The sequence below is a fragment of the Streptomyces sp. NPDC001843 genome (genome assembly GCF_042891955.1).
Lineage (GTDB): Bacteria > Actinomycetota > Actinomycetes > Streptomycetales > Streptomycetaceae > Streptomyces.
This window is the reverse complement of sequence record NZ_JBIATQ010000016.1, coordinates 1-56,411: the sequence shown is the minus strand read 5'-3', so window position 1 is coordinate 56,411 and position 56,411 is coordinate 1. Positions and strand designations below refer to the sequence as shown.

At 71.2% G+C, this 56,411-nt stretch carries 52 protein-coding genes and 5 tRNA genes (1 of these 57 running past the window's edge); 23 read left to right on the top strand and 34 right to left on the bottom strand.

What is annotated here, in order from left to right:
- Positions 1-312: the 5' portion of a hypothetical protein gene (locus tag ACFYZQ_RS32970; protein WP_389155792.1), read on the bottom strand. Its footprint begins 1,167 nt before the window's first position; only the first 312 of its 1,479 coding nucleotides appear in the window; its start codon is at positions 310-312; its stop codon lies beyond the left edge, outside the window.
- Between the two features lie 458 nt (positions 313-770).
- On the opposite strand from ACFYZQ_RS32970, the gene ACFYZQ_RS32965 reads away from it, so the two are divergent.
- A complete protein-coding gene (locus ACFYZQ_RS32965) occupies positions 771-1,427 on the top strand; it encodes a bifunctional DNA primase/polymerase (RefSeq protein ID WP_389155789.1) in 657 nt (218 codons plus the stop codon).
- Between the two features lie 143 nt (positions 1,428-1,570).
- On the opposite strand, the gene ftsY is transcribed toward ACFYZQ_RS32965, so the two are convergent.
- Positions 1,571-2,770 (bottom strand): signal recognition particle-docking protein FtsY, encoded by a 1,200-nt coding sequence (gene ftsY / locus ACFYZQ_RS32960; protein WP_389155786.1) that lies wholly within the window; start codon positions 2,768-2,770, stop codon positions 1,571-1,573.
- Positions 2,771-3,100: 330 nt separating this feature from the next.
- On the opposite strand from ftsY, the gene ACFYZQ_RS32955 reads away from it, so the two are divergent.
- Positions 3,101-4,072, top strand: a complete 972-nt coding sequence (locus tag ACFYZQ_RS32955; RefSeq protein WP_389155783.1) for an LLM class flavin-dependent oxidoreductase — start codon at positions 3,101-3,103, stop codon at positions 4,070-4,072.
- Between the two features lie 52 nt (positions 4,073-4,124).
- On the top strand, positions 4,125-4,502 hold the full coding sequence (locus ACFYZQ_RS32950; RefSeq protein ID WP_389155780.1) for a hypothetical protein: 378 nt from the start codon (positions 4,125-4,127) through the stop codon (positions 4,500-4,502).
- A gap of 123 nt (positions 4,503-4,625) precedes the next feature.
- Here ACFYZQ_RS32950 and ACFYZQ_RS32945 read toward each other — a convergent pair whose 3' ends face one another.
- From ACFYZQ_RS32945 to ACFYZQ_RS32930, 4 genes are all read right to left on the bottom strand, one after another.
- Complete coding sequence (locus tag ACFYZQ_RS32945; RefSeq protein WP_389155777.1) at positions 4,626-6,044, bottom strand: sugar porter family MFS transporter; 1,419 nt, start codon at positions 6,042-6,044, stop codon at positions 4,626-4,628.
- A gap of 224 nt (positions 6,045-6,268) precedes the next feature.
- On the bottom strand, positions 6,269-10,039 hold the full coding sequence (locus ACFYZQ_RS32940) for an AAA family ATPase (protein WP_389155774.1): 3,771 nt from the start codon (positions 10,037-10,039) through the stop codon (positions 6,269-6,271).
- A 245-nt stretch (positions 10,040-10,284) separates the two neighbouring features.
- Positions 10,285-10,488, bottom strand: a complete 204-nt coding sequence (locus tag ACFYZQ_RS32935) for a hypothetical protein (protein WP_058922942.1) — start codon at positions 10,486-10,488, stop codon at positions 10,285-10,287.
- Positions 10,489-10,871: 383 nt separating this feature from the next.
- A complete protein-coding gene (locus ACFYZQ_RS32930; protein WP_389155770.1) occupies positions 10,872-11,153 on the bottom strand; it encodes an acylphosphatase in 282 nt (93 codons plus the stop codon).
- 170 nt (positions 11,154-11,323) lie between these two features.
- Here ACFYZQ_RS32930 and ACFYZQ_RS32925 point away from each other — a divergent pair, with 170 nt between their 5' ends.
- Complete coding sequence (locus tag ACFYZQ_RS32925; protein ID WP_389155767.1) at positions 11,324-12,400, top strand: CAP domain-containing protein; 1,077 nt, start codon at positions 11,324-11,326, stop codon at positions 12,398-12,400.
- Between the two features lie 157 nt (positions 12,401-12,557).
- Positions 12,558-12,959, top strand: coding sequence for a winged helix-turn-helix transcriptional regulator (locus ACFYZQ_RS32920; RefSeq protein ID WP_389156039.1), 402 nt, complete (start codon positions 12,558-12,560; stop codon positions 12,957-12,959).
- On the opposite strand, the gene mutM is transcribed toward ACFYZQ_RS32920, so the two are convergent.
- The 8 genes from mutM to recG all read right to left on the bottom strand — a co-directional run bounded on the left by mutM (position 12,932) and on the right by recG (position 20,220).
- Positions 12,932-13,792 (bottom strand): bifunctional DNA-formamidopyrimidine glycosylase/DNA-(apurinic or apyrimidinic site) lyase, encoded by an 861-nt coding sequence (gene mutM / locus ACFYZQ_RS32915; protein ID WP_389155764.1) that lies wholly within the window; start codon positions 13,790-13,792, stop codon positions 12,932-12,934. The genes ACFYZQ_RS32920 and mutM overlap by 28 nt on opposite strands.
- A gap of 79 nt (positions 13,793-13,871) precedes the next feature.
- Entirely contained in the window at positions 13,872-14,708 is an 837-nt protein-coding gene (gene rnc, locus ACFYZQ_RS32910) for a ribonuclease III (RefSeq protein WP_389155761.1), read from the bottom strand.
- A 7-nt stretch (positions 14,709-14,715) separates the two neighbouring features.
- The gene (gene rpmF / locus ACFYZQ_RS32905; RefSeq protein ID WP_003951102.1) at positions 14,716-14,889 is read right to left on the bottom strand and encodes a 50S ribosomal protein L32; all 174 of its coding nucleotides are present in this window, start codon (positions 14,887-14,889) and stop codon (positions 14,716-14,718) included.
- 2 nt (positions 14,890-14,891) lie between these two features.
- Positions 14,892-15,542, bottom strand: coding sequence for a YceD family protein (locus ACFYZQ_RS32900; RefSeq protein ID WP_389155758.1), 651 nt, complete (start codon positions 15,540-15,542; stop codon positions 14,892-14,894).
- A 131-nt stretch (positions 15,543-15,673) separates the two neighbouring features.
- Positions 15,674-16,759, bottom strand: a complete 1,086-nt coding sequence (locus tag ACFYZQ_RS32895; RefSeq protein ID WP_389155756.1) for a cell division initiation protein — start codon at positions 16,757-16,759, stop codon at positions 15,674-15,676.
- A gap of 98 nt (positions 16,760-16,857) precedes the next feature.
- Positions 16,858-17,337, bottom strand: a complete 480-nt coding sequence (gene coaD, locus ACFYZQ_RS32890) for a pantetheine-phosphate adenylyltransferase (protein WP_389156036.1) — start codon at positions 17,335-17,337, stop codon at positions 16,858-16,860.
- A gap of 26 nt (positions 17,338-17,363) precedes the next feature.
- The gene (gene rsmD, locus ACFYZQ_RS32885) at positions 17,364-17,951 is read right to left on the bottom strand and encodes a 16S rRNA (guanine(966)-N(2))-methyltransferase RsmD (RefSeq protein WP_389155753.1); all 588 of its coding nucleotides are present in this window, start codon (positions 17,949-17,951) and stop codon (positions 17,364-17,366) included.
- A 46-nt stretch (positions 17,952-17,997) separates the two neighbouring features.
- On the bottom strand, positions 17,998-20,220 hold the full coding sequence (gene recG / locus ACFYZQ_RS32880) for an ATP-dependent DNA helicase RecG (protein ID WP_389155750.1): 2,223 nt from the start codon (positions 20,218-20,220) through the stop codon (positions 17,998-18,000).
- 171 nt (positions 20,221-20,391) lie between these two features.
- Between recG and ACFYZQ_RS32875 the strand changes: the two genes are divergently transcribed.
- Together ACFYZQ_RS32875 and ACFYZQ_RS32870 are read left to right on the top strand one after the other, a co-directional pair.
- Positions 20,392-22,254 carry an HSP90 family protein gene (locus tag ACFYZQ_RS32875; protein WP_389155747.1) on the top strand — a complete coding sequence of 621 codons (1,863 nt, stop codon included), beginning with the start codon at positions 20,392-20,394 and terminating at the stop codon, positions 22,252-22,254.
- The gene (locus tag ACFYZQ_RS32870; protein WP_389155745.1) at positions 22,251-25,247 is read left to right on the top strand and encodes a tetratricopeptide repeat protein; all 2,997 of its coding nucleotides are present in this window, start codon (positions 22,251-22,253) and stop codon (positions 25,245-25,247) included. Before ACFYZQ_RS32875 ends, ACFYZQ_RS32870 begins: the two co-directional genes overlap by 4 nt.
- 78 nt (positions 25,248-25,325) lie before the next feature.
- Here the strand turns inward: ACFYZQ_RS32870 and ACFYZQ_RS32865 are convergent, their stop codons facing one another.
- On the bottom strand, positions 25,326-27,041 hold the full coding sequence (locus tag ACFYZQ_RS32865) for a DAK2 domain-containing protein (protein WP_389155743.1): 1,716 nt from the start codon (positions 27,039-27,041) through the stop codon (positions 25,326-25,328).
- Positions 27,042-27,308: 267 nt separating this feature from the next.
- On the opposite strand from ACFYZQ_RS32865, the gene rpmB reads away from it, so the two are divergent.
- Positions 27,309-27,494: a 50S ribosomal protein L28 gene (gene rpmB, locus ACFYZQ_RS32860; protein WP_004924906.1), complete on the top strand. Its 186-nt coding sequence runs from the start codon at positions 27,309-27,311 to the stop codon at positions 27,492-27,494.
- A 123-nt stretch (positions 27,495-27,617) separates the two neighbouring features.
- Here the strand turns inward: rpmB and thiD are convergent, their stop codons facing one another.
- Positions 27,618-28,403, bottom strand: a complete 786-nt coding sequence (thiD, locus tag ACFYZQ_RS32855) for a bifunctional hydroxymethylpyrimidine kinase/phosphomethylpyrimidine kinase (protein ID WP_389155740.1) — start codon at positions 28,401-28,403, stop codon at positions 27,618-27,620.
- A complete protein-coding gene (locus ACFYZQ_RS32850; RefSeq protein ID WP_389155737.1) occupies positions 28,400-29,365 on the bottom strand; it encodes a thiamine-phosphate kinase in 966 nt (321 codons plus the stop codon). The genes thiD and ACFYZQ_RS32850 overlap by 4 nt, the downstream gene beginning before the upstream one ends.
- Before the next feature lie 213 nt (positions 29,366-29,578).
- Between ACFYZQ_RS32850 and ACFYZQ_RS32845 the strand changes: the two genes are divergently transcribed.
- A complete protein-coding gene (locus tag ACFYZQ_RS32845) occupies positions 29,579-29,812 on the top strand; it encodes an Lrp/AsnC family transcriptional regulator (protein ID WP_003997603.1) in 234 nt (77 codons plus the stop codon).
- 20 nt (positions 29,813-29,832) lie between these two features.
- Positions 29,833-30,351, top strand: coding sequence for a DUF3515 domain-containing protein (locus ACFYZQ_RS32840; RefSeq protein ID WP_389155734.1), 519 nt, complete (start codon positions 29,833-29,835; stop codon positions 30,349-30,351).
- An 18-nt stretch (positions 30,352-30,369) separates the two neighbouring features.
- Here ACFYZQ_RS32840 and ACFYZQ_RS32835 read toward each other — a convergent pair whose 3' ends face one another.
- From ACFYZQ_RS32835 to ACFYZQ_RS32825, 3 genes are all read right to left on the bottom strand, one after another.
- Positions 30,370-31,530 carry a D-alanine--D-alanine ligase family protein gene (locus ACFYZQ_RS32835; RefSeq protein ID WP_389155731.1) on the bottom strand — a complete coding sequence of 387 codons (1,161 nt, stop codon included), beginning with the start codon at positions 31,528-31,530 and terminating at the stop codon, positions 30,370-30,372.
- Positions 31,531-31,624: 94 nt separating this feature from the next.
- The gene (locus ACFYZQ_RS32830; protein WP_389155728.1) at positions 31,625-32,635 is read right to left on the bottom strand and encodes an NAD(P)H-dependent glycerol-3-phosphate dehydrogenase; all 1,011 of its coding nucleotides are present in this window, start codon (positions 32,633-32,635) and stop codon (positions 31,625-31,627) included.
- Positions 32,632-33,396 (bottom strand): lysophospholipid acyltransferase family protein, encoded by a 765-nt coding sequence (locus ACFYZQ_RS32825; protein ID WP_389155726.1) that lies wholly within the window; start codon positions 33,394-33,396, stop codon positions 32,632-32,634. The genes ACFYZQ_RS32830 and ACFYZQ_RS32825 overlap by 4 nt, the downstream gene beginning before the upstream one ends.
- Positions 33,397-33,561: 165 nt before the next feature.
- Between ACFYZQ_RS32825 and cofC the strand changes: the two genes are divergently transcribed.
- Together cofC and ACFYZQ_RS32815 are read left to right on the top strand one after the other, a co-directional pair.
- Complete coding sequence (gene cofC / locus ACFYZQ_RS32820; RefSeq protein WP_389155723.1) at positions 33,562-34,200, top strand: 2-phospho-L-lactate guanylyltransferase; 639 nt, start codon at positions 33,562-33,564, stop codon at positions 34,198-34,200.
- 9 nt (positions 34,201-34,209) lie between these two features.
- A complete protein-coding gene (locus tag ACFYZQ_RS32815) occupies positions 34,210-34,434 on the top strand; it encodes a hypothetical protein (RefSeq protein ID WP_388796673.1) in 225 nt (74 codons plus the stop codon).
- Positions 34,435-34,533: 99 nt separating this feature from the next.
- On the opposite strand, the gene ACFYZQ_RS32810 is transcribed toward ACFYZQ_RS32815, so the two are convergent.
- The 4 genes from ACFYZQ_RS32810 to leuC all read right to left on the bottom strand — a co-directional run bounded on the left by ACFYZQ_RS32810 (position 34,534) and on the right by leuC (position 37,864).
- A complete protein-coding gene (locus tag ACFYZQ_RS32810) occupies positions 34,534-35,187 on the bottom strand; it encodes an HU family DNA-binding protein (protein WP_389155720.1) in 654 nt (217 codons plus the stop codon).
- Between the two features lie 138 nt (positions 35,188-35,325).
- Positions 35,326-35,556, bottom strand: coding sequence for a hypothetical protein (locus ACFYZQ_RS32805; protein ID WP_388796679.1), 231 nt, complete (start codon positions 35,554-35,556; stop codon positions 35,326-35,328).
- A 277-nt stretch (positions 35,557-35,833) separates the two neighbouring features.
- Complete coding sequence (gene leuD, locus ACFYZQ_RS32800) at positions 35,834-36,427, bottom strand: 3-isopropylmalate dehydratase small subunit (protein WP_389155717.1); 594 nt, start codon at positions 36,425-36,427, stop codon at positions 35,834-35,836.
- Positions 36,428-36,433: 6 nt separating this feature from the next.
- Entirely contained in the window at positions 36,434-37,864 is a 1,431-nt protein-coding gene (gene leuC, locus ACFYZQ_RS32795) for a 3-isopropylmalate dehydratase large subunit (protein ID WP_389155714.1), read from the bottom strand.
- Positions 37,865-38,053: 189 nt separating this feature from the next.
- On the opposite strand from leuC, the gene ndgR reads away from it, so the two are divergent.
- Positions 38,054-38,770 carry an IclR family transcriptional regulator NdgR gene (gene ndgR / locus ACFYZQ_RS32790; protein WP_009320373.1) on the top strand — a complete coding sequence of 239 codons (717 nt, stop codon included), beginning with the start codon at positions 38,054-38,056 and terminating at the stop codon, positions 38,768-38,770.
- 88 nt (positions 38,771-38,858) lie between these two features.
- Here the strand turns inward: ndgR and ACFYZQ_RS32785 are convergent, their stop codons facing one another.
- A complete protein-coding gene (locus ACFYZQ_RS32785) occupies positions 38,859-39,344 on the bottom strand; it encodes a DUF4188 domain-containing protein (protein ID WP_389155710.1) in 486 nt (161 codons plus the stop codon).
- Positions 39,345-39,469: 125 nt separating this feature from the next.
- Here ACFYZQ_RS32785 and ACFYZQ_RS32780 point away from each other — a divergent pair, with 125 nt between their 5' ends.
- A complete protein-coding gene (locus ACFYZQ_RS32780) occupies positions 39,470-40,117 on the top strand; it encodes a MerR family transcriptional regulator (RefSeq protein WP_389155707.1) in 648 nt (215 codons plus the stop codon).
- Between the two features lie 51 nt (positions 40,118-40,168).
- Here the strand turns inward: ACFYZQ_RS32780 and ACFYZQ_RS32775 are convergent.
- The 9 genes from ACFYZQ_RS32775 to ACFYZQ_RS32735 form a co-directional block, all read right to left on the bottom strand.
- A tRNA-Glu gene (locus ACFYZQ_RS32775) sits at positions 40,169-40,241 on the bottom strand.
- Positions 40,242-40,284: 43 nt separating this feature from the next.
- Positions 40,285-40,356: transfer RNA gene (locus tag ACFYZQ_RS32770), tRNA-Gln, on the bottom strand.
- Between the two features lie 21 nt (positions 40,357-40,377).
- Positions 40,378-40,450, bottom strand: a tRNA-Glu gene (locus ACFYZQ_RS32765).
- Between the two features lie 29 nt (positions 40,451-40,479).
- Positions 40,480-40,552: transfer RNA gene (locus tag ACFYZQ_RS32760), tRNA-Glu, on the bottom strand.
- Positions 40,553-40,591: 39 nt separating this feature from the next.
- Positions 40,592-40,663 (bottom strand) — tRNA-Gln (locus ACFYZQ_RS32755).
- Between the two features lie 90 nt (positions 40,664-40,753).
- Positions 40,754-41,485, bottom strand: coding sequence for an HAD family hydrolase (locus tag ACFYZQ_RS32750; protein WP_389155704.1), 732 nt, complete (start codon positions 41,483-41,485; stop codon positions 40,754-40,756).
- A gap of 102 nt (positions 41,486-41,587) precedes the next feature.
- Positions 41,588-43,072: a glutamate--tRNA ligase gene (gene gltX, locus ACFYZQ_RS32745; protein ID WP_389155701.1), complete on the bottom strand. Its 1,485-nt coding sequence runs from the start codon at positions 43,070-43,072 to the stop codon at positions 41,588-41,590.
- Complete coding sequence (locus ACFYZQ_RS32740; protein ID WP_389155698.1) at positions 43,065-43,850, bottom strand: fumarylacetoacetate hydrolase family protein; 786 nt, start codon at positions 43,848-43,850, stop codon at positions 43,065-43,067. Before ACFYZQ_RS32740 ends, gltX begins: the two co-directional genes overlap by 8 nt.
- Positions 43,851-44,017: 167 nt before the next feature.
- The gene (locus ACFYZQ_RS32735; protein WP_389155695.1) at positions 44,018-44,206 is read right to left on the bottom strand and encodes a hypothetical protein; all 189 of its coding nucleotides are present in this window, start codon (positions 44,204-44,206) and stop codon (positions 44,018-44,020) included.
- 562 nt (positions 44,207-44,768) lie between these two features.
- Here ACFYZQ_RS32735 and ACFYZQ_RS32730 point away from each other — a divergent pair.
- The 9 genes from ACFYZQ_RS32730 (at position 44,769) to ACFYZQ_RS32690 (ending at position 56,133) form a co-directional block, all read left to right on the top strand.
- The gene (locus ACFYZQ_RS32730; protein ID WP_389155692.1) at positions 44,769-48,653 is read left to right on the top strand and encodes a nitrate- and nitrite sensing domain-containing protein; all 3,885 of its coding nucleotides are present in this window, start codon (positions 44,769-44,771) and stop codon (positions 48,651-48,653) included.
- 9 nt (positions 48,654-48,662) lie between these two features.
- Positions 48,663-49,076 carry a roadblock/LC7 domain-containing protein gene (locus tag ACFYZQ_RS32725; protein ID WP_003973453.1) on the top strand — a complete coding sequence of 138 codons (414 nt, stop codon included), beginning with the start codon at positions 48,663-48,665 and terminating at the stop codon, positions 49,074-49,076.
- Between the two features lie 110 nt (positions 49,077-49,186).
- A complete protein-coding gene (locus ACFYZQ_RS32720) occupies positions 49,187-49,585 on the top strand; it encodes a DUF742 domain-containing protein (RefSeq protein ID WP_019058642.1) in 399 nt (132 codons plus the stop codon).
- Positions 49,566-50,141 carry an ATP/GTP-binding protein gene (locus ACFYZQ_RS32715; protein ID WP_385839768.1) on the top strand — a complete coding sequence of 192 codons (576 nt, stop codon included), beginning with the start codon at positions 49,566-49,568 and terminating at the stop codon, positions 50,139-50,141. Before ACFYZQ_RS32720 ends, ACFYZQ_RS32715 begins: the two co-directional genes overlap by 20 nt.
- A 378-nt stretch (positions 50,142-50,519) precedes the next feature.
- Entirely contained in the window at positions 50,520-53,792 is a 3,273-nt protein-coding gene (locus ACFYZQ_RS32710) for a nitrate- and nitrite sensing domain-containing protein (protein ID WP_389155688.1), read from the top strand.
- Positions 53,793-53,802: 10 nt separating this feature from the next.
- Entirely contained in the window at positions 53,803-54,216 is a 414-nt protein-coding gene (locus ACFYZQ_RS32705; protein ID WP_033321188.1) for a roadblock/LC7 domain-containing protein, read from the top strand.
- Between the two features lie 94 nt (positions 54,217-54,310).
- Complete coding sequence (locus ACFYZQ_RS32700; protein WP_388796717.1) at positions 54,311-54,880, top strand: DUF742 domain-containing protein; 570 nt, start codon at positions 54,311-54,313, stop codon at positions 54,878-54,880.
- The gene (locus tag ACFYZQ_RS32695; protein ID WP_029183992.1) at positions 54,861-55,442 is read left to right on the top strand and encodes an ATP/GTP-binding protein; all 582 of its coding nucleotides are present in this window, start codon (positions 54,861-54,863) and stop codon (positions 55,440-55,442) included. The genes ACFYZQ_RS32700 and ACFYZQ_RS32695 overlap by 20 nt, the downstream gene beginning before the upstream one ends.
- A gap of 178 nt (positions 55,443-55,620) precedes the next feature.
- Positions 55,621-56,133, top strand: a complete 513-nt coding sequence (locus ACFYZQ_RS32690) for a hypothetical protein (RefSeq protein ID WP_389155686.1) — start codon at positions 55,621-55,623, stop codon at positions 56,131-56,133.
- Positions 56,134-56,411 lie beyond the last annotated feature (278 nt).

The following is a 56,411-nucleotide window of genomic DNA, read 5'->3' as shown; positions in this document are numbered from 1 at the left end:
CACTCCGGACACGGAGGGTGACTGGCGGGCCGCGCGCAGACCGAGGTCCTCCACGGAGACCACGCAGCCGAACCGCTCCGAGAACAGCTCGGAGAGAATTCTGGGAATCGGCTCGCGCGGGTTCTCCCCGTCCAGCCAGCGGCGCACCCGCGAGGTGTCCGTGGAGATGTGGTTGGCGCCCAACTGCCGTGCCCGGCGGTTGACTTGGCGGGCGAGCTCGCCCTTGGACCAGCCGCTGCGCACGAACCACGAGCCGAGCAGCTCGTTGGGGCGCTTGTCAGCGTTCGTCCCGCTACCGCCACTGCCGCCCACTGGAACGCCCCCATCCCTGAGACCACTTGTCGCCGATTGCGCCAAGCCTTATCAGAATGCCGGTAAATACGGCTTCTCGTCCGGCAGTTGCCACCCTTCGAACGGGATGACGACTTGCCTCCGGCATACCCACGAGTGCATGCGTCCCCAGGACTCGTGCACACAGCGTAATCCTACGATCACGGACGCAGCCACGGCGATCCCGGAATCGCCACCATTCGCCACCCCTTCGAATGAACTCACGTCCGGCCGGGCGCGATTCACTTGACACAGCACGATCGGAAGCAGGTGCAGCGGTGCACCGAGGGGCGCGCACGACCGGGCGTACAGCCCTGGGCGCTTCCACGCGCCGTCTACATCGAGCGGAAAGAAGGGAAGGCGGAACCCTGAGAGGTCACGTTCCGTTTCCGTACCGTTCCGTCGCGTAACCACCGCGTGCCGGACCCGTTGGAGGGGGCATGGAGTTCACGATCGGCGGCATCCGTGAGATCCGCTCCGGCGCGCGTCGGCGCGGGCGCTCCTCGGAGTGCACCGCCGTGGCCGAGTTCACCGGGCTGTGGGGCTGGGACGTGGTCCCGGGCGCGCGGGCCTCCGCGGGCGCCTGCTCCTGCGGCCGCGCGGACTGCCCCGCGCCGGGCGCCCATCCCCTGGAGTTCGCGCCCAGGATCTCCGCCGGGGCCACGCTGGACGAGGCGACCAAGGCCTGGGCCGAGTTCCCGGGTGCCGCCGTGATGCTGCCCGTCGGACGGGCGTTCGACGTGATCGAGGTGGCCGAGCCGGCCGGCCGCCGCGCACTCGTCCGCCTGGAACGCATGGGCCTCCCCCTCGGCCCGGTCACCGCCACCCCGGACGGCCGCGCCCACTTCCTGGTCGCCCCGGGCGCCGCCGCGGAGCTCCCCGCACTGCTGTACCGGATGGGCTGGGACGCACCCTCCGCCCTCGACCTGCGCGGCCTCGGACCAGGCACGTACATCACCGCACCGCCCTCCGACCGGGGCGGCCTGGGCCCGGTGCGCTGGCTGCGGCCGCCCGCGCTGGACTCGGCGACGAGGCCGCCGACGGCCCGGCTGCTGCTGGGGACACTCGCGTACGTGGCGCACCGGTCACGGGCCTGAGCCGGTCCCAGCGACCCCGCCGCCCACCGGTCACGGGCCTGAACCGGCCCCCGCGACCCCGCCGCGCACGACAGAAACGCCCGCCCCGTCACATCCCGGGGCGGGCGCTTCCGCGATCGGCTGCCGCGTTCGGCAGGTGTTGGTCACTCCCCGATAAGGGCGTCAACGAACGCCTCCGGCTCGAACGGCGCCAGGTCGTCCGCGCCCTCGCCGAGGCCGATCAGCTTGACCGGCACACCCAGCTCGCGCTGGACCGCGACCACGATGCCGCCCTTCGCCGTGCCGTCCAGCTTGGTCAGCACGATGCCGGTGATGTCGACGACCTCCGCGAAGACCCGGGCCTGCACCAGCCCGTTCTGCCCGGTGGTGGCGTCGAGGACGAGCAGCACCTCGTCCAGCGGGGCGTGCTTCTCGACGACGCGCTTGACCTTGCCGAGCTCGTCCATGAGGCCGGTCTTGGTGTGCAGGCGGCCGGCGGTGTCGATGAGGACGACGTCGACCCCCATCTCCTTGCCCTCCTTGACCGCGTCGAAGGCGACGGAGGCGGGGTCGCCGCCCTCGGGCCCGCGCACGGTGTGGGCGCCCACCCGCTCGCCCCAGGTCTGGAGCTGGTCGGCGGCGGCGGCCCGGAAGGTGTCGGCGGCGCCGAGGACGACGGTACGGCCGTCGGCCACCAGGACCCGGGCGAGCTTGCCGGTGGTGGTGGTCTTGCCGGTGCCGTTGACGCCGACGACCATCACGATGCCGGGCTTGCGGTCCTCCGGTTCCGTCTTCACCGTGCGGTCGACGTCGGCGCCGACCAGCTTGACCAGCTCCTCGCGCAGCAGGCCCCGCAGCTCCTCCGGAGTGCGCGTACCGAGCACCTTGACGCGCTCACGCAGCCGGTCGACCAGTTCCTGGGTGGGCTGCACACCGACGTCGGCGGTGAGCAGCGTGTCCTCGATCTCCTCCCAGGTGTCCTCGTCGAGGTGCTCGCGGGAGAGCAGGGTCAGCAGACCCTTGCCGAGGGCGTTCTGCGAGCGGGACAGCCGGGCGCGCAGGCGCACCAGGCGGCCGGCGGTGGGCTCCGGGACCTCGATCTCGGGAGCCGGTACGACGGGGGGCTCCTCGACGGCGACCGGGGGGCCGCCGGGGAGGTCCACCTCCTCGATGGTCCGGCGTTCTTCGTCGTGCGGCGTCTCGGCCTCGTCGCCGACGTGCGGCTCGGCCGGGGGCGCGGTGATGTCGGGCGTGGTGGGGGGCGGCGGGGGCAGCGGCTTCCGGCGCCGGCTGCCGACGATGAGCCCCCCGAGCGCGCCGAGCACGACCACGGCGATGACTACGGCAAGGATGATGGTTTCCATAACTTGTCCAGTATGGCGTGACCTACCGCTCGGCCGTTCGTTGTACGCGCGGGGCCTCATGAGCCCCGCCGGGCCGGGCTGGCCCGCGGTCCGACCTCGCGTCGACCGGAAGCCCCTTAGGGCGGAGTCACAACGGGTCCAGTATCCAAGGTCCCGTCGGGTACGCGCAGCAGCGTCCCCAGGGGGTGTCAAGGCCCATGAGGTGGGTCGTGACACCCCCTTGCCGCTGGCGTCGAGCGGCGATTCAGACCCGCGGCCCCTGGCCATCTGACGGACCGCCAGCTACCGTCGCCCGCACCCGGCACACCCACCCGGCGAAGGGGACCTCCCATGCCCGTCACGGTCGTCCGTTTCAACCTCGTCGAACCCGGCGCCTCCCCCGCCGCGCTCGGCGCCCGCTACCGGGCGGCCCTGGAGATGGCCGCGTACGCCGACGAGCGGGGCGTCACCACCGTGCAGACCGAGGAGCACCACGGCGCGGACGACAACTGGCTGCCCGCGCCGTTCGCCTTCGCGGGCGCGGTCTTCGGGGTCACCCGGCGGATCGCGGTCACGGTGTCGGCGATCATCGGCCCGCTGCACGACCCGCTGCGGCTGGCGGAGGAGATCGCCGTACTGGACCTGCTCAGCGGTGGCCGGCTGGTGACGGTCGCGGGGATCGGATACCGGCCGGAGGAGTACGCCCTGTTCGACGTGGAGTGGAAGCGGCGCGGCCGGCTCCAGGACGAGCTGCTGGAGACCCTGCTCAAGGCGTGGACGGGTGAGGAGTTCGAGTACCGGGGCCGTACCGTACGGGTCACCCCGCGCCCGCTCAGCGACCCGCACCCCCTGCTCCTGGTCGGCGGCTCCTCCAGGGCCGCTGCCCGCCGGGCCGCGCGGCTCGGCCTGCCGTTCTTCCCGAGCGCGCACCTGCCCGAGCTGGAGGCGTACTACAAGGAGCAACTCGTGGAGCACGGCACCGAGGGCTGGACGATGATGCCCGCGGCCGAGACGCCGCTGCTGCACCTCGCCGAGGACCCGGACCGGACGTGGGCGGAGTACGGGGAGCACTTCCTGCACGAGGCACGGACGTACGCCTCCTGGCAGTCCTCGGACATCCGCTCGGCGGTGCGGTCGTCGGCCACGACGGTGCCGGAGCTGCGGGCCGAGGGGGTCTACCGGGTCCTCACCCCGGAGGAGTGCGTGGCGCAGGGGCTCGACAACCTCGTCCTGCATCCGCTGGTCGGCGGGATGCCGGTGGAGGAGGGATGGCGGAGCCTGCGACTGTTCGCGGAGCGGGTGGTTCCGGCGTTGGACGGCTGACCTGCGCCGATAATCTCTGGCCGGTGGAGGCCTGCGGTGATCCACTGGGCGTATGAGTCTGACAGTGGAAGTGTTCGTCCGGAAAGCGGACGGGGAGTTACGGATACTCGACGTGCCGGACGACGTGTTTCACTCCGGCGGCTTCGAGTCCTGGCGTACGACGGTGTGGGGATCGGAGTACGTGCGCTCGCTGGGTGCCCGCTTCCTGCCCGGTCTGGCCGAACAGGACCTCTATGTCGAGGCCGGGGACGTGCCGGAGTTCCGGCGCGAGGTCGCTGTGCTGCGCTCCCGTCTCGACGAGGTCGCCCACGGCACCCAGCGGCCACGGACGGTGGAGGAGCACCGGCACCCGATCGAGACGCGGTTGGGGATCATCGAGGAAAGCTGTCGCAAGGCCCTGGAGATCGGCGGCGGCGTCCTCATCTGGTGACCGCCCGTACGAGCGCCGCCGCCCCGGCTCGCGCAGTGGGCGAGCCGGGGCGGCGGTGGTACGAGGAGAGGGGCAGCGGGGACTTCGCCCTTCTCCCCGGTTCGGGGGGGCCTGCGGCGAGGCTCAGCCCATCTCCTCCAGTGTCTTGCCCTTCGTCTCCTTGACGAACTTCAGGACGAACGGGATGGAGAGCGCGGCGAAGACCGTGTAGATCACGTAGGTCACCGAGAGGTTCCAGTCGGCCAGGGACGGGAAGCTCGCGGTGATGGCCCAGTTGGCGATCCACTGCGCGGCAGCGGCCACACCGAGGGCGGCGGCACGGATCTTGTTCGGGAACATCTCGCCGAGCATGACCCAGACGACCACGCCCCAGGAGAGGGCGAAGAAGAGGACGAACACGTGCGCGGCGATCAGGGCGGTCCAGCCCTGGGCCGAGGGCAGCTTGCCGTCGACGAGGTCGAAGGAGAAGGCCCAGGCCTCCAGGGCGAGGCCGACGACCATGCCGACCGAGCCGATGACGGCGAGCGGCTTGCGGCCCACCCGGTCGACGAAGATCATCGCGATCACGGTGCCGAGGATGTTGATGATCGAGGTCGTGAAGGAGTAGAAGAACGAGTCCGTCGGGTCGACGCCGACCGACTGCCACAGCGTCGAGGAGTAGTAGAACGCGACGTTGATTCCGACGAACTGCTGGAAGACCGACAGGCCGATGCCGACCCAGACGATCGGCTTGAAGAAGAATCCGCCGCCGAGCAGGTCGCGGAAGCTGGACTTCTCCTCGCGCTTCATGGCGGTCTCGATCTCGTGCACGCGGGCGTCCAGGTTCGCGCCGTCACCCTCGACCTCGTTGAGGATCTCCCGGGCGCGGTCGTGCTTGCCGACGGAGATGAGGAAGCGCGGGGACTCGGGGATCGCGAAGGAGAGCAGTCCGTAGAGGACGGCGGGTACGACCATGACGCCGAGCATGACCTGCCAGGCCTCCAGGCCCATCAGCTTGCCGCGCTGGTCGCCGCCGGCGGCGTTGAGCAGACCCCAGTTGACCAGCTGCGAGATGGCGATGCCGACGACGATCGCGGCCTGCTGGAAGGAGCCGAGACGGCCGCGGTATGCGGGCGGGGCGACTTCGGCGATGTAGGCGGGGCCGATGACGGAGGCCATGCCGATGGCGAAGCCGCCGACCACACGCCAGAAGGCGAGGTCCCACAGCGCGAAGGGCAGTGCCGAGCCGACGGCGCTGACCGTGAAGAGGACGGCGGCGATCTGCATGCAGCGGATGCGGCCGATCCGGTCGGCTATGCGGCCTGCGGTCGCGGCGCCGATGGCGCAGCCGATCAGGGCGATGGCGATGACCTGGGCCAGGGCTGCCGAGCCGACGTGGTAGCGGTCCCGGATGGCCTCGACGGCGCCGTTGATCACGGAGCTGTCGTAGCCGAAGAGGAAGCCGCCCATCGCGGCCGCCGCCGCGATGAAGATGACGTGCCCGAGATGTTCGGGGTGAGCCGTCCTGGCTCCTGACTGGTGTGCCTGCGTCGTGCTGGTCACGCGTTCAACTCCTCGGGCCGCCGGCAACGCTGCCGGCGTGGGGGCGAGCCCTTCCGGTGAGACCTGAAGGTAAAAACAACGTTGCCGAGACTATGCCTTCAAGTTTCGAAGTCAATAGGTCGAGTCATGTGAGCTTCGAGATACGGGAAGGTTGGTTGTGTTCATTTCTTGAAGGTCGCGTGAGGTCGTGGTGACCGGGGCGACCGCGACGACCGGGGTGCCCGCTACCGAAGGCGCTGCGAGATGACCTTGGACACGCCGTCGCCCTGCATGGAGACGCCGTACAGCGCGTCGGCGACCTCCATCGTGCGCTTCTGGTGCGTGATCACGATCAGCTGCGAGGCCTCCTGCAGCTCCTGCATGATCCGGATCAGCCGCTGCAGGTTGGTGTCGTCGAGGGCCGCCTCGACCTCGTCCATGACGTAGAACGGGCTGGGCCGCGCCTTGAAGATCGACACGAGGAGCGCGACGGCGGTCAGCGAGCGTTCGCCACCGGACAGCAGCGACAGCCGCTTGACCTTCTTGCCCGGCGGACGCGCCTCGACGTCCACGCCCGTGGTGAGCATGTTGTCGGGGTCGGTCAGCACCAGGCGTCCCTCACCGCCCGGGAACAGCCGGCCGAAGACGCCCTCGAACTCGCGGGCCGTGTCCCGGTAGGCCTCCGTGAAGACCTGCTCGACCCGCTCGTCGACCTCCTTGACCACCTGCAGCAGGTCGGCGCGGGTCTTCTTCAGGTCCTCGAGCTGCTCGCTGAGGAACTTGTGCCGTTCCTCCAGCGCCGCGAACTCCTCCAGGGCCAGCGGGTTGACCTTGCCGAGCTGCTGGTAGGCCCGCTCGGCGGACTTGAGCCGCTTCTCCTGCTCGGCGCGTACATACGGCCTCGGCTGGTTGCGCGGATGCTCCGGGTCCTCCGGCAGCTGCTCGCCCTCGGCGGGGGGCGAGGGCGGCACCGGCTGCTGCGGGCCGTACTCGGCCACGAGCCCCGCCGGTTCCACACCGAGTTCCTCCAGAGCCTTGGTCTCCAGCTGCTCGATCCGCAGCCGCTTCTCTGCTCCTAGTACCTCGCCTCGGTGAACTGAATCCGTCAACTTGTCAAGCTCTGCCTTGAGGTCCCGTCCCGCGCTGCGCGCGGCCGCCAGTTCCTGCTCGCGGCGGGCCTTGGCGGCCTCGGCGGCGGCGCGCTCGCGCTCCGCGCGGCCCACCGACACCTCGACGTGGGCGAGCAGCTGGCGGGCGCCGGAGGCGACGGCCTCCGCCACAGCGGCCTCGTGCCGCAGCCGGGCCCGTCGCTGCTCGGCACGCGCGCGTGCCTCGCGTTCCGCGCGGGCGGCCCGGTCCAGCGAGTCGGCGCGTCCGGCGAGGCCCTTCACCCGCTCCTCGTGCGTACGGGCCTGGAGCCGGGCCTCCATCTCGGTCTGGCGGGCGTTGGCGCCGTCGGCGGCGAGGCGGTCCCGTACGGAGGTGTCCGGTTCCTCCTCGACCGGCATCTCCTCGGCGACGGCGAGCCGCTCGGCGAGTTCCTCGGCCTCCTGGACGGCCTTGTCCAGCGCCTCCTGCGCGCGTGCCGCCGCCGCGGTGGACCGCTCGGCCTCCCCGGCGGCGCCGCGGGCCTGGCCGGCGAGGCGCCCGAGCTGCTGGGCGACGGCGGACTTCTCCCGGTCGCCCGCCCGGCGCCGCTCGCCCAGTTCCTCCACGAGTGCGGCGCACTCGCCCCGCCGCCCGGCCGCCGCCCGCTGCGCCTCGGCCAGCTCCTCGCAGCGCACCGCCAGCTCCTCCAGCTCGGCGGTGGCCTCGTCGACGGAGGCCTGTACCTCCAGGAGGCTCGGCGCACCGGCGGACCCGCCCTGCGCGAAGTGCGCACCCAGGAGATCGCCTTCGGCGGTCACGGCGGTCAGGTCGGGGCGGGCGTGGACCAGGTCCTCGGCGTCCTCGAGACTGTCCACGACGACGATCCCGCGCAGCAGCCGGCGCACGGCGGGCATGAGCTCGCCGGGCCCCCGGACCAGATCTGCGGCGGAGGGCGGCCCGCCGGGGCGGCCGCCTGCCTTCGGGGCGCCGGCCCCGGCGCCAGGGCCGTCACCGTGTGTGCCGTCCGGACCGCTTCCCGGGCCGGCGGACACCGCGCGCCCTTCCAGCCGTGACACGGCACCCGCCGCATGGGCGGCCGGCTCACCGGTGGCCCCGTCGGCCTCGGCCGCTCCGGCCACCCGGCCCGTGACGTCAGGACGCTCGCCCGGTGACGGGGTGCCGGCGGTGCGGTCGTCGGCGGGCTCCGGGGCCCCCGCCAGGAGCAGGGTCGCGCGTCCCGCGTCCTGTTTGCGCAGGAGGCGGATGGCGTCGGCGGCGGCGGTCGGGGTGGTCACGGCGAGGGCGTCGGCGGCGGCGCCGAAGGCCGCGGCGAGCGGGACCTCGTATCCCGGTGTCACCGTCAGCAGTTCCGCCGCCGGGCCGAGCAGACCCGTGAGCCGGTCCTTCGCGCCCAGCAGCGCCCCGGTGCCGTCCTTGCGGCGCAGGCCGAGCGCCAGTGCGTCCCGGCGGGCCTGCGTCGCGGCGCGGCTGCGCTCCGCCGCGGTGGCCGCCTCCCGGGCGGCGGACAGGGCGGCCTCCGCCTCCGCCAGCTGCCGCTTGGCCGTCTCGTGCTGCTCGGCCAGTTCCGCGTCCCCGGCGTCGAGGCCGTCGACCTCGGCCTTGAGGGCCTCGTACTCCTCCTGCGCACGCACCGCCCGCTCCTGGGCCTCGTCGCGGGCGGCGGCCAGGCGGTCGATCTCGGCCTGCGCGGAGGCGGCGCGCGAACGGGCCGCGTTGACCTGCCCGCTGAGCCGGGCCAGGCCTTCGCGGCGGTCGGCGATGGCGCGGGCTACGTCCTTGAGGCGGCGTTCCTCGACGGCGAGTTCGCGCTCCAGCTCTGCCCGGTGGGCGACGGTGTCGTCCAGGGCGCGCTGGGCGGCCTCCAGGGCCGCCTCCAGCTCGGCCTCCTGCTCACGGATCCGGGCGGCCTCGCGCTCCATGTCCTCGGGGTCCCGGCCGCGCCGTTCCTCGGGCGGGGCCGAGGTGGCGCTCTTGACCCGGGCGTCGGCCAGCGAGATCGTGCCGCGCACCCGCTCGGCGAGCTGGGACAGCTCGTACCAGGTCTGCTGGGCGCGCTGGAGACGCGGTGTGAGCCGGCGCACCTCATCCTCGAGCAGGGCCTCGCGCTGGAGGGCCTTCCTCAGTTCCTGCTCGGCGGACTCCTTGCGTTCCTTCAGCGCCGCCTCGTCGGCGATCTCGGCCCGCAGGGCCTCCCGCAGCCGTACGAGGTCGTCGGCGAGCAGACGCAGGCGGGCGTCACGCAGGTCCGCCTGGATCACCGCGGCCCTGCGTGCCACCGCCGCCTGGCGGCCCAGCGGCTTGAGCTGGCGGCGCAGCTCGTCGGTAAGATCCTGCACGCGCGCGAGGTTGGCCTGCATCGCGTCGAGCTTCCGCAGCGCCTTCTCCTTGCGCTTGCGGTGCTTGAGGACTCCGGCGGCCTCCTCGATGAAGGCGCGGCGGCCCATGGGGTCGGCGTGCAGGACGGAGTCGAGCTGGCCCTGGCCGACGATGACGTGCATCTCGCGGCCGATGCCGGAGTCGGACAGCAGTTCCTGGATGTCGAGGAGGCGGCAGGTGTCGCCATTGATCTGGTACTCGCTGCCGCCGTTGCGGAACATGATCCGCGTGATGGTGACCTCGGCGTACTCGATGGGCAGCGCGCCGTCGGAGTTGTCGATGGTCAGGGACACCTCGGCGCGGCCGAGCGGCGGACGGCCGGTGGTGCCGGCGAAGATGACGTCCTCCATCTTGCCGCCGCGCAGCGACTTGGCGCCCTGCTCCCCCATGACCCAGCTGAGGGCGTCCACCACGTTGGACTTGCCCGAGCCGTTCGGACCGACGACACACGTGATGCCCGGTTCGAACCGGAGTGTGGTCGCCGAGGCGAACGACTTGAACCCGCGGAGGGTCAGGGCCTTGAGGTGCACGCCGCCGGACTTTACCCTTCCGTCCCTATCTCACTCTACGAACATCGGCAACCGCACGGTTTCGCGCATGAACATGCAGGGCACATCAGACGTTGAAGAGGGTGAAAGGATGCGCGGGGGAAAGAAAGAAGGGACGCCGAAGCGTCCCTTGCAAATCTGACGACTTGCCTTCAGTCGTCTGACAACTGAGCGGTTGATACGGGCAGCCCAACCGCTGCGTGTGCTGTCGTGGAGCGATGCAGCGATCAGGTGAGCGCAGGCTCCGCCTGGTGTGCGTCGATGCTCTCCATGATCCTGTCGTGAGAAGCGGCAGCCGTCAGCGCGTCGTTCTCCGCCTGGATCCGTACGAGCTCGGATTCCAGGTCCTGTACGCGCTGCTGGAGCCGTCGCATCTCGGCGAGGAGTCGAGGGTCGGAGCCGCCGACGTAACCGAGAAGCGCCTTTGCCATGATGGATGGTCCTCCACACTGAGTGACCGACCGAAGCGGTGGTGGGTCGTGAGGGATTCGCACCCGGGGTGCTTGGCACACTCGAGTGTTGCTCTGCTATTGCCACATGCCAAACAGCTAAGGTGCGCGGGGCTTTCAGCGTCTCACCAAAAAGTTTGACGGTCAACACGATCACGCCCCGGATTGGCGGGCAACCCTGCGCTGCGCGGCCGGAAAGCGGCGGCGCTGCGGCTGATACGGGGCCCTCGGGGCGTGGCGATCATCCTTACGTGCGGAGCCTGCCACTGCAAGCGGTTCTTGGCAACAACCAGGCTATTTCTGCTTCTGGCAGTTGCCGGTGGCATGCTCCTCCGCTTCCACCCGGGGGACCTGCCGGAACGGGCTCAGCGGATGGCGAAGCCGTCGTAGCCGCCCCGGGTTGTGTCCCAGATCTCGGTGACACCGTTGACGAGCCCGGGCGTGTCGCCGCCCTGGAGCCACTTCAGCAGTTCTTCGCACGCCTCGCGCGGGCCCTCGGCGACCACCTGGACCCGGCCGTCCGCCAAATTGAGAGCAAAACCACTCAGTCCACCGATCTCGAGCGCCTTGGCCCGTGTGAACCAGCGGAATCCCACGCCCTGCACGCGTCCACGCACCCAGGCGACCAGCCGTACATCCTCGCTCATGGGTGCAACCTAACCGGCCAATGTCTCTTGGGACACTTCGCCCTCACGCGGCATGCGGTACCGTCCCCACCCAATGAATCTCATATGAAACTCACTCGATCGAGTGAGTCGGGTTGACCCGCAAGATCGTATGAGAGGGGTTGACCGCGAGGGACGAGGAAGGCCAGGACATGGGACGCCACCGACGCTCCGCCGCCGGCACGGGCGGCCACGACCCGCAGGACTCGTACGCCGGTGACCGCGAAACCATGGGCATCGCGCCCTATCTGAACCCGGAGGCGTACGCCGGCGCCCACGAGAAGTCCGAGGCGTACCTGTACGCCACGGACGACGACTACGCCCGGGACACCGGTACGGCCGCCTTCCCCGAGGCCGGCTTCTCCCGCTCCGGCGAGGCACCTCGCGGCCGTCGCCGGAAGAAGAAGTCGGCGGCGGTGCGCACGGGTCTGCTCGGGGTGTCCGCCGCGGTCGCGCTCGGCACGGTGGCGGTGGCCACCGGCGCGGTGCCCGGCCTCGACCACTACCGGCTCGGCGGGACCACCAGCAGCGGCGGTGACGACGTGCAGGCCGCGGGCACGCCCAGCAACACGGCGAGCGAGCAGGGCGGCACCTCCGGCAGCGCCACCGCGAACCGCGCCGGCGGTCCCTCGACCAGCCGTGACACCGACCGGCCGGCCTCTCCGGCGAGCCCGTCCGCCTCCGACTCCGCCTCCCCCTCCGCACCGGCGTCGCAGTCCCCCACGCCGACCAGGGCACCCTCGAAGCGCCCGACGGCGCAGGTCCCCGCCCAGCCGAGGACCACGCCGAGCCGTACGGCCGGCAAGGCTCCGGTCAGGACGTCGGCCCCGGCGCCGGTGACGGTGTCGGCGGAGGCCGCGGCCGAGGCGGAGGTGCTGAAGCTGGTGAACGAGGAGCGGGCCAAGGTCGGCTGCAGCGCCCTGTCGGCGAACAGTTCGCTGACCAAGCTCGCCGAGGGCTTCAGCGCGGACATGGCCGCGCGCGGCTTCTTCGACCACACCGACCCCGACGGCGCCACCCCGTGGGACCGCGCCGCCAAGGCGGGCATAAGCGGTCTAGGCGGCGAGAACATAGCCCGGGGCCAGGCGGACGCCGCCGCCGTGATGGAGGCGTGGATGAACAGCCCGGGCCACCGGGCCAACATCCTGAACTGCGACTTCAAGACCCTGGGAGTCGGTGTGCACTACGGCTCCGGCGGTCCGTGGTGGACGCAGGACTTCGGCTACTGAGGTAACCGCAGGTCAGAAACGTAGGGGGCGGAGTCCGGCGGCTTCGTGGCCGGACCGGTCCAGCCGGCCCCGCACGAGGGGACGGGCGGCGCTTACTCCCGGTTAGCGCAACCTGATGCTCAGCGCTTCCATCGAGTACGCTTGAGGGATGACCGTCATGCACGAGAGTCAGCCGAGCGCGGAGGAGCGGGACCTCCCCTACAACGTGTTCGCGAGGGCCTGCCCGTCGCGGGGCACCCTGGAGCATGTCACGGGCCGCTGGGGCTCGCTCACCCTCGGCGCGCTGCACGAGAGCTCGCTGCGGTTCAACGAACTGCGCCGCCGCGTCGACGGCGTGAGCGAGAAGATGCTCTCCCAGACCCTGCAGGCGCTGGAGCGCGACGGCCTGGTGCACCGCGAGGCGCAGCCGACGAATCCGCCGCGGGTGGACTACGAACTGACCGCGCTGGGCCGCGAGGTGGCGACCCGCCTGCTGGACCTCATCCACTGTGTGGAGGGCCGGATGGACGAGGTGCTGGCCGCCCGCGAGCGTTACGACGCCGGCCGCGGCGCCCGCTGACACTTCGGGCAGAAGTAGCTGGAACGGTTCATCCAGGGCCGACGGCGCATGGGCGTCGCGCAGCGCCGGCAGGGCAGACCCTCCCGGCCGTACGCGTCCAGGGAGCGGTCGAAGTAGCCGGACTCTCCGTTGACGTTGACGTAGAGGCTGTCGAAGCTGGTGCCGCCCACGGCGAGGGCCTCGTTCATCACATCCCGGATGTGGCCCAGGAGTTCGGTGGTGCGGGGGCGGGTGAAGGTGCCGGTGGGACGCTCGTAGTGCAGACGCGAGCGCCACAGGGCCTCGTCCGCGTAGATGTTGCCGACGCCGCTGATCAGCGACTGGTCCAGCAGGGCCCGCTTGATGGTGGTCCGCTTGCGGCGCAGCGCCAGGTGGAAGGCCTCGTCGTCGAACAGCGGGTCGAGGGGGTCGCGGGCGATGTGCGCGATGACGTCCGGCAGACCGTCCGGGGTGGTGTCGTGCAGCGACAGACCGCCGAAGGTGCGCTGGTCGACGAAGCGCAGTTCGGTGTGCAGGCCGTCGGCGAAGCGGACCCGGATCCTGAGGTGCTTCTCGTCCGGCGCGCTGTCCGGCTGCACCAGCAGCTGGCCGCTCATCCCGAGGTGAGCGAGCACCGCCTGCCGGGTGTCCTCCAGTGGCAGCCACAGGTACTTCCCCCGGCGGCTGGGCGTGCCCACGCGATGCCCCTTGAGACGGTGCGCGAAGTCGTCCGCACCGGCCGGGTGACGGCGTACGGCACGGGGGTGCAGCACTTCGGCGTCGGCGACGGCCCGGTGGGCGACCCACCGTTCCAGGCCGCGTCGTACGACCTCGACCTCGGGCAACTCGGGCATCGGGACCCCTGGGACGATCGGGTGGACGATCCGAGCGCCCGCCCCTGAGCTGGGGCGGGCGCTCGGCTCTTGCTGCCTGTCAGGCGGAAGCGGAGGCTTCGTCGTCGGCGCCCGCGGCGATGTCACCCGCGTCGATGTCACCCGCGTCGATGTCGACCGCGTCGGCCGTCGCCTTGGCGCGCTCGTCCGCCGCGGCCCGGATGGACCGCCACGCGGACTCGGCGGCCTGCTGCTCCGCCTCCTTCTTGCTGCGGCCGGTGCCGGTGCCGTACGAGACGCCTCCGACGCGGGCGGCAGCAGTGAAGGTCTTCTCGTGGTCGGGGCCGGTCTCCGTGACCAGGTACTCGGGCACGCCGAGCCCCTCCGTCGCGGTGAGCTCCTGGAGACTGGTCTTCCAGTCCAGGCCGGCTCCGAGGTTTGAGGACTTCTCGATCAGCGGGTCGAAGAGCCGGTGCACCAGCTCGGACGCCGAGTCGAGGCCCTGGTCGAGATAGACCGCGCCGATCACCGCTTCCAGGGTGTCGGCAAGGATGGACGCCTTGTCCCGTCCGCCCGTTCCCTCTTCACCGCGGCCCAGCCGGATGAAGGAGCCCAGTTCGAGACCACGGCCCACCTCCGCGAGCGCACGAGAGTTCACCACGGCGGCCCGGAGCTTGGCCAGCTGGCCCTCCGGCAGATCCGGGTGGGTGCGGTACAGCGTGTCCGTGACGACGAGACCGAGCACGGAGTCCCCGAGGAACTCCAGCCGCTCGTTCGTCGGCAGACCGCCGTTCTCGTACGCGTAGGACCGGTGGGTCAGCGCTCGCACCAGAAGGGCGGACTCGACCTGGTAGCCGAGCCGCCCTTCCAGAAGCGTGTGGGACGAGGCCGTGTTGTCCGCTGAGTTCTTCTTCGGCGTGGACACAGTGCCTCTCACCAGCCGCTCAGACCTCGAGGACCTGGCGCTTGTTGTAGGTGCCGCAAGACGGGCACGCGATGTGCTGCTGCTTGGGCTCGTGGCAGCGCTCGCACGCAACCAGGGTGGGGACCGCAGCCTTCCACTGCGACCGGCGGTGGCGCGTGTTGCTGCGCGACATCTTCCGCTTCGGAACAGCCACGGCTACTTCTCCTGCTTCTCGTCGACGCCCGCTTCCGCGTCAGCGCCGCTCATCTCGTCCTTCTCGCCGTCCTTCATGGTGCCGGCGAGTCCCTGCAAAGCCGCCCAACGGATGTCGACGGCGTCGTGGTGGTGGTCCGGGTCGTCCGCGAGCCGCGCTCCGCACTCGGAGCACAGGCCCGGGCAGTCTTCCCGGCACACCGGCTGCATCGGCAGTGCGAGCACCACCGCATCCCGCAGCAGAGGTTCGAGGTCGAAGAGTCCGTCCTCGAGGAAGAACCTGTCCTCGTCGTCCTCGGCGTCGTCGCCCGGTTCCGCGGTCACGCGGCCCCGGTCGTCGGCGTCAGGGTACGAGAACAGTTCCTGGAAGTCCGCTTCGAGCTCCAGCTCGACCGGCTCCAGACACCTTACGCACTCCCCCTCGGCCGCTGCACGGGCGGTGCCTGTGACGAGCACCCCTTCCATGACCGACTCGAGCCGGAGTTCGAGCTCCACCGGGGCGCCTTCCGGCACTCCGATGACTCCCTGGATACCGAGGTCCTTGGGGGCGTCGATCGTGCGGGTCAGGCGCTGCAGCGCACCGGGACGCCGCCCCAGCTCGTGTGTGTCGAACACGAGAGGGTTGCGGTGGTCGAGGCGCGCGTTGGAAGCCATTCCTGCTTTCGATCTTCGAGCTCGGAGGGACACCACCCCTTGCGTACCGGGGCAGCGCTGATCGCGGACGTGCACGCGACCGAAGAGCCAGGATACTGGACCTTTCGCTCACGGCCCAATCGGGGCCGTCGCTACAGGCCGCGCTCCTGTTCGTAAGCCCGCAGCTGCTCCGCGCTGATCATGCTGGTGTCGAAGAGGCTGGTCTCGTCGAGGGCGTAGTCCTGCTGGTGCTGCTGGGGCTGCTGGGGCTGGTTCGGGTCGTAGGCCTGCTGCTGGTCGTAGCCGCCTTGGAAGGGGGCACCTCCCGCCGGAGCGTAGCCGGAGGTGGGGGAGTAGGGGTCGGCCTGCTGATAGCCGTACGGGTCCTGGTGGCCGTAGCCGTGCTGCTGCGGGAAGCCACCGTAGGGGTCGGGCTGCTGCTCGTAGCCGTAGGCCGGCTGCTGGTCGTACCGCGGCTGCTGCTCGGGCTGGGCGGGCTGTTCGGGCCGGGCGTCCTGCTGGGCGAGAGCCGCGAGGTCGGCGAGGTAGTCGGCGTCGCTGGAGTGCTGCAGGGTGGTGGAGTCGTCGGCGAGGGCGCCGAGGTCGTCGGTGGCGATACGGCCGTGCAGCTTCTGACGGCCACGGCCGACGGCCTCCAGGGTCTTGGCGAGGACCGCCTCGAAGGCACCTAGCTTGACGTCCACGTAGGCGTCCGCGTCGCGGCGCAGCGTCTCCGGGTCATGGCTGCGCTCGGGGGCGTCCTCGTCCTCGTAGCCGTGCTCGTCGACACCGGGGCCGGTGCCCAGCAGCTTCTCGCGGCCGCGGCCGACCGAGCCGAGGGTCTTGGTGAGCACGACCTCGAAGTTGGCGAGCTTGGAGTCGACGTACTCGTCGGCCTCGGCCCGGATCTCCTCGGCCTCCTTGCGGGCCTCGGCCAGGATCCGGTCGGCCTCGGCCTGGGAGCGGCGGGCCACCTCGGTGTCGGAGATCAGCGAGCCGCGCTCGGCGTGCGCGCTCTCGATGATCCGCTCGGCCTCCAGACGGGCCTGCTCGACCATCTGCTCGCGGTCGCCGATCAGTTCCTGGGCCTGCGCGAGGGAGCCGGGCAGCGCCTGGCGCACCTCTTCGAGCATCGCGAGCAGCTCGGCGCGGTTGACCACGCACGAGGCCGACATCGGCATGGACCGGGCGCTGGAGACCGCGGTGACGATCTCGTCGAGCTTCTTCTGGACGTCCACCTGTGCTCGCCACTCTCTACAGCTGTGTTGGAGACGGACGGGACGACTGTACGGCCCCGGGACGCGGGTCCGACACCGGGTGACGGACTGTCAGCCCGTCAGTCCTTCCTGAGGCGCTTGCCGAGGGCGTCGAGGACCTGCGGCGGCACCAGGTGGGAGACGTCGCCGCCCCAGGTGGCGACTTCCTTGACCAGGGAGGAGGAGAGGAAGCTGTACGTGGGGTTGGTCGGCACGAAGAGCGTCTCGACGCCCGACAGCCCGTTGTTCATCTGGGCCATCTGCAGCTCGTAGTCGAAGTCGCTGACGGCGCGCAGGCCCTTGACGATGGCGGGGATGTCCCGCTGCTTGCAGTAGTCGACGAGGAGACCGTGGAAGGCCTCGACGCGGACGTTCGCGTACTCGGCGGTGACCTGGCGGATCAGGTCGATCCGCTCGTCGATCTCGAACAGGCCCTTCTTGGACTTGTTGATCATCACCGCGACGTAGACCTCGTCGTAGAGACGGGAGGCGCGGGAGATGATGTCGATGTGTCCGTTGGTGATCGGGTCGAACGACCCGGGACAGACGGCGCGGCGCACTGGTGGTCCCTCGCTCTCCGGTCCGGTCATCGTGCGTCTTCGCACGTAGAGGCGGCGCGACCGTACCAAAACGTTCCCTCGCCGTAGCGACGGGCCCGGATCGCCTCGAAGCCGTCCGGCCAGTGGAATTCGCCGCCTCTGGTGCTGCGCTCCACGGTGACGAGGGCTTCGGCCGCGAGCCACCCCTGCGTGCGGAGTGTGAGCAGTATCTCCCGAAGATCGTCGTCGGAGACGGCGTACGGCGGGTCGAGGAAGACGAGGTCGTACGGCTCCGCCGGCGCCGGTGACTGGATGATCTGCTCGGCCCTGCCCGCCCGGACCTCGGCGCCGGGGAGGCCGAGGTTCTTCACGTTCTCCCGGACGGTCTTCGCCGCGCGGGCGTCTGCCTCCACCAGGAGGGTGTGGCCGGCGCCACGGGAGAGCGCCTCCAGGCCGACGGCGCCCGAACCCGCGTACAGGTCGAGGACCCGCTCACCGTCCAGCGGGCCGCCGAGGAGCGACTGCCAGGTGGAGAAGAGGCCCTCCCGTGCCCGGTCGGAGGTCGGGCGGGTGCCGTTCCCTGGCGGGACGGCCAGACGGCGCCCGCCGGCTTCGCCGGCGATCACGCGGGTCATCTCAGGTCCTTGTCGGTGCGCGCGGATGGTGGCCGTTCCCAGTCTGTCAGCCCTTCTCCAAGTACTGCTCCCTCTCCTCGTCCAGCAGCGCGTCCAGGGCCGTCCTCAGGGCGGGGAGGTTGGTCAGTTCCGGGTCGGCCGCCACGACCGCCGCCGCCTCCGCTCTCGCCTCCGCGATGATCTCCTCGTCGTCGATGACGGCCAGCACGCGCAGGGAGGTGCGGGCGCCCGACTGGGCCTGGCCCAGGACGTCGCCCTCGCGGCGCTGTTCCAGGTCGAGACGGGAGAGTTCGAAGCCGTCCAGCGTCGAGGCCACCGCGCCCAGCCGCCGGCGGGCGTCGCTCGCCTCCGGCATCTCGGTGACCAGCAGGCACAGACCGGGCGCGGAGCCACGGCCGACGCGGCCGCGGAGCTGGTGGAGCTGGGACACGCCGAACCGGTCCGCGTCCATGATCACCATGGCGGTGGCGTTCGGGACGTTGACGCCGACCTCGATGACGGTGGTGGCGACCAGGACGTCGGTCTCCCCGGCGGCGAACCGGCGCATCACCGCGTCCTTGTCATCGGGGTGCATACGGCCGTGCAGGACCTCGACCCCGAGGCCCTGCAGGGGACCCTTCGCCAGTTGCTCGGCCACGTCGAGGACGGCCAGCGGGGGCCGCTTCTCGGCTTCGTCCTCCGGGGACTTCTTCTTGCCGCCCTTCCTGGGATCGTCCTCCTCGTCACCGATGCGCGGGCAGACGACGTACGCCTGGTGGCCGGCCGCCACCTCCTCGCGCACCCGCTCCCACGCCCGGGCCAGGAAATGCGGCTTGTCGGCGACCGGGACGACATGGCTGGCGATCGGCGAACGGCCGGCCGGGAGCTGGTCGAGGACGGAGGTCTCCAGGTCGCCGAAGACGGTCATGGCGACCGTCCGCGGGATCGGCGTGGCGGTCATGACCAGCAGGTGCGGGGGCTGTTTGCCCTTGCCGCGCAGAGCGTCGCGCTGTTCGACGCCGAAGCGGTGCTGTTCGTCGACCACGACCAGCCCGAGGTCGTGGAACTGCACCTTGTCCTCGATCAGCGCGTGCGTGCCGATCACGATCCCGGCCTCGCCGGTGGCGAGGTCGAGCAGCGCCTGACGGCGGGCGGCGGCGCCCATCGAGCCGGTGAGCAGGACCACCTTGGTGGCGTGCTCGGCGCCGCCCAGCATGCCTCCTTCGGCGAGCTCGCCCATCATCTCGGTGACCGAACGGTGGTGCTGCTGGGCGAGCACCTCGGTGGGCGCGAGCATGGCGGCCTGACCGCCGGCGTCGACGACGGCGAGCATGGCGCGCAGCGCGACAAGGGTCTTGCCGGAGCCGACCTCGCCCTGGAGCAGCCGGTGCATCGGGTGCTCGGTGGCGAGGTCGCCGAAGATGTCCCTGGAGACCTTCTGCTGGCCCTCGGTCAGGGTGAAGGGCAGCCGCTCGTCGAAGGCCGCGAGGAGGCCGTCGGGGAGCGGCTTGCGGGCGACCGCCGGGAGCTGGGCGTCGGCGTGCCGGCGGCGGGCCAGGGCGACCTGGAGGACGAAGGCCTCGTCCCACTTCAGGCGGGCCCGGGCGTCGGCGATGTCGGCCTTGGTGTGCGGGCGGTGGATCTTGAGGAGGGCCTCGGGAAGGGACACCAGGCCGCGGCCCTCGCGCAGGGAGACGGGGAGCGGGTCGATGGCGTCCTGCGCGGCGGGGAGCACGGTCTGGATCGCCTTGCCGATCTTCCAGGACTCCAGCTTGGCGGTGGCCGGGTAGAGGGGGATGAGGGCCCCGGCCCATGTCTCGACGGTCTCCTCGCTGTCGCCGCCCTTGAGCAACTCGTACGCCGGGTGGGCGAGTTGCAGCCGCCGGTTGAACAGGGACACCTTGCCCGCGAAGAGCGCGCGCGTGCCCGGGAGCAGCTCCTTGTGGGGCTTGTGAACACCGTTGCCGAAGAACACCAGTTGGAGTCGGCCGCTGCCGTCGGTGATCGTCACCTCCAGGCGCTGTCCCTTGCCGCGCGGGGCCTTGGCCGAGGCGAAGCTGTGCAGGCGGGCGTCGGCGACCTGGGCGACCACCGTGACGTGCTCGTCCATGGGGAGGTCGGCGAGGTGGGTGAGCTGGCCGCGCTCCTCGTACCTGCGCGGATAGTGGTGCAGCAGGTCGCCGACGGTGTGCAGGCCGAGGTGCTCGGCCATCACCTTGGCGGTGGCGGGGCCGAGCACTGACTTCAGCGGCTGTTTCAGTGGTTCTTCCAGTGCGGGCACGACACCCATTGCACAACACGACACTGACAATGCCGTATACGTGTCGGGAAAGTCCTGGTCAGACGGGCTGTTCGCGCTCTAGGATGGCGCGCTCCGGCCATCCCCCGCGGTCACCTCCCCAACAAGGGGCCGCCCGACCCCGCGCTGTCGCGAAGTCCCCCCACCGGCGGCGCTGCGACGATGGACTCCCAGACCTCACAGTCATCCCAGGCATCACAGTCACCTCATACGTTCCAGGTCGACCTGCGTGGTCTGGTGGACCTGCTCTCCCATCACCTCTACTCCAGTCCCAAGGTCTACCTGCGCGAGCTGCTGCAGAACGCGGTGGACGCGATCACCGCCCGGCGCGCCGAGCAGCCGGGCGCCCCGGCGCGGGTGCGGCTGTACGCGGACGCAGCGGACTCCGCGGGGCCTGCCACCCTGCGGGTGGAGGACACCGGCGTCGGGCTCACCGAGTCGGACGTGCACAGCCTGCTGGCGACCATCGGCCGCAGCTCCAAGCGTGCCGAGGGGCTGCAGGAGGCCCGCTCCGACTTCCTGGGCCAGTTCGGCATCGGCCTGCTGGCCTGCTTCGTGGTCGCCGAACGCATCCGGGTGGTCAGCCGCAGCGCCCGTGAGCCCGCGGCTCCGCCGGTGGAGTGGACGGCGAGCGACGACGGCTCGTACACCGTGCGGACGCTGCCCGACGAGGCCCGGCCGGAACCGGGCACCACCGTGCACCTGGTGGCGCGGGCGGGCGCCGGGGAGTGGCTGACCGGACAGCGGGTGCTCGCGCTGGCCCGGGACTTCGGCTCGCTCCTGCCCTACGACGTGCGGGTGGGCGACGAGACGGTCACCGATCTGCCCGCGCCGTGGGACCGCCCCTATCCCTCCCCCACGACCCGCCGCGTGGCCCTGGCCCGGCACTGCCACGACACCTTCGGCTTCACCCCGCTGGACTCGATCGAACTGAACGTGCCGCTGGCCGGAGTCCGCGGGGTGGCGTACGTTCTGCCCGCCGCGGTCAGCCCGGCCCAGCGCGCCACGCACCGCGTGCACCTGAAGGGCATGCTGCTGACCGAGCGGGCCGAACAGCTGCTGCCGGACTGGGCGTTCTTCGTGCGCTGCGTCCTGGACACCGACAGCCTGAGGCCCACGGCCTCGCGCGAGTCGCTGTACGAGGACGAGACGCTGGCCGCCGTACGGGAAGCGCTCGGCGAACGGATCCGGTCCTGGCTGACCGGGTTGGCGGCGGGCGATCCCGAGCGGCTGGCGGCCTTCCTGTCGGTGCACCACCTCGGGGTGAAGTCCCTCGCACGGCACGACAAGGACATGCTGCGCACGATGCTGCCGTGGCTGCCGTTCGAGACGACCGACGGGCAGCTCTCCCTGGAGGAGTTCGCGCTGCGCCACCCGGTGGTGCACTTCACCCGGACGGTGGAGGAGTACCGGCAGGTCGCCCCGATCGCCTCCGCACAGGGTGTCGGGGTGGTCAACGGCGGCTACACCTACGACAGCGAGCTGGTCGAGGCCCTGCCGTCGGTGCGCCCGGGGACGGTCGTCGCCGAACTGGACGCGGACACCGTGACCGCCCATCTGGACGCGGTCGACCCGGCGGAGGAGCTGGCCCTGTCCGGCTTCCTGGCGGCGGCGCGGGCGAAGCTCGACCCGCTGGGCTGTGACGTCGTCCTGCGCGCCTTCCACCCCCTCTCGGTGCCCGCGCTGCACCTGGACGACCGGGCGGCCCGGCACGAGCAGGCCCGCGCGGAGGCCGAGGCGCAGGCGGACGACCTGTGGGCGGGCATTCTCGGTTCGCTGCGCGGCAGCGCGCCACGCGCGCGTCTGGTGCTCAACCACCTCAATCCGCTGATCCGGCGGATCGCCTCCCTGCGGGATCCCGAGCTGATCGGCACCGCGACCGAGTCGCTGTACGGGCAGGCGCTGCTGATGGCGCAGCGCCCGCTCAGGCCCGCGGACTCGGCGCTGCTCAACCGCGCGTTCATCGGCCTCCTGGAATGGGCCACACACGGGGAATCCGCAGACGGGGAGGACGGTCACCGATGAGCGGGATCACGGACTTCGACGCGCTGCGCCGGGCGATGGCGGAGAACTCCGAGCAGCCGGAGGGCCCGGCCCGCAACGCGCGCGCGGAGCAGTTGCTCGCCGAGGCGGAGAAGCTGGACATCCCGCTCGCGGTGATCGAGGCGCTCGGACACCAGCTGAAGGTCTACAACTACAGCTCCGAGAAGGACAAGATGTTCGTCCCGTTCGCGCGGCTGCTGCGCATGTGGGACGAACGGCCCGGGGACTTCGACGAGTACGAGACGCACTCCCTGCACTGGGTCTTCAAGTGGGTGTCGGCCGGCATGCTGGACCAGCCGCACGTGCCGCTGGCCTCCATCGAGAAGTGGCTCGGTGAGATGGAGCACCGCTACCGGCTGGCCGGGCACTCCGAACGGGCCGTCCGCAGCGCCGAGTTCAGCGTGGCCGCGCACACCGGCGACCTGGACCGTGCCGAGCGGGCCTACACGGCCTGGCTGGCCGCCGACCGGGACCGGATGGCGGACTGCCACGCGTGCGAGCTGCACGGCCAGGGCACGTGGCACGTCAAGCGCGGCCGGGACGCGGAGGCCCTCGACCTGTGGCGGCCGGTCCTGGAGGGCGAGTACAGCTGCGCCCACGAGCCGCACAGTGTCCTCGCCTCCTCCCTGGTGCCGCTGCTGAGGCTGGGCCGCGTGGACGAGGCCCGCGCCCACCATCTGCGTGGTTTCCGGCTGGTGCGGCCGATGGAGAGCATGCGCGGCGCGTACGCGGACCATGTGGAGTTCTGCGCGCTCACCGGTAACGAGGCGCGCGGCCTGGAGCTGCTCGCCGAGCGGCCGATCTACTTCACGGACACCGGGCATCCGCGCAGCCGCCTGGAGTTCATGGCCGTGGTGGCGCTGCTCATGGACCGTCTGACCGAACTCGGGCTGGGCGGGCAGCGGGTACCGGGGCCGGCCGGGCAGGTGTGGACGGCGCGGGAACTCGCGGCCCACGCGCGCGCCGAGGCCCTCGAACTGGCCGGGCGGTTCGACGTGCGCAACGGCACCTCGTACGTAGGCGACGAGGCACGCGCGCGTATGGCGCAGCGCCCGCTGGTGGAGCGGCTGCCGCTCGGGGTGCGCACGGTGGCCGGGCCGGCCGTCACGGCCCGGCCGGAGGCTGCGGTTCTGCCCGCGGCCGCGGGCCCGGACACGGGCACGGGCACGGGCACGGACACGGACACGGTCTCGGGCGAGCCGGATCTGCCGGCGCTGCTGGCCGAGGCCCGGCGCCTGTCGGACGGCCTCCGGCCGCACGCCCTGGAGGCGTGGGCGGCGGCCGCCCGGGCCGCGGACGGGGTCGAGCTGGACGCGCGGGACCGCGCGGAGATCGTCGAGCACCAGGCGATGGGCCGCGGCCCGGAGGGGGCCGAACTGTTCGAGCGGGCCGCCGAACTGTACGCGGAAGCGGGCGATGCCGGGGAGTCGCTGGCGGCACGCGCGCGTGCGGCGTACGTACGGGCCCTGGCGGGCCGGGTCGACGAGGCGCTCGCGGCGGTCGCCGAGCCCTACGACGGGATCCTCGCCCTCTACGCCGAGGAGGCCACCGGCGTACGGCAGGCGGCCTCCGTGCTGATGAGCCGGGCGCGGATCCTGATGCGCCGGGTGCACGAGGGGGCTCCGGGCGCCCTGCCCGACGCCGAGCAGGCGATCCGGGAGCTGCTGGCGCTCGTCGACGGGCACGTCGGGGACGACGTGCGGCTGGTGTCCCGGACCGCCGAGGCGCGGGCGATGTCGGCAGAGGCCGCGGAGCACTCCGGGGACGCCGGGAGGGCGGCGGAGCTGTTCCGGCGGGCCGCGGCGGAGTTCGTCGCGGCGGGGCTGCCGTGGTTCGCGGTGGAGTACGAGGTGCGGGTGGCCGGCCTCGCCCACGAGCGGGGCGACATGGCCGAGGCCGAACGGGCACTGCGGGCGGCCCTGGAACACGGCGGGCCCTACGTGGAGGCGGTCGGACGGGCCCAGCTGCACCTTCAGCTCGCGGAGGTGGTCGGCGGCCGGGGTGACGCGCGGGAGGCGGCGGAACACGCCCTGCAGGCCGCGCACTGGGCCGACGAGGCGGGCGAGGCCGCCGGCCTCGGCGCCTGGGCACGCCACCAGCTGGGCGGCTTCCTGCTGCGGCAGGGCCGGTACGCGGAGGCCGCCGAGGTGCTGGAGTCGGCGCTGCCCGACCTGACCGCCGACACGCACGGCGACGGCGCGATCGTGCAGACGCGGTGGTGGCTCGGGGACTGCCTGGGCGAGCTCGGCGAGCACCGGGCGGCGGCCGAGCACCGGCTGCAGGCCGCCGAGATCGCCCGGCACTGGCCCGAGCAGCAGGACCACGCCACGCTGGCCCACCTGGCCGGCGAGTCCCTCGGGCAGGCCGGACTGCCCGCCGACGCGGACCGGGCCTACGCGCGCGCGGGCGATCTGTGGCGCTCCCTGGGCAACGTCCACGGCCTGGTGCGCAGTCTGCGTGCCCGCGCCTGGCTGGCGCTGCGCACCGAGGCCGGACTGGAAGCCGCGCGGGAGCTGATGGCGGAGGCGGTCCGGGAGTGCGCGGCGGCACGGGAGGACACGGACGGCCCGGAGGACCGGGAGCGGCTCGCCGCAGAGCTCGGTCACACCCACCGGCAGTACGGCGACCTGCTGGCCCGCTCGGTGTCCGAGGACGCCGAGGACACCACGATCCGGGCCGCGTTCGAGGACGCGCTGACCCAGATGACACGGGCCGTCGCGGCGTTCGCCTCGATCGGCGCGGGCGCCCTGCACAGCCGTACCGCCGCCGAGCTGGCCGCGGGCTGGCTGGAGGCCGACCTGAGCCGCCCCACCGAGGCGGCCGCACGCGCGCGTGGCGTACTCGTGGCCTACGCCGGGGCGGACGACGCGGACGACACCGTGCAGGCCCGACGAGCCGAGGCGGAGCAGCTGCTGGACGTGCTCCCGGCGGATACCCGGCCACGGGACGAAGGACCGCTCACCTCGTCCCCGTGAGCAACAGCGCCTCTGCCGCCCGCTCCACCGCGCACATGGCCGCCCGGCGTGGCGCCACCGTGCCGGGCGGCGAGCCGGTCACTCCACCCCGATGAGCAGCAGCGCTCCCTGGCGCCCGCCCCGGTACACCACCGTGTCGACGGCGAGGTAGGACTCGCGTACGCGCGCCTCCAAGTGCTCGGCGACGGCCGCGGGTGCCTCGTCGCCGAGCACGATGGTGACCAGTTCGCCGCCGGCCTGGAGCATGCGGTCCAGGACGGTCGCGGCGGTGGCGGTGACGTCCGAGCCGATCACCGCCACGTCGCCGTCGACGAGTCCCAGCACGTCGCCGGCCTGGCAGATGCCGGCCATCGTCCAGGACTCGTGCTCGGCGACGACGACCTCGGCGTACCGGGTGGCGCCCGCCGCCGAGGTCATCTGGACCACGTCCTCGTCGAAACGGCGGTCCGGCGCGTGCACGGCGAGCGCGGCGATCCCCTGGACCGCCGAGCGGGTCGGGATGAGGGCGACGCGGACCCCCTCCGTGCGCACCTGCTCGGCCGCCGCGGCCGCCGTGTCGCGCAGCTCCGCGTCGTTGGGCAGCAGCACGACCTCGCGCGCGTGGGCGCGCCGCACCGCCTGGACGATCTCCCCGCTGGCGGGCGGCTCCCCGGGGCGGGCGAGCACGGTGGTCGCGCCGGCCTCGGCGTACAGCCCGGCCAGGCCCTCGCCGGGCACGACGGCCACCACCGCACGCTGGGCCCGTTCCCTGGGCGGCCGCTCGGCCCCGGTGTGCACGTCCCCGAGCCCGAAGTGGGTGATCCGGATCCGGTACGGTCTCCCGGCCTCGACACCGGCCTCCACGGCGGCGCCCGCGTCGTCGACGTGCACGTGCACGTTCCACAGCCCGTCGCCGCCGACGACGACCAGGGAGTCCCCGAGCCGGTCGAGCCGCTCGCGCAGCCGGGCCACGGCGGCGTCCTCGGCCTCCAGCAGGTAGATCACCTCGAAGGCGGGCCCGCCCGCCGCGGCGCACTCCTCGGTCCCGGCGGGCTTCTCCGTGTCGGCGGGTTCCCCTGTCCCGGCGGATTCCGCGCGCGCGTGGGGCTCGTACGCCGCCACGGCCGCCGGCGCCTCCCCCGTGAACGTCTCCACCAGCGTCCCCAGCACCGCCACCAGCCCCCGCCCGCCGGCGTCGACCACTCCGGCCCGCCGCAGCACCCCGAGCTGTCCCCGCGTCGCCGCCAGGGCCGCACAGGCCCCCTTGTAGGCCGCCTGTGCCACGCTCGCGCAGTCGCCGCCGGCCCCGTCCGCCGCGTCGGCGGCGGCCGTGGCGACCGTGAGGACGGTGCCCTCCACGGGGTGGGCCACGGCCTGGCGGGCGGAGTCGGCCGCGCGCCGCAGGGCCAACCGCAGCGCACGTCCGTCGGCGTGAGGCTCCTCACCTTCGGCGGCGAGCACCTGGGCCATACCCCGCAGCAGCTGCGCGAGGATCGTCCCGGAGTTGCCCCGCGCCCCGATCAGCGCCCCGTGCGCCATGGCGTGCATGGCATCGGCCGTGGACGGCCCGGAGCCGTCCACGGCGCCCCACGGCCGGTTCCCCGGCCCCGCCGCGTGCCCGGTGAACACGGCCTCCACCGCCGCCGCCGCGGACTCCAGGGTCAGGTAAAGGTTCGTACCGGTGTCGCCGTCGGCCACCGGGTACACGTTGATCGCGTCGATCTCCTCACGCGAGCGCCCCAGCGCCCGGAGCGCCAGGGAGCACCAGGTGCGCACCGCGAGAGCATCGAAGAATGTCTGCGGCACCTGCGCCACCTGCGCCTCCCTGGGCTCGACCTGGGACGCAGCGTAGACCCCGGACCGGTGTCCACCGGAAGAGACCGGTGAGCAGAGGCGGGGAGGGCCGCCGAGCCGCCATGGTAGTTTCGTTCTACGGGCGCAGCCGTTGTATGCTGCTCCGGTTGCCCGATCCTGGTCGGGCCATTCCCCTGGCAGCGCCACTCAAGATCTCAGGTCCTAGGATCTCGATCCCGGCATGCCGGGACTCAACCGTAAGTGCATCTGAAGTCTTTGGAGTGACCCGTGGCTGCCAACTGCGACGTCTGCGGCAAGGGGCCGGGCTTCGGCAACAACATCTCGCACTCGCACCGCCGTACGCCCCGTCGCTGGAACCCGAACATCCAGCGTGTGCGTACTGTGGTCGGCGGGACGCCGAAGCGCGTGAACGCTTGCACCTCGTGCATCAAGGCCGGCAAGGTCTCGCGCTGACGCTACAGCTGAGCGCGCGGCCACTGCCTGGTTCGCTGCACGGAGCCGGTCCACCGGAAGGTGGGCCGGCTTTTTGCCGTACCCGCCGTGCCCTCCGTACCTGCCGCGTCCTCCGTGCCCGGGTCAGCCCCTGAACCTCCACCCGTGATCCACCGGCCCGATCCCCGCCCCCAGCGCGAACCCGGCGGCGATCGCCCCGGTCACGTAGCTCTTCGCCTCCGCGACCGCCTCCGGCACGGCCAGCCCCTTCGCCAGCCCCGCCGCGACCGCCGAGGCCAGCGTGCAGCCCGTACCGTGCGTGTGCCGGTTGTCGTGCCGGGGCGCCCGCAGCCAGTGCTCCTCGGAACCGTCCGTCAGCAGATCGACGGCGGCTCCGGACAAATGCCCGCCTTTGATCAGCGCCCAGCGCGGCCCGTATGCCAGCACGGCGGCCGCGGCCCGTCGCAGGTCGCCCTCCGACTCGACCCGTACTCCGGTGAGTTGCGCCACCTCGTCCAGGTTCGGAGTCGCCACCGTCGCCACCGGCAGCAGCCGGGTGCGTACGGAGTCCAGCGCGGAGGCCGCCAGCAGCGGGTCCCCGTGCTTGGAGACGCCCACCGGGTCCACCACCGCGGGCGCGTCCGTCCCGCCGATCAACTCGGCGACCGCCTCGACCAGTTCGGCCGAGGCGAGCATCCCGGTCTTCACGGCCTGTACGCCGATGTCGTCGACGACGCTGCGGTACTGGGCCCGCACGGCCGCCACCGGCAGCTCCCAGGCGCCCTGCACGCCGAGCGAGTTCTGCGCGGTGACCGCGGTGATCACGCTCATGCCGTGCACACCCAGCGCCAGCATCGTCTTCAGGTCCGCCTGGACGCCCGCGCCCCCGCCGGAGTCGGAGCCCGCCACCGTCAGGACCCTGGGGATCACGACTCGATGTCCCCGAAGTGGTCCCAGCCGCCCTTCCTGGTCCACGGCGCCCCGTCGACCGTGACCTGGGGCAACGCCGAGGGGTTCAGCACCTCGCCGATCACCTTCCAGCGGGCCGGCAGCTTCACGTCCGGCGGGAACGTGGCCACGATCGCGTGGTCCTCTCCCCCGCTCAGCACCCACTGCAGCGGGTCGACGCCGACGGCCTGCCCGATGTCGTTCATCTGGGTGGGGATGTCGATGGCGCCGGAGCGGATGTCGATACGAACCTTGCTGGCCTCCGCGATGTGCCCGAGGTCGGCGATCAGACCGTCGCTGACGTCGCACATGGCGGTGGCGCCCAGCGCGGCGGCGGCCGGACCGGCGTGGTACGGCGGTTCCGGGCGCCGGTGCGCCTCCACGAAGGCCCGCGGCGAGCGGAAGCCGCGGGACAGCACCGCGTACCCGGCCGCGGACCAGCCCAGCCAGCCGGTCACCGCGACGAGGTCGCCGGGCTGGGCGCCGGCCCGGGTCACCGGCTCCTGGTTGCGCATGTCGCCGAGCGCCGTGATCGACACCATGATCGTGTCGCCGCGCACCACGTCACCGCCGACCACACAGGCGCCCGCGACCTGGCACTCGTCGCGCAGCCCGTCCATCAGCTCGCTCGGCCAGGTGACCGGGAGTTCGGCGGGGACGACCAGGCCGAGCAGCAGCGCGGTCGGGACGGCGCCCATGGCGGCGATGTCCGCGAGGTTCTGCGCGGCCGCCTTGCGCCCTACGTCGTACGCCGTGGACCAGTCGCGGCGGAAGTGCCGCCCCTCCAGCAGGATGTCGGTGCTCGCCACCACCCTGCGGTCGGGAGCGGCGACCACCGCGGCGTCGTCACCGGGGCCGACCCGGACCGCCGGGGTCGTGGTGAGACGGGAGGTGAGCTCCCGGATGAGCCCGAACTCACCCAGCTCACCCACAGTGCCCTTCATTGCCCTTCAGCCCCTTCTGTGCCTGTGCCTCTGCCTACCCGCTCACACTTCATCCTGGCCCCCGTCACGGCCGAGGCGCCCCCCGGCTCCCGGCGTGCCCCTGCCCCGGCGCGCGCGAGGCACGGCTGCGCAGGTCTCCCCGCGACGACCGACTACGCGATACCGTGGCGTTCCTTTTCCCCACATGATCCTCGTGGCCGCCCTGGAGGTTCCGTGGTACAGGCGTACATCCTGATCCAGACGGAGGTCGGCAAGGCGTCGACCGTCGCCGAGACGATCAGCAAGATCCCCGGAGTCATCCAGGCCGAGGACGTGACGGGACCGTACGACGTCATCGTGCGCGCCCAGGCCGACACCGTGGACGACCTCGGCCGCATGGTGGTGGCGAAGGTCCAGCAAGTGGACGGCATCACCCGCACCCTGACCTGCCCGGTCGTGCATCTCTAGCCCCCGTCTACCCTTGGCCGGTGAACTTCTTCCGTCACCGGCCCGCCGGTCTTCCCGCGCTCGCCCTGCTGATCGCCGTCGCGGGCTGCTCCTCAAGCGACGACGGCGCCACGATGGCGGTTCCCACCCCGGACACGAAGACGGCCGGGCTGTGCCGGAGCCTGCACCGGGTACTGCCGAAGAAGCTGGACGGACGGAGCCGCAACGACCCCGAGCCCCGGTCCGCCTACACGGCGGGCTGGGGAAGCCCGGCGATCATACTGCGCTGCGGTGTCAACCGGCCGCCCAAGATGGTCGACCCCAAGGTGGCCGAGGGCGACGACCCGAAGGCGATGACCGGCGGGGTGAACGGGGTCGAATGGCTCATGGAGATCGAGGGCGACGGGACCTACCGGCTCACCACGGCCAACCGCGAGGCGTACGTGCAGTTGGTCCTGCCGAAGAAACTGGCGGGCCAGGACCACAGCGCCGCCGTCCTCACCGGCATCGCGGCGGCCGTGAAGAAGGCGATCCCCGAGGGGATCGCCTCCATGACCTGACACCCGCGCCCGGGACGTCTACCGCAGGCCGGTCGGCCTGCGCAGCGCCGCCTGGAGCAGCCGGTCCACCAGCTCGGGGTAGCCGATGCCGGTCGCCTGCCACATCTGCGGGTACATGGAGATGGGTGTGAAGCCGGGCATCGTGTTGATCTCGTTGATCACGAACTCGCCGTCCTCGGTGAGGAAGAAGTCCGCGCGGACCAGGCCCTCGCAGGAGGCCGCCTCGAAGGCCGCCACCGCGAGGCGGCGCACCTCGGCGGTCTCCTCCTCGGTGAGCGGGGCGGGCACGAGGCCGGGGGTGGAGTCGATGTACTTGGCCTCGAAGTCGTAGTACGCGTGCGCGTCCGGCGGCGGGATCTCCGCGGGCACAGAGGCACGCGGCCCGTCCTCGAACTCCAGGACGCCGCACTCGATCTCGCGGCCCCGCAGCGCCGCCTCCACCAGGATCTTCGGGTCGTGCCGCTGGGCCTCGGCGATGGCCTCGTCCAGCCCGGAGAGGTCGTCGACCTTGGTGATGCCGATCGACGAACCCGCGCGCGCGGGCTTCACGAACAGCGGCCAGCCGTGCTCGCCGGCGAAGTCGACGATCCTCTTGCGGGCGGCGGGCTCGTCCTGCTGCCACTCGCGCGGCCGGATCACCACGTACGGGCCCACCTTGAGGCCGAAGGAGGTGAACACCCGCTTCATGTACTCCTTGTCCTGGCCGACCGCCGAGGCGAGCACGCCCGAACCCACGTACGGGACGCCGGAGAGCTCCAGGAGGCCCTGGAGGGTGCCGTCCTCGCCGTACGGGCCGTGCAGCACCGGGAAGACCACGTCGACCTCGCCGAGCGCCTTGGGCACCGAGCCGGGCTCGCTGTACACGACTTCCCGGCTGGCGGGGTCGACGGGGAGCACGACGCCGCCCTCACCGGACTCCGCGAGCTCCTCGACGCTGGGCGTGCGCCGGTCGGTGATGGCCATCCGTTCGGGTTCGTCGGCGGTGAGCGCCCAACGGCCGTCCCTGGTGATGCCGATCGGCAGGACGTCGTACTTCGTCCGGTCGATGGCCTTGAGGACGGCGCCGGCGGTGACCACGGAGATCCCGTGTTCGGAGCTGCGGCCGCCGAACACGACGGCCACGCGCGGCTTGCGGGACGGCTGCTGCTCAGGGCTCTGGGGGAGGTTCTCGGTGCTCATATCGCGTTGAGAGTACCCGGTGGTAGGGCCCGGAGACAGCGTCGGCGGGCCGCGGGAACGCGGGTGGCCCAACGGCGCGGCCCAGCGGTGTGGCTCAGCGTCGTTCGGGCTTCGCGCTGCGCGACATCAGCTCCTTCAGGGCGACCACCGGCGGCTTGCCCTCGTGCACGATGCCGACGACCGTCTCCGTGAGGGGCATGTCGACGCCGTGCCGGCGGGCCAGATCCAGCACGGACTCGCAGGACTTGACGCCCTCCGCGGTCTGCTTGGTGACCGCGATGGTCTCCTGCAGGGTCATGCCCTTGCCGAGGTTGGTGCCGAACGTGTGGTTGCGGGACAGCGGCGAGGAGCAGGTGGCCACCAGGTCGCCCAGGCCGGCGAGGCCGGAGAAGGTCAGCGGGTCGGCTCCCAGGGCCATGCCGAGCCGGGTGGTCTCGGCGAGCCCGCGCGTGATGAGCGAGCCCTTCGCGTTGTCCCCCAGGCCCATCCCGTCGGCGATGCCCACCGCCAGGCCGATGACGTTCTTGACCGCGCCGCCGAGTTCACAGCCCACCACGTCGGTGTTGGTGTACGGGCGGAAGTACGCCGTGTGGCAGGCGGTCTGGAGCCGCTGGGCGACGGCCTCGTCGGTGCAGGCGACGACGGCCGCGGCGGGCATGCGGGCGGCGATCTCACGGGCCAGGTTCGGCCCGGTGACGACGGCGATCCGTTCCCGGCCCACCTTGGCGACGTCCTCGATGACCTCGCTCATCCGCATCGCCGAGCCGAGTTCGACGCCCTTCATCAGGGAGACGAGGACGGTTCCGGGGGCGAGCAGCGGGGCCCACTCGGCGAGGTTCTCGCGCAGGGTCTGGGAGGGCACCGACAGGACCGTGAAGTCCGCGCCCGCGAGGGCCTCGGCCGCGTCCGTGGTGGCCCGCAGGTTCTCCGGAAGCTCCACGCCGGCCAGGTAGTCGGGGTTGGTCCGGGTGTGGTTGATCGCGTCCGCGACCTCGGGCCGACGGGCCCAGATGGTGACCTCGCAGCCGGCGTCGGCGAGCACCATCCCGAAGGCGGTGCCCCACGAACCGGCACTGAAGACCGCCGCCTTGACCGACTCGCTCACTTGGCGTTCTCCTCTTCGTGGCCGGTCTGCGCCCGGGTCCTGCGCCGCTGCTCGATCCGCTCCCGGCGCGGGTCGTAGCGGGTCTCGGGGGCCTTCTCGCCGCGGATCTCCTCCAGCTGGCGGGTGATGGCCTCCATGATGACGTCGGTGGCCTCCTTCAGGAGGTCCGCGGTCATCTCCCGGCCGTAGAAGCGGGAGAGGTCCACCGGCGGACCGGCCAGCACGTGGTGGGTCTTGCGCGGGAGGAGGTGGGGCTTCTTGGCGTACGGCGGCAGCAGTTCGTTGCAGCCCCACTGGGCGACCGGGATGACCGGGCACTTGGTCTGCAGCGCCACGCGCGCGGCACCGGTCTTGCCGGTCATGGGCCAGCCGTCCGGATCGCGGGTCAGGGTGCCCTCGGGGTAGAAGGCGACGCACTCGCCGCGCTCCACGGCGTCGATGGCCGCCCGGAAGGCGCTCAGCGCGTCGGTGGACTCGCGGTAGACGGGGATCTGCCCGGTGCCGCGCATGGCGGCGCCGACGAATCCCTTCCTGAAAAGGCCGCTCTTCGCCAGGAACCGCGGAACCCGTCCGGTGTTGTACTGGTAGTGCGCGTACGCGAAGGGGTCCACATGGGAATTGTGGTTCACCGCGGTGATAAATCCACCCTCGGCCGGAATGTGCTCCATTCCACGCCAGTCCCGCTTGATCAGAACCACCAGGGGCGGTTTGCAGATCACCGCGGCGAAGCGGTACCAGAAGCCGATTCTGCGGCGGGGCACGCGGACACCTTCCTCTAGGGCCTCGAGGGCTGCCACCAGGGCCGGGGAGCCGCACAAGTGTCGCCCCAGGCCGCCGGTCTGTCGAGGACACCGTACGCCCCGTTTCCCCTGCCGCCGTCAAGCCCCGGGTGACAATGAGGGCAACGAGTAAGGGACGGTACGTCGGTGCAGTGGACCTTGGTCATACCCCTCAAGCCCCTGGAGCGCGCCAAGAGCAGGCTGGCGGACACCGCCGCCGACGGGCTGCGCCCGGGACTGGCCCTGGCGTTCGCCCAGGACACGGTGGCCGCCGCGCTGGCCTGCCCGGCGGTGGCGGATGTGGCGGTCGTCACCAATGACGCCCTGGCCGGCCGTGAGCTCGCGGCGCTGGGCGCCCGGATCGTGCCGGACGAACCGGAAAGCGGCCTGAACGCGGCGCTGGCCCACGCGGCCGGTGTCGTACGGTCGTCGCGTCCGGAAACCCCGCTGGCCGCCCTGAACGCCGATCTGCCGGCCCTGCGTCCGCTGGAATTGTCCCGGGTCCTGTCGGCCGCCGGGGAATTCCCCCGGGCTTTTCTCCCCGATGCGGCCGAGGTCGGCACGACCCTGCTGGCCGCGGCCCCCGGACATGAATTGCATCCGGATTTCGGCCTCGATTCCCGGGCCCGGCACCGCGCGTCCGGCGCCGTGGAACTCCTGCTCGACGCGGTGGATTCGGTCCGCCAGGACGTGGACACCGGCGAGGACCTGCGGGCGGCCCTGGCCCTCGGGGTGGGGCCGCGCACGGCGACGGTGACCGCGCGGCTGCTAATTCCGGGACAGTAGGCTGCCGGTATGCAGGCGACCGCGTACACGTACGACCCCGAGACCCGCAGCGGGCAGGTACTGCTCGACGACGGCACCCCGGTGGGCTTCGACGCGCCGGCGTTCGACGCGGGCGGGCTGCGGCTGCTGCGGCCGGGACAGCGGGTGCGGATCGAGACGGAACCGGTGGCCCAGTCACCGGAGGGCGCCGGAGCGGGCCTGCGGATCACGCTGGTGACGCTGCAGACCTTCTGAGCGCCCGGTGAAGGCGCCTCGGCGCCCGGGAGACACGCCGCGGGCCGGGCTCCCGAGGGGAGTCCGGCCCGGCATGTGAGTGCCCTGTGCCCTTGCGCCTCAGCGGGCGGTGGCCTTCTTGGCGGGGGTGGTCTTGCGCGCGGACGACTTCTTGGCCGGGGCCTTCTTGGCCGTGACCTTCTTCGCCGGCGCGCTCTTGGCCGTCGTCTTCTTGGCGGCGGCCTTCGTGCCCGTCGTCTTCTTGGCGGCCGCCGTGGTCTTGGCGGTCGTCTTCTTCGCGGTGGTCTTCTTGGCGGCGGCCGTGGTCTTCTTCGCGGCTGCCGTGGTCTTCCGCGCCGTGGTCGTCTTCTTCGCCGCGCCCGTGGCCTTCTTGGCTGCGGCCTTCTTGCCGGCGGCCTTGGCGATGGTGGCCGGCGGGCCGGACAGGCTGCCCTTGGGGGCCTTCTTGACCGCCACCTCGCCACCACGCGGGAGCTTCTTCGAGCCGCTCACCAGGTCCTTGAAGCCCTGACCCGCGCGGAAGCGCGGCACAGAGGTCTTCTTGACCCGAACCCGCTCGCCCGTCTGGGGGTTGCGGGCGTAGCGAGCGGGACGGTCCACCTTCTCGAAGGACCCGAAGCCGGTGACCGAGACCCGCTCCCCCGCGACGACAGCGCGGACGATGGCGTCCAGTACATGGTCGACAGCGTCGGCGGCCTGCTGGCGGCCACCCACCTTGTCGGCAATCGCTTCTACGAGCTGCGCCTTGTTCACGTCTTCCCCTTCGGAGACATCGCCAGAACGAAAGTGTTCAAGCTTTTTCGCACGTTAGGCAGATATATACCGCAAATCAAACACGAAACGGGCTAATCACCCTCGTGCCGCAACGAACTCGGCTGGATCTGATCTTGTTCAGCGGTCCTCTTCGGGGATGCGCCCCGCTTCGAGGTCCGCGATGAACCGATCGAGCCGCCTTGCCGCGTCGGCGAGATCGTGCTTGGCCGCGGCCGTAATGACCAGCAGCTTCCGGGTCAGCGCCATCCGTACGCCCTCCGGGACTTGCAGTGCGCGCACCCTCGAGTGCGCTTCCTTGAGTTGGTTCGCGACCGCCGTATAGAGCTGGAGTTGGCCGTCGTGTTCCATGCACAGATTGTGCCATCTGGGGCGAGTTGTCGCCCGCTCAGGGTGCAACTACCGCCACGGACAGCCTTCCTGGGCCACCCGAACGCTGTGGTCCCACCTCACGCATACCCCGGCAACCACCCGCTTAACGTGGGCCGTTGGGTACGGGAGCAAGACGGCACGGGGCCGTTCGGGTGCAGAAACGGCCGTACCCCCAATCGTGGTGATCGGGGGTACGGCCCGGGTGTTGCGGTGGCCGAAACTCGACCTCTTCGGTTGCGTGATCGGTTGCGCTGGTTCAGACCTGCAGCGTCCGCGGCTTGTACGACGGGCGCTTCGCCTCGTACGCCGCGATGTCGGCCTCGCTGCGCAGCGTGATGGAGATGTCGTCCAGCCCGTTCAGCAGTCGCCAGCGGGAGTTCTCGTCCAGCTCGAAGGAGGCCGTGACGCCCGGCGCGCGAACCTCACGTGCCTCAAGGTCCACAGTGACCTCAGCCGTGGGGTCCTGCTCGGTCAGCTCCCACAGCGCGTCCACGACCTTCTGGTCCAGGACCACCGTGAGCAGACCGTTCTTCAGCGAGTTGCCGCGGAAGATGTCGGCGAAGCGGGAGGAGATCACCGCCTTGAAGCCGTAGTTCTGCAGCGCCCAGACCGCGTGCTCGCGGGAGGAGCCGGTGCCGAAGTCGGGGCCCGCCACCAGGACGGTCGCGCCCTGCCGCTCGGGGCGGTTGAGCACGAACTCCGGGTCCTTGCGCCAGGCCTCGAACAGCCCGTCCTCGAAGCCGTCCCGGGTCACCTTCTTGAGCCAGTGTGCGGGGATGATCTGGTCGGTGTCGACGTTGCTGCGGCGCAGCGGGACGGCCCGGCCGGTGTGCGTGGTGAATGCTTCCATGACTGATCAGACTCCAGCGGGCGTGACGGTGGCGGCGTCGGACAGATCGGCCGGGGAGGCCAGGTGGCCCACGACCGCCGTGGCGGCCGCGACCTGCGGCGACACCAGGTGCGTACGGCCGCCCTTGCCCTGCCTGCCCTCGAAGTTGCGGTTGGAGGTGGAGGCGGAGCGCTCGCCCGGGGCCAGCTGGTCGGGGTTCATGCCCAGACACATCGAGCAGCCCGCGTGCCGCCACTCGGCGCCGGCCTCCTTGAAGACGACGTCCAGACCCTCGGAGACGGCCTGCAGACCCACGCGCGCGGAGCCCGGGACGACCAGCATCCGTACGCCGTCGGCGACTTTGCGGCCCTTGAGGAGCTCGGCGGCGGCGCGCAGGTCCTCGATACGGCCGTTGGTGCAGGAGCCTACGAAGACGGTGTCCACCTTGATGGAGCGCAGCGGCTGACCGGCCTCCAACCCCATGTATTCCAGGGCCTTTTCGGCGGCGTAGCGCTCCGAAGCGTCTTCGTACGAAGCCGGGTCGGGGACGGACGCCGAAAGCGGCGCGCCCTGGCCGGGGTTGGTGCCCCAGGTGACGAACGGCGACAGTTCGCCGGCGTCGATGACGACCTCGGCGTCGAAGACCGCGTCGTCGTCGGTGCGCAGGGTCTTCCAGTACTCCACCGCTGCGTCCCAGTCGGCGCCCTCGGGCGCGTGCGGGCGGCCCTTGAGGTACTCGAACGTGGTCTCGTCCGGGGCGATCATGCCCGCGCGGGCGCCGGCCTCGATCGACATGTTGCAGATGGTCATCCGGGCCTCCATCGAGAGCTTCTCGATGGCGGGGCCGCGGTACTCCAGGACGTAGCCCTGGCCGCCTCCGGTGCCGATCTTCGCGATGATCGCCAGGATCAGGTCCTTGGCGGTGACGCCGTCGGGCAGCTCGCCCTCGACGGTGATCGCCATGGTCTTGGGGCGGGCCATCGGCAGCGTCTGGGTGGCCAGCACGTGCTCCACCTGGGAGGTGCCGATACCGAAGGCCAGCGCGCCGAAGGCACCGTGCGTGGAGGTGTGGGAGTCACCGCAGACGACCGTCGTGCCGGGCTGGGTCAGGCCCAGCTGCGGGCCGACGACGTGCACGACGCCCTGCTCGACGTCGCCCAGCGGGTGCAGCCGGACGCCGAACTCGGCGCAGTTCTTGCGCAGCGTCTCCAGCTGGGCCCGGGAGACCGGGTCCGCGATGGGCTTGTCGATGTCGAGGGTCGGGGTGTTGTGGTCCTCGGTCGCGATGGTGAGGTCGAGGCGGCGCACCTTGCGACCGTTCTGCCGGAGGCCGTCGAAGGCCTGCGGGCTGGTCACCTCGTGCAGCAGGTGCAGATCGATGAAGAGGAGGTCGGGCTCGCCCTCGGCGCGCCGGACGACGTGGTCGTCCCAGACCTTCTCCGCGAGTGTCCTACCCATCGCTTTCCCTCCGGCCGGCAAAGGCGCACCGGCCCAACTAGAGATCTTGAGGAGGCAGCTGCCCGCGCCCCAGATGTCGGGCGTCCGCCACCGGGCCCGTTGGTCGGCGGGCCGCTGTGTGTTCAAGGGTGGCGCAGTCCACCGAAAATTGAACTTGCGTTTCACAGAGTGAGACGCGAGTATCGTTGCATGGACAACAGTAGCGGCGTCGGCGTTCTGGACAAGGCAGCCCTTGTCCTGAGCGCCCTGGAGTCCGGTCCGGCCACCCTCGCGGGTCTGGTCGGGGCCACCGGACTGGCACGACCCACGGCCCACCGGCTGGCCGTGGCTCTGGAGCACCACCGCATGGTGGCGCGCGACATGCAGGGCCGGTTCATCCTCGGCCCGCGCCTGGCCGAGCTGGCCGCGGCGGCGGGCGAGGACCGTCTGCTGGCGACGGCGGGCCCGGTGCTCACCCACCTCAGGGACGTCACGGGCGAGAGCGCCCAGCTCTACCGGCGCCAGGGTGACATGCGCATCTGTGTGGCCGCGGCGGAACGGCTGTCCGGACTGCGGGACACGGTCCCGGTCGGCTCCACGCTGACCATGAAGGCCGGCTCCTCGGCGCAGATCCTGATGGCCTGGGAGGAGCCCGAGCGGCTGCACCGCGGCCTGCAGGGCGCCCGCTTCACGGCGACGGCCCTGTCGGGCGTACGGCGGCGCGGCTGGGCCCAGTCGATCGGCGAGCGCGAGCCGGGCGTGGCGTCCGTCTCCGCGCCGGTGCGCGGCCCCTCCAACCGCGTGGTGGCGGCGGTGTCCGTCTCCGGCCCCATCGAGCGCCTGACGCGTCACCCGGGCCGTATGCACGCCCAGGCGGTCATCGACGCCGCCGCCCGCCTCTCCGAGGCCCTGCGCCGCTCGGGCTGACCGTCGGCTCGTACGTCACCCGGGAGGGTCCGGCCTCAACGCCGCGGCAGGACCCTCACGGCAGCACGTCGCCGACCAGCGGACCCGCTCAGGAGGCACGGAGCCGGTCGGCCGCCCGGTCGCCCCGCCGTCCGACGGGGACGACGCCCGTGGCCTTGCCCAGGCCGAACTCGGGCATGTTCATGTAGATCGACTCGTACGACCCGGCCGGCACGACGTATGTCTCGTGCCAGAAGCCGACGTTGCCCTTCCCCTCACGCAGCCGCCGGTTGAAGGCGGCCCATGCGGGCCGGTGCCGCTTGTCCGGCGCCGACGCGTAGGCGAGCAGCTTCTCCTTCGAGTCCCAGTACTGCACCACGTACAGCACACGCGGGAAGCCCAGCAGGAACTGGTATCCGAGCAGCCCGCTGCCCTTCTCGCGCGACAGTTCCGCGATCATCGGGCCCATGGCCCGGGACACCGGCAGCCAACTGCGCAGCGCGGTGAAGCTGTTGATCCGCATCCCGATCAGGAAGACGACCACCTCGTCCTCGCCCGCCGCGGTCATGCGCCCTTCGATCGGCTTGGCACCCATCACGTCCCCCACTCCCTCACGGTCCTGACCCGATCATTGGATAGCGACGCTATCCATGATTGGATAGTGGCACTTTCCAATGGGGAGTGCAAGAGGAAAGCGCAAGAGAGAGGGGTGCGAGGCGGATGCGACTGGCTGAGCTGAGCACGCGCAGCGGTGTCTCCACGGCGACGATCAAGTACTACCTGCGCGAAGGGCTGCTGCACCCCGGCCGCCGGATCACGGCCACACAGGCCGAGTACGACGAGGAGCATGTGCGGCGACTGCGCCTGGTGCGCGCGCTGATCCAGGTGGGACGGATCCCGGTGGCCTCGGCCCGGGAGGTGCTCGCCGCCCTGCGGGACGAGGACCTCGACCCGAACGAAAGGCTGGGCACCGCCGTGTGGGCCCTCCCCCACGGACCGGCGCCGAACGAGGGCGACCCGGAGCACGACGCGGCGCGGCGCACCGCGGACACCCTCCTGGACCGGCTCGGCTGGAACTTCGGCCGCGCATGCGAGACACCCACCTCACCGGCATACGGGATGCTGGTGACCGCGATCTCCGCGCTCTCCCGGCTCGGCTACCCGTGCTCCGCCGAGGACTTGGAGCCGTACGCCCGCGCGATGGAGCGGACGGCGGTCACCGATCTCGACCTGGTGGAGCGCTACGGGACGCCGGACGAGCAGGTGGAGGCCGCGGTGGCGTTGACCGTGCTGTACGAACCGGTGCTGCTGAGCCTGCGCCGACTGGCGGAGGCGGAGGAGTCACGCCGGCGGTTCGGCGGCAAGTGACCGGGAGAACGCCGAAGGCCCCCCACCGAAGTGGAGGGCCTTCAACTGCTGTACCCCCGACCGGATTCGAACCGGCGCTACCGCCTTGAGAGGGCGGCGTGCTAGGCCGCTACACAACGGGGGCGAGGATCTTGCAAGCGTTTGATTTACACCGCCGCAGATCCGAGCTGGTCTACCTGGACTCGAACCAAGACTAACTGAACCAGAATCAGTCGTGCTGCCAATTACACCATAGACCAATGATGGTTTAGACCAGTCAGTACCCCCGACCGGATTCGAACCGGCGCTACCGCCTTGAGAGGGCGGCGTGCTAGGCCGCTACACAACGGGGGCCCTAGCGATCCCGACAGGGTCAGGATCAGTACCCCCGACCGGATTCGAACCGGCGCTACCGCCTTGAGAGGGCGGCGTGCTAGGCCGCTACACAACGGGGGCTTTGCGGATGTGATCCGCAGTGCGGATGAGCTCCGCGAGCTGGCCTACCTGGACTCGAACCAAGACTAACTGAACCAGAATCAGTCGTGCTGCCAATTACACCATAGGCCACTGGAACGCAAGCCCCTGCGGGGATCTTGTTCTAGTTCGCTCCGTCGGTTCCGGCCTTTCGGCCCGCTCCCCGGCGGCGCAGGAAGAACATTACCTGAAGGTGGACGGGGCTCCAAAACGACTATCCGGAGCAAGGAGCGCGGGCAGTTCGGCGAGGGACGCGATCCGGTGGTGCCGGGCGGGAACGCCGTCGTCGGTCCACGCGCCGCCCCGGTCGATCCACACGGACCGCAGCCCCGCCTCGGCGGCCCCGCGCCCGTCGATCTCCGGGTGGTCGCCGACGTACGCCACCTCGTGCGGCGGCAGGTCCAGGGCCTCGCACGCCGCCAGGAACGCCCCGGCCGCCGGCTTGGAGACCCCGAGCTCGGCGGCGCACAACACGGTCTCGAAGCGGTCCCACACGCCCAGGGTGCGCAGCTTGCGCTCCTGCACGTGGATGCTCGAGTTGGACAGCACCGCGTGCCGGTGGCTGGCGGCGAGGGCGTCCAGGACGGGCAGCACGTCCGGGAACAGGTTCCAGGCCGCCTCGTAGTGGACCAGGTACCGCGCGAACCAGTCGTCGGCCTGGTCGTCGGTCAGCCGTCGGCCGAGGAAGACACGGGTGCGGTCGCGCCGTTGTGTGACGAAGTCGACCTCACCGGCGGAGAACCGCGCCCACTGGGCGTCGGTGATCTCCCGCCACAGCCGTAGCGCCTCCTCGGCCGACCCGTACCGCCCGAGCAGCCCCTCGGCCAGGAGGTGCGCCCGGATTCCCTCCCGGTCGGCCGTCGTGTAGTCGAACAGGGTGTCGTCCACGTCCCAGACCACCGCACGGATACTCATGAGCCGACGGTACCGCCGCACCGGAAGCCGACGCCCGGTGACCGATGCGCCGAGGGGCGGCACCCGGAGTCCCGGGTGCCGCCCCTCGTGTGTGCGGTGCGGCTAGGCCGCGAGCTTCGTCAGTGCCGCGTCGATCCTGGCCAGCGTCTTCTCCTTGCCCAGGATCTCCAGGGACTCGAAGAGGGGCAGGCCCACCGTGCGGCCGGTCACGGCCACGCGGACGGGGGCCTGGGCCTTGCCGAGCTTCAGGCCGTGGGCCTCGCCGGCGGCCAGGACGGCCTCCTTCAGGGACTCCGCCGAGGTCCAGTCGGCGGACTCCAGCTTCTCGCGGGCCGTGCGGAGCAGGTCGCCCGCGCCCTCCTTCATCGCCTTGGCCCAGCTCGCCTCGTCGTGGACCGGCTCGGCGAGGAAGAGGAAGTCGACGTTGTCGGTGATCTCCGACAGGACCTTCAGCCGGGTCTGCGCGTGCGGGGCGATCGCCTGCCACTTCGCCTCGTCGAAGTCCTCCGGCGCCCAGGGGGCGAAGGGGGCCTTGAGCCAGGGCGCGCAGCGCTCCGTGAAGTCCTTCACATCCAGCAGCCGGATGTGGTCGGCGTTGATCGCCTCGGCCTTCTTCAGGTCGAAGCGGGCCGGGTTCGGGTTCACGTCCGCGATGTCGAAGGCGGCGATCATCTCGTCGATCGTGAAGATGTCCTGGTCGGCCGAGAGCGACCAGCCGAGCAGGGAGAGGTAGTTGAGCAGGCCCTCGGGGAGGAAGCCGCGCTCCCGGTAGAGGTTGAGGGAGGACTGCGGGTCCCGCTTGGAGAGCTTCTTGTTGCCCTCGCCCATCACGTACGGCAGGTGCCCGAAGGCCGGGATCTGCTTGGCGATGCCCAGCTCCGTCAGCGCCTTGTAGAGCGCGATCTGGCGCGGGGTGGAGGAGAGCAGGTCCTCGCCGCGCAGGACGTGGGTGATCTCCATCAGGGCGTCGTCGACCGGGTTGACCAGCGTGTACAGCGGGGCGCCGTTGGCGCGGACGATGCCGTAGTCCGGGACGTTCTCCGGGGTGAAGGTCAGCTCGCCGCGGACCAGGTCCGTGAAGGTGATCGTCTCGTCGGGCATGCGGAAGCGGACGATCGGGGTGCGGCCCTGGGCCTGGTACTCCGCCACCTGCTCGGCGCTCAGGTCGCGGCAGTGGCCGTCGTACCCGGAGGGCTTGCCGGCGGCGCGGGCGGCCTCGCGGCGGGAGTCCAGCTCCTCCTGGGAGCAGTAGCAGTGGTAGGCGTGGCCGGCGTCGAGCAGCTTGGCGGCGACGTCCTTGTAGAGGTCCATGCGCTGCGACTGGCGGTACGGCGCGTGCGGGCCACCGATCTCGGGGCCCTCGTCCCAGTCGAAGCCCAGCCAGCGCATGGAGTCGAGCAGCTGGTTGTAGGACTCCTCGGAGTCGCGGGCCGCGTCGGTGTCCTCGATGCGGAAGACCAGCGTGCCCTGGTGGTGCCGGGCGAACGCCCAGTTGAACAGGGCGGTGCGGACCAGTCCCACATGGGGGTTACCGGTGGGCGAGGGGCAGAAACGGACGCGTACGGGGGAGCCGGGTGCGCTAGCCACGCTTGACAACCTTGTTGGTGAGAGTGCCGATGCCTTCGATGGTGACGGCGACCTCGTCGCCGACGTTCAGGGGGCCGACCCCTGCGGGGGTGCCGGTGAGGATCACGTCGCCGGGCAGCAGCGTCATGGCCTCGGAGATGTTGACGACCAGGTCCTCGATGGAGTGGATCATCTCGCTCGTCCGCCCCAGCTGGCGCTGTTCGCCGTTGACCGTGAGCTGGACGGTCAGGTCGGACGCGGTGGCGAGGTCCAGGTCCGTCTCGACCCAGGGGCCGAGGGGGCAGGAGGTGTCGAAGCCCTTGGCCCGCGCCCACTGCTTCTCCCGCTTCTGGACGTCGCGGGCGGTGACGTCGTTGGCGCAGGTGTACCCGAAGATCACGTCCTGGACGCGCTCGCGCGGCACCTCGCGGCACATGCGGCCGATGACCACGGCAAGCTCGGCCTCGTGGTGCAGTTCCTGGGAGAAGGGCGGGTACTGGATCTCGTCGCCCGGGCCGATCACCGAGGTGGAGGGCTTGAAGAAGGCGAAGGGCGCGTCGGGGACCTCGTTGCCGAGTTCACGCGCGTGCTCGGCGTAGTTGCGGCCGAAGGCCACGACCTTGTTGGGGAGTACGGGCGGCAGCAGCCTGACCTTGCTGACCGGCACCTTCGTGCCGGAGAGCGCGAAGTCCGCGAACGGGATGCCCTTGATGATGTCGAGGACGAGTTCGTCCTGCTTGTCGCCCTCGACCGCGCCGAAGGCGACATTCCCGTCGATGGAGAACCTGGCGATGCGCACGGGATCCTTGCGCCCCTTAACTTCTGTCCGAGCCGACTGGAGTCTGACGATCCAGGCTAACGCGGAAGAGGCCCGGCACCTCGCGCATCACGAGGGGCGCCCCTGGCTACCGGGGCGCCCGCATCCCGTGCCGGCCGCGGTTGAGCATCCGGCGGCCGGTGTGCGTACTACTCGGCGACGGAGGTCCCGGCCGGGACCTCGACGAGGACGGTGCGCCTGGGGTTCGCGGTTTGGGTCGGCAGTTCGACGGAGTGCTCCGGCTGCTCCGGGGTCTGCAGTTCGCCGGCGTCCTCGAGGTGCGCCAGAGTCGTGCGCCGCGGGTTGGCTATGGTGCGGAACATCATCGTCGTCTTCACGGTTGCGGTCGTCCTGTTCGTCTTGTCACTGTTGCCGTATTTGTAAAGTGCCAGGCTAAACACGCGATTCCCCAATGGAGTCGTGAAGTACTCATGGTCGACGTGTGAGTTTGCTCACGAATGGGGAGACATCTCGGTCATTTCCGACCCCGCATCCTCACCGGTGAAACGGACATTGGCCCACTGAAGCCATGATTCCGCTCCTGATCATGGCGACTGGGACACCGGCCACACGCAGGCAACCCGCCGGAGTAAGTCCGCTTTGCCCGCTAATTACCTCCACGTCGCGTAACGCTGCACTCACCTGCTGTCACGGAGGTCACAGCTCGGCCCCGGCCCTTGTTGGAGATCCGGCACTGTGCTGGAATTCCACGGACCGCCGCAGGATCGAGCCGGCGCACAGGGGGCGCGACGCAGCGCCGATGTGGCGGCGAGACAGGGGGAGCCAGCGCCGGTCACCCAAGACCCCCCAGGAGGGCGTTTTCAGGGCGCTCTCCACAACGCCGACACCGTGTCCTTCCGTTCTCGCGGAGGGGCGCCTGGTCCAGAGGTTGCGACGCTAGTGCAGGGACGTTTCAAGAGGGATGGCAGCGCTTCGGCGGAGCCGGAGCCGCATGGCGGGACTGGCCCCGTGAAAGGCAGCTCCGCGCCCCAGCACGCCCAGAACCCGGGCCCGGCCCCGTCGGGCGACAGCGGTGAGCGCCCCGGGCGCCCCGGCGCGTCGGCACCTTCGGGACCCGCGAGCCCCACTCCCCCGGTGAAGTCCGCCAAGAACCCCTCCGGCCCCGGCGCGCGCATGGCGCTGCGCAACTGGCGCATCTCGACGCGCCTGGTGTCGCTGCTCGCGCTCCCCGTGGTCGCCGCGACCTCGCTGGGCGCGCTGCGCATCAGCCAGAACGTCGACGACATCCAGCAGCTCGACAACATGAAGCTGCTGACGGACATGACCAAGCAGGCGACCGAGCTGGCCCAGGCGCTCCAGGACGAGCGCGACCAGTCCGCCGGCCCGCTGGCGCACGGCGCCACCCCCAACGGCGACTACGCGGTCAAGGGCCTGTACGAGAAGACCGACCACGCCCTCGACAACTTCAACGACGCCTCCGAGGAAATCGACACCGCCAGCAAGAAGGGCCAGCTGCAGGGCGTCCGCGACAGCCTCGTCGGCCTGGCCGGCCAGCTCGACCAACTGGCGAAGATCCGCAAGGCGGCGTACCAGTCCAAGGACAACTCGACGCAGACGGTCGAGTCCTACCACCGCCTGATCACCCAGCTGGTCGACCTCTCGCAGGACATGGCGGAGGCGTCCAGCAACCCGGAGATGATCTCGCGCACCCGCGCCCTGGCGGCGTTCTCCACCGCCAAGGAGTACGCGTCCGTGCAGCGCGCGGTCCTCGCCGCGGCCCTGCCCGAGACGAACACGACGTCCGGTCACCTCTCCGACAACGACCGGTTGTACGCGCAGTCGGCGCAGAGCAGCGAGACCTCCGAACTCAGCATCTTCCGGAAGATCTACGCGGACCAGAACCCCGAGGAACTGCTCAAGCCCATCGACTCGGGCAACGCGACCATCGAGTCGGCGGACACCTACGCCAACCGTGCCCTCAGCAGCGCCGACGGGCTGTCCGAGCTGCAGAAGCGGTCCTACCGCGACTGGGTGGACGAGAGCTCGACCAAGATCGAGCAGATGAAGAAGATCGAGCACACGCTGCTCGAGGACATGGAGCAGAAGGCCCGCGAGCTGCGCTCCGCCTCCGAGCGCGAGGCGATCATCTCCGGTGCGCTGATCCTGCTGGTGCTCGGTGTCTCCCTGGTCGGCGCCTTCGTCGTGGCCCGCTCCATGATCCGCTCCCTGCGCCGTCTGCAGGAGACCGCCACCAAGGTCGCCCAGGACCGTCTGCCCGAGCTGGTCAAGCAGCTGTCCGAGTCCGACCCGCAGGACGTCGACACCTCCGTGGAGTCGGTCGGTGTGCACTCCCGGGACGAGATCGGCCAGGTGGCCGCGGCCTTCGACGACGTGCACCGCGAGGCGGTCCGCCTCGCCGCCGAGCAGGCCCTGCTGCGGGGCAACGTCAACGCGATGTTCACCAACCTCTCGCGCCGCTCCCAGGGCCTGATCCAGCGCCAGCTGTCGCTGATCTCCGAACTGGAGTCCCGCGAGGCCGACCCGGACCAGCTGTCCTCGCTGTTCAAGCTGGACCACCTCGCGACCCGTATGCGCCGTAACGGCGAAAACCTCCTCGTCCTCGCCGGTGAGGAGCCCGGCCGCCGCTGGACCCGCCCGGTCCCGCTGGTCGACGTGCTCCGCGCCGCCGCGTCCGAGGTGGAGCAGTACGAGCGCATCGAGCTGGCCTCGGTCCCGACCACCGAGGTCGCCGGCCGGGTCGTCAACGACCTCGTGCACCTTCTCGCCGAGCTGCTGGAGAACGCCACCTCGTTCTCCTCACCGCAGACCAAGGTCAAGGTCACCGGTCACGCGCTGCCCGACGGCCGCGTGCTGATCGAGATCCACGACACCGGTATCGGCCTCTCCCCCGAGGACCTCGCGGCGATCAACGAGCGGCTCGCCTCGCCGCCCACCGTGGACGTCTCCGTCTCCCGCCGCATGGGCCTCTTCGTGGTCGGCCGGCTGTCCCAGCGGCACGGCATCCGCATCCAGCTGCGCCCGTCCGACTCCGGCGGTACGACCGCGCTGGTCATGCTCCCCGTGGACGTCGCCCAGGGCGGCAAGAAGCCCGCTCCCGGCAAGGGCGGCGCCCCCTCCTCGGGCGGCCCTGCCGCCGCGCAGGCCGCCGCCGGTGCGGCCGCGGCCCGGCGGGGCAACGGCGGTGCGCTCGGCGCGGGCGCGCCCGGTGGCGCGCTCGGCGGGGGTGCCCCGTCCGGTGGTGGACGCCCCGGCGCCGGTCCCGGCCAGCGTGGCCAGGTAGGTGCCGGCCAGGGACCGCGGGCCGCGCTGCCCGGCGCGGGCCAGGGCGGCCGTCCCGGGGCGCCCGGTGGGCCCGGTACGCCCGGCGGACCGCGCGGACCGCAGCAGGGCCGGCCGGCGCCGGCGGGTGCGGGCGCGGGCGGCTTCGGGGGTCAGGCTCCCGGTGTCCCCCAGGGTCTGCAGGCCGCCGGTACGGGCGGGCCGCAGCAGGACCCCTTCGGCAACCGCGGCCCCGTGCCCCCGCAGCGCGGCAACAACGCCGCCGCCGACCAGGGCCGCCAGCCCCAGCTGCCGCCGCGCGGCGGACCGCGGGCGGAACTGCCCGGCGGCAACCCGCAGCGCACGCCCGACTGGGGCGACGCCCCGCGCGGCCACGACGAGCAGGACCCGGCGCAGACCTCGCGCATGCCGCGCATCGACGACCGGCAGGGTCCCGGTGCGACCGCGGAGATGCCCGTCGTCCCGCGCGACGACCGCCAGGGTCCGGCCGCCACGGGCGAGTTCCCGCGCCCGGACGTGAACGGCGTGAGCCCGAACGGTGTGAACGGCTCCCAGCACAGGGGCCAGTTCAACCGCCCGGCCACCGACGACCAGCAGAACGGTGGCCAGTCCGACCGTCCCGGTGCGGATGGCCAGCAGACGGGCTCGTTCGTCCGCTCCGACGTCTTCGGTGCCCCGGGCGGGCAGCCGGACGGCGCCGGCACCGGCCAGTTCGCCGCCCCGCAGGCGTACGACGCCGGTTCCACCGGTCAGTTCGCCGCGCCGGGCTACGACAGCAACTCCACCGGCCAGTTCGCCACCCAGGACTTCGACGCCGGGTCCACCGGGCAGCACTCCCTGCCCGGCCGCCAGGGCGGCTCCGGCACCGGTCAGTTCCAGCGGCCGCAGCAGGACGACCGGGGCGCCGACTTCGGCGCGCCGCGTCCGCCGGCCCCGCAGCAGCGCCCGGCCCCGCAGCAGCGCCCGGCCCGGCAGGAGCCGGCCAACCGGGGCGCCGCGCAGCGGCCGAGCGAGGGCTGGGAACTGCCGCCGGCCACCGGTCCCGGGGACGGTCGTACACCGCTGTACGACACCCTGGAGACCAACTGGTTCCGCGGCCAGGGCGGCGGTCAGGGCGGACAGCCCGAACCGCAGCAGCGCAACGGCTCGGCTCCGGCTCCGGCTCCCGCCCCCCAGCAGCCGCAGGCTCCCGCTTCCGCCGCCTCGGCCGCTCCGCAGCGTGGCAACAGCAACTCCTGGCGCCCCTCGCCGAACGACGATCTCGTCCGGCAGGCGGAGCGCGTCCGGCAACCGGCCGCGGGCGGCGTCACCACCTCCGGGCTGCCGCGCCGGGTACCCCGGGCGAACCTCGTCCCGGGTACAGCTCAGCAGCAACAGCACCAAACCGGTCCGCAGGTCTCGCGTGCGCCTGACGACGTACGCGGCCGGCTGACCAATCTCCGTCGGGGTATCGCGCAGGGTCGTCAGGCCGGCAACGGTCAGACCGGCAACTTCCCGAGCCCTACTCACCAGCAGGAGCGTTAGTTGAGTCCGATGAGCCAGGCGGCACAGAACCTCAACTGGTTGATCACCAACTTCGTGGACAACACCCCCGGGGTGTCCCACACCGTCGTCGTGTCCGCCGACGGTCTCCTTCTGGCGATGTCCGAAGGTTTTCCGCGTGACCGCGCCGACCAGCTGGCGGCCGTGGCGTCCGGGCTCACCTCGTTGACGGCCGGGGCCTCCCGGATCTTCGAGGGCGGGAACGTGGCGCAGACGGTCGTGGAGATGGAGCGCGGCTTCCTCTTCCTGATGTCCGTCTCGGACGGGTCGTCCCTGGCGGTCCTGGCCCACCCCGAGTGCGACATCGGCCTCGTCGGCTACGAGATGGCCCTGCTGGTCGACCGCGCGGGCGCGGTGCTCACGCCAGACCTGCGCGCCGAGCTCCAAGGCAGTCTGCTTCACTGATCGGCTCCGGTACCACCCACCTCACCAAATCACCGTCCGGCCGCCACAATCCCCCCACCGGCCCGTCAGACGGCTAGCCCGACCGACTTGCTGTCCCGCCCGGAGGATTCATGACCCCGCCCACCGCCTCTCATGATCCGTACGCCGAGCCGTACGGGGACGAGGGCGACCAGCCGCTGGTACGTCCGTACGCGATGACCGGTGGCCGGACCCGGCCGCGCTATCAGCTCGCCATCGAGGCGCTGATCAGCACCACGGCCGACCCGGCAGCGCTCATGGGGCTCCTCCCGGAGCACCAGCGGATCTGCCATCTCTGCCGTGAGGTGAAGTCGGTCGCGGAGGTGTCGGCACTGCTCGCCATGCCGCTGGGCGTGGCCCGGATCCTCGTCGCGGACCTCGCCGAGGCCGGTCTGGTGGCCATCCACCAGCCGGGCGGTGACGAGAACAACGGCGGCGCACCGGATGTGACGCTGCTCGAAAGGGTGCTCAGTGGACTTCGCAAGCTCTGACGGGGGCCGGGCGACCACCTCCGCGAAGATCGTGGTGGCGGGTGGCTTCGGCGTGGGCAAGACCACGTTCGTGGGCGCCGTCTCGGAGATCAACCCGCTGCGCACAGAGGCCGTCATGACGTCCGCCAGCGCGGGCATCGACGACCTCACCCACACCGGGGACAAGACGACCACCACGGTCGCCATGGACTTCGGCCGCATCACGCTCGACCAGGACCTGATCCTGTACCTCTTCGGCACCCCGGGCCAGGACCGGTTCTGGTTCATGTGGGACGACCTGGTCCGCGGTGCCATCGGCGCGGTGGTGCTGGTGGACACCCGGCGGCTGGCCGACTGCTTCCCCGCGGTCGACTACTTCGAGAACTCGGGCCTGCCGTTCGTCATCGCCCTCAACGGCTTCGACGGGCAGCAGCCCTACACCCCCGACGAGGTGCGCGAGGCGCTGCAGATCGGGCCGGACACCCCGATCATCACCACCGACGCCCGGCACCGCGCCGATGCCAAGAGTGCGCTGATCACGCTGGTGGAACATGCCCTGATGGCACGCCTGAGGTAGATCAAATCGGGAGTGCGATACGGCAGTTGTCGTAAACACACCGGAGCCGGCTGTGGCCTTTGACACGGTCGGCTCCGGTGTTCATAACGTTTCGGCAGAGGAATCGGGTGGTATCGCCACGCGTCGCGTTCGAGTGGTGCCGCTGCGCGCACAAACGCCCCGCAATTTGGCGGGGCTCGTTCTTTATGACCGTTTTATCTGGGGCTTACAAGTGCGCGCTCTGGTGGTTTCCGCTGTTTGGAAGTGCGGAGGACCCCGTGCTGGAATGCCTGAACTGCCCAATAGTCAAAGACGTACTCCCTAGTGGTCGATGGCACACAGGGCTCTGAGAGACTGCGGCACGACGTAGGTGCCCGCCGCCGAGAGGTTGTTGGTCGAGTGAGGCGAAGCAAGAACGGTCCCGAGCCGTCGGCGCGGGGCAACTTCACCCCGCCGCCGCGCGCTGCGGCGCCCGCCCCTGTGCCCGGTTCGGAACCCGTGGACGCCCCCGCCAAGAGCGGCGGCCGTTTCTCCCCGCGCAACTGGCGGGTGCCGACGCGGCTGAACGCGATCCTGCTCATACCCGTGGTCGTCGGCCTCGTGATGGGCGGCTTCCAGGTCAAGGGCTCGATCGACACCTGGCAGGAGGCTCGCGACGCGGAGAACACCGCGCGTCTGGTCCGCGCCTCCCTCGCCTACGCCGACGCCCTCGAGAACGAGCGCGACATCACCGCCGCCCCGCTGCTCAAGGGCAAGGGCCAGAACTACGGCACCGTCACCGCGATCCGCAAGAAGACGGACGAGGCCGCCGACACCTTCGACGCCGCCGCCCAGAACATGCCCGACGACGCGGGCCTGAAGCGCCGGCTGACGCTGTTCCGCGCGGTGGAGCCCAGGCTCCAGAAACTGCGCGCGATCGCGTACTCCTCCAGGGCGACCGGCGTACAGACCGAAGAGGGTTACATCGCCGTCAGCCACCCCCTGATGGAGTTCGCCAACGAGCTCGGTCTGGGCACCGGCAACATCACCTCCTACGGCCGAACCGTCTACGCCATCTCGCTGACCAAGGCGGCGCTGTCGCTCGAGCGCTCGATCGGCATGCACCTGCTGCTCAACCCCGGCCCGGACGCCGGGAACCTCGCCACCCAGCGCATCTCGCTCTCCTCGTACGCCTACCTCGAGCGGATCGCCGTCGAGGAGTACACGGGCGGTGGCACCGAGGCCGACGCCCAGAAACTCAAGGACGCCGAGGCCAAGATCAAGGCCGACGGCGCGGCGATGGCGCAGCAGGCCAAGGCCGCGCACCCGAACTACGTGCCGCCGCCCAAGGTGAACACGATGGTCGCGTCCCTGGCGAACCTGCAGGACACCAGCCCCACCACGCGCGCCGGGCTCGCCCAGAAGGGCATCACCGCCGACAACTGGTGGGCGGTCAACACGCTCAAGTACAACGCCTACCGGCAGATCGAGTCGGACCTGACCGACAAGGCGGTGAACGAGGCGTCGAGCATCGCCGACGACGCCAAGACCGCCGCCTTCATCACCGGTGCCGCGGTCGTGGTCGCCCTGCTCGCCGCGTTCATCCTGGCCGGCATGGTGGCCCGCCAGATGAGCCGCTCGATGCGCCAGCTGCGCAACGCCGCCTTCGGCATCGCCGAGCAGCGTCTGCCGATGCTGGTCGACCAGCTCTCCCGCACCGACCCCGGCCGGGTCGACACCCGGGTCGCGCCCATCCCGATCAACACGCAGGACGAGATCGGCGAGGTCGCCCGGGCCTTCGACCAGGTCCACCGCGAGGCCGTCCGGCTCGCCGCCGAGCAGGCCCTGCTGCGGGGCAACATCAACGCGATCTTCACCAACCTCTCGCGCCGTAACCAGTCGCTGATCGAGGGCCAGCTGACCCTGATCACCGACCTGGAGAACAACGAGGCCGACCCGGACCAGCTGGAGAACCTCTTCAAGCTGGACCACCTGGCCACCCGTATGCGCCGCAACGGCGAGAACCTCCTCGTCCTCGCGGGCGAGGAGCCGGGTCGCCGCTGGGACCAGCCGGTCCCGCTCGTCGACGTGCTGCGCGCCGCCTCCTCCGAGGTGGAGCAGTACGAGCGCATCGAGCTGTCCGGCGTCCCGGAGGCCGAGATCCACGGCCGCGCCGTGACCGACCTCGTGCACCTGCTCGCCGAGCTCCTGGAGAACGCCACCACGTTCTCCTCGCCGCAGACCAAGGTGCGTGTGACCGCGACCCGTCTCCCCGACGGCCGCATCATGATCGAGATCCACGACAAGGGCATCGGCCTGACGGCCGAGGACTTCGCGGACATCAACCACAAGCTGGCCAACCCGCCGACCGTGGACGCCGCGATCTCCCAGCGCATGGGCCTGTTCGTGGTCGGCCGGCTGTCCGACCGGCACGGCATCCGGGTCCAGCTCCGTCCCTCGGGCGAGCAGGCCGGCACGACCTCGCTGGTCATGCTCCCGGACGCGATCACCCACGGCGGTGGCGGCGACCAGGCGCTGGACCGCGAGGAGTTCACGGTCTCCCAGATCATCCCGGAGCGGGAGTTCCAGGGAGAGAACTTCAACCAGGGCCAGCCGATGCGCACGGCGGCCGAACTCGGCTTCGACGACAGCCGTTACACCGAGGTCCCCGACGACATCCGGGAACTGGACCCCGTCGGCCGCTCGCTGATGCGTGAGGAGCGCCGTGCGGCCCTGGAGGGCCGGACGCACGCCCCGCAGGAGATCGAGGCCGGCCAGGCCGCCCCCGAGACGCCCGCGTACACCGACGAGTTCGACTCCCAGGGTTACGACGGCAGCCGTACCGGCTACCAGGAGCAGCCGGCGGCCTACGACCCGCAGGCGTACCAGGAGCAGCAGCGGACGGCGTACGAGGAGCCGCAGCAGCCTGCCTACGGGGAGCAGTACTACGCGCCGAACGGCGGCCTGCCGCAGGGCGAGGCGTTCCCGTCGGGCGGTGGCTATCCGGAGCCCACGTACGCGGAGCCGGCCCAGGAGGAGCCCGCGCCCGTCCACTCCGCCGCGTCCGAGTCGTACCCTGCCTACGACGAGCAGGCCTACCGGGACGACTGGCCGCAGCAGGACGGTTTCCAGAACGGCTACCCCGCCCAGTACGCTCCGGAAGCGGAATCCGCGCAGGCCGGTGACGTGGACGAGCGGGACCGCGTAGGCTTCGACCGTCCGGAGCCGGCCTCGCCCGTCGGCCACGCACTGACCGATGCCGGGCTGCCCCGCCGCGGATCCACCGCGAGCGGCTCGAACGGCGCGAACGGTACGCGGCACGTGAGCCGGGAAACGCCGGCTCCCGCGGCGGAGAGCAACGGCAGCGGCAACGGCAACGGCAAGGGTGACTGGCGCTCGGCCAACGACGAGCGCTGGCAGCAGGCCGCACAGCTCCGGAAGCCCAAGGCGGGCGGGGTCACCTCCTCCGGTCTGCCGCGGCGGGTCCCCAAGGCCAACCTGGTCCAGGGCGCCGCCGAGAGCACCCCCCAGGGAGGCCCACAGGTCTCCCGCGCTCCGGAGGACGTCCGGGGCAGGCTGAGCAACCTGCGTCGAGGCGTCCAGCGAGGGCGCAGCGCAGGCAGTGAAACGAACGGCCAGGCCACGTGGAATCAGCACGGTGGTCCTGACAGCACCTACAACCAGGAGCGTTAGTGTGAGCCCGATGAGCCAGGCGGCACAGAACCTGAACTGGTTGATCACCAACTTCGTGGACAACACCCCGGGGGTGTCCCACACGGTGGTGGTCTCCGCCGACGGACTCCTTCTGGCGATGTCCGAAGGCTTCCCCCGCGACCGCGCCGACCAGCTCGCGGCCGTCGCCTCCGGTCTGACGTCTCTGACGGCAGGCGCCTCCCGTATCTTCGAGGGCGGCAGCGTCAATCAGACGGTTGTGGAGATGGAGCGGGGATTCCTGTTCATCATGTCCATCTCCGACGGTTCCTCGCTGGCGGTCCTGGCGCACCCGGAGGCGGACATCGGCCTCGTCGGGTACGAAATGGCACTTCTGGTGGACCGCGCGGGCACCGTTCTTACCCCGGATCTGCGTGCGGAACTCCAGGGAAGCCTTCTCAACTAGTTATCAGACGGTGCGTTTTCGTGTCCCGGCGCCGTAAGGTTTCGGGACGCGGCTCCACAGGGATGGGCGCCCGGCGCAGTCGGAGGAGGAGAAAGTGGCAACACCCCCAGGCGGTTCGTCTTCGGGCAACTGGTCGTACGGCCCTGCCCAGGGCCAGGGCGACGGTTCGGCGAACCGGTACAACTTCCCCTCCGCCCCGAGCCACCGGCAGCCGTACGCGCCGCAGGGCCCCGGCCCCTCGCCGTACGACCAGCCGCCCGCGCCGCGTATCCAGCCGGTGCAGCCGCAGCGTCGCCCTGAGCCGTCGCCCGCCGGGGCGTCGAACAACCCCTTGGTGCGTCCGTACGCCATGACCGGTGGCCGGACCCGCCCGCGGTACCAGCTCGCCATCGAGGCACTGGTGCACACCACCGCGCAGCCGCACCAGATGCAGGGCCAGCTGCCCGAGCATCAGCGGATCTGCAACCTCTGCCGAGAAATCAAGTCGGTAGCCGAGATCTCGGCCCTCCTGACAATCCCTCTCGGCGTGGCCAGGATCCTCGTCGCCGACTTGGCGGAGGCGGGCCTGGTCGCCATCCATCAGCCCGGCGGCGACGAGAACGCCGGTGGCCAGCCAGACGTGACACTGCTCGAAAGGGTGCTCAGTGGACTTCGCAAGCTCTAGCGGAGGGCCTTCCCGCTCCACCACCTCCGCGAAGATCGTGGTGGCGGGCGGCTTCGGCGTGGGCAAGACCACGTTCGTCGGCGCCGTCTCGGAGATCAATCCGCTGCGCACAGAGGCCGTCATGACGTCCGCTTCGGCCGGCATCGACGACCTCACCCACACCGGGGACAAGACGACCACCACGGTCGCCATGGACTTCGGCCGTATCACCCTGGACCAGGACCTGATCCTGTACCTGTTCGGCACCCCCGGCCAGGACCGGTTCTGGTTCATGTGGGACGACCTGGTCCGCGGTGCGATCGGCGCCATCGTCCTGGTGGACACGCGCCGTCTCGCCGACTGCTTCCCCGCGGTCGACTACTTCGAGAACTCGGGCCTGCCGTTCGTCATCGCCCTCAACGGCTTCGACGGCAACCAGCCCTACTCGCCGGACGAGGTCCGGGAGGCGCTGCAGATCGGCCCCGACACCCCGATCATCACCACCGACGCCCGCCACCGCGCGGACGCCAAGTCGGCGCTCATCACCCTCGTGGAGCACGCGCTGATGGCACGGCTCCGCTAGCCGCTCGGCGCCGGCAACCGGTCCTGGGCTCCTGTCTCTCTTCGTGAGGGACGGGAGCCTTCGTCGTGTACGGGGACACTCGTGAGCAGTTTGCCGCCGAACGTGGCTGCGAGGGCGGGACGCGGGTCGGTGCGGCGGGTCACAATGCCCTGATCGGCGTGCGTGGAGGGGGCGGACGATGAGCGCTGAAACGGCTGCGTTAAGGCTGGGGACGACCGTGGCGAAGGCCGCGGTCCAGACGTGGCTCGGGGGGAAGCGGCGGGAGCAGGAAAGCCGGATGGACATGGCCGAGCTGATCCGGTTGCGGGTCTCGGGACTCCGGTACCAGCGGGGCGTACGACGGCAGTTCGAGGAGATCGCGGACGCGGTCTACGACCGGCTGGCCCCCTTCCTGGACAGGGAGTTCCCCGGACTGGAGGAGAGCAGCAGGCAGGCCGTGATCGACGGGGTGTGCGACACGTTCGCGGCGGCGGACCTGTCCGACGGGGCGATGCTGGCGGCGGACGCGAAGCCGGCGGAGATCGTGCGGCGGGTGACGGGCTCGGTGCGGCCGCCGATGGGCCTCGGCGAGGCGGAAACCCGGCTGTACGAGGTGCTGTTCGCGGAGTGCGTCGAGTACTACGTGCGACGCTCTACCACTTCGACGTCGACGGCTTGTCCCGGCGGCTCGCGCCGCCCTGCCCCGCGCTGACCGATCTGACCCTGTACCGCTGTCTTCTGCTCGATGACCTCGGCACCATACGCCTGTCGGCCTCGTTGCGAAGGCTGGACCTGGCCGACTGCGACACTCCCGAGGGCCGCATCACAGAGGTGACCCTGCCCGGCGTACGCGTCACGGCTCTGTGAGGGCACACCACGGCCCCGCACTCCCGGAGGATGCTGTTGGTTAATCCGGGGACGACTCCGCCCCGTCGATCACTGGATCGGCGGGGCGGAGTGCTGCGAAGTGGCTGGCCCGGGTGCGGGCGA

Bases quoted from the DNA above. Each gene is read 5' to 3' on its own strand.
- ACFYZQ_RS32965 (WP_389155789.1), top strand. From the start codon at position 771: ATGGAGTTCACGATCGGCGGCATCCGTGAGATCCGCTCCGGCGCGCGT.
- ftsY (WP_389155786.1), bottom strand. From the start codon at position 2,770: ATGGAAACCATCATCCTTGCCGTAGTCATCGCCGTGGTCGTGCTCGGC.
- ACFYZQ_RS32955 (WP_389155783.1), top strand. From the start codon at position 3,101: ATGCCCGTCACGGTCGTCCGTTTCAACCTCGTCGAACCCGGCGCCTCC.
- ACFYZQ_RS32950 (WP_389155780.1), top strand. From the start codon at position 4,125: ATGAGTCTGACAGTGGAAGTGTTCGTCCGGAAAGCGGACGGGGAGTTA.
- ACFYZQ_RS32935 (WP_058922942.1), bottom strand. From the start codon at position 10,488: ATGGCAAAGGCGCTTCTCGGTTACGTCGGCGGCTCCGACCCTCGACTC.
- ACFYZQ_RS32930 (WP_389155770.1), bottom strand. From the start codon at position 11,153: ATGAGCGAGGATGTACGGCTGGTCGCCTGGGTGCGTGGACGCGTGCAG.
- ACFYZQ_RS32925 (WP_389155767.1), top strand. From the start codon at position 11,324: ATGGGACGCCACCGACGCTCCGCCGCCGGCACGGGCGGCCACGACCCG.
- ACFYZQ_RS32920 (WP_389156039.1), top strand. From the start codon at position 12,558: ATGCACGAGAGTCAGCCGAGCGCGGAGGAGCGGGACCTCCCCTACAAC.
- mutM (WP_389155764.1), bottom strand. From the start codon at position 13,792: ATGCCCGAGTTGCCCGAGGTCGAGGTCGTACGACGCGGCCTGGAACGG.
- ACFYZQ_RS32900 (WP_389155758.1), bottom strand. From the start codon at position 15,542: ATGGCTTCCAACGCGCGCCTCGACCACCGCAACCCTCTCGTGTTCGAC.
- rsmD (WP_389155753.1), bottom strand. From the start codon at position 17,951: ATGACCCGCGTGATCGCCGGCGAAGCCGGCGGGCGCCGTCTGGCCGTC.
- recG (WP_389155750.1), bottom strand. From the start codon at position 20,220: ATGGGTGTCGTGCCCGCACTGGAAGAACCACTGAAACAGCCGCTGAAG.
- ACFYZQ_RS32875 (WP_389155747.1), top strand. From the start codon at position 20,392: ATGGACTCCCAGACCTCACAGTCATCCCAGGCATCACAGTCACCTCAT.
- ACFYZQ_RS32870 (WP_389155745.1), top strand. From the start codon at position 22,251: ATGAGCGGGATCACGGACTTCGACGCGCTGCGCCGGGCGATGGCGGAG.
- ACFYZQ_RS32850 (WP_389155737.1), bottom strand. From the start codon at position 29,365: ATGAAGGGCACTGTGGGTGAGCTGGGTGAGTTCGGGCTCATCCGGGAG.
- ACFYZQ_RS32835 (WP_389155731.1), bottom strand. From the start codon at position 31,530: ATGAGCACCGAGAACCTCCCCCAGAGCCCTGAGCAGCAGCCGTCCCGC.
- ACFYZQ_RS32815 (WP_388796673.1), top strand. From the start codon at position 34,210: ATGCAGGCGACCGCGTACACGTACGACCCCGAGACCCGCAGCGGGCAG.
- ACFYZQ_RS32805 (WP_388796679.1), bottom strand. From the start codon at position 35,556: ATGGAACACGACGGCCAACTCCAGCTCTATACGGCGGTCGCGAACCAA.
- leuD (WP_389155717.1), bottom strand. From the start codon at position 36,427: ATGGAAGCATTCACCACGCACACCGGCCGGGCCGTCCCGCTGCGCCGC.
- leuC (WP_389155714.1), bottom strand. From the start codon at position 37,864: ATGGGTAGGACACTCGCGGAGAAGGTCTGGGACGACCACGTCGTCCGG.
- ndgR (WP_009320373.1), top strand. From the start codon at position 38,054: ATGGACAACAGTAGCGGCGTCGGCGTTCTGGACAAGGCAGCCCTTGTC.
- ACFYZQ_RS32785 (WP_389155710.1), bottom strand. From the start codon at position 39,344: ATGGGTGCCAAGCCGATCGAAGGGCGCATGACCGCGGCGGGCGAGGAC.
- ACFYZQ_RS32780 (WP_389155707.1), top strand. From the start codon at position 39,470: ATGCGACTGGCTGAGCTGAGCACGCGCAGCGGTGTCTCCACGGCGACG.
- ACFYZQ_RS32750 (WP_389155704.1), bottom strand. From the start codon at position 41,485: ATGAGTATCCGTGCGGTGGTCTGGGACGTGGACGACACCCTGTTCGAC.
- ACFYZQ_RS32725 (WP_003973453.1), top strand. From the start codon at position 48,663: ATGAGCCAGGCGGCACAGAACCTCAACTGGTTGATCACCAACTTCGTG.
- ACFYZQ_RS32720 (WP_019058642.1), top strand. From the start codon at position 49,187: ATGACCCCGCCCACCGCCTCTCATGATCCGTACGCCGAGCCGTACGGG.
- ACFYZQ_RS32705 (WP_033321188.1), top strand. From the start codon at position 53,803: ATGAGCCAGGCGGCACAGAACCTGAACTGGTTGATCACCAACTTCGTG.
- ACFYZQ_RS32690 (WP_389155686.1), top strand. From the start codon at position 55,621: ATGAGCGCTGAAACGGCTGCGTTAAGGCTGGGGACGACCGTGGCGAAG.